This is a genomic window from Nesterenkonia sp. K-15-9-6, assembly GCF_052656005.1.
Genome location: NZ_JBQYEY010000003.1, coordinates 112,550 through 170,220, shown reverse-complemented (window position 1 = coordinate 170,220; position 57,671 = coordinate 112,550). Strand labels below are relative to the sequence as shown.

49 protein-coding genes (2 of these 49 running past the window's edge) are annotated in these 57,671 nt (G+C 70.3%); 13 read left to right on the top strand and 36 right to left on the bottom strand.

Annotated features, from left to right (window positions below):
* The 3 genes from pstA to pstS form a co-directional block, all read right to left on the bottom strand.
* Positions 1-1,044 carry the 5' portion of a phosphate ABC transporter permease PstA gene (gene pstA / locus SD455_RS03105; protein WP_445507214.1) on the bottom strand. Its footprint begins 240 nt before the window's first position, so 1,044 of the gene's 1,284 nt are visible here — the first part of the coding sequence; the start codon lies at positions 1,042-1,044; its stop codon lies off the left edge, out of view.
* Complete coding sequence (gene pstC / locus SD455_RS03100) at positions 1,044-2,042, bottom strand: phosphate ABC transporter permease subunit PstC (RefSeq protein WP_445507213.1); 999 nt, start codon at positions 2,040-2,042, stop codon at positions 1,044-1,046. Before pstC ends, pstA begins: the two co-directional genes overlap by 1 nt.
* Positions 2,043-2,194: 152 nt before the next feature.
* Positions 2,195-3,322 carry a phosphate ABC transporter substrate-binding protein PstS gene (pstS, locus tag SD455_RS03095; RefSeq protein ID WP_445507212.1) on the bottom strand — a complete coding sequence of 376 codons (1,128 nt, stop codon included), beginning with the start codon at positions 3,320-3,322 and terminating at the stop codon, positions 2,195-2,197.
* A gap of 262 nt (positions 3,323-3,584) precedes the next feature.
* On the opposite strand from pstS, the gene SD455_RS03090 reads away from it, so the two are divergent.
* Entirely contained in the window at positions 3,585-4,130 is a 546-nt protein-coding gene (locus SD455_RS03090) for an amino-acid N-acetyltransferase (RefSeq protein WP_445507211.1), read from the top strand.
* A gap of 52 nt (positions 4,131-4,182) precedes the next feature.
* Here SD455_RS03090 and SD455_RS03085 read toward each other — a convergent pair whose 3' ends face one another.
* The 6 genes from SD455_RS03085 to SD455_RS03060 form a co-directional block, all read right to left on the bottom strand.
* A complete protein-coding gene (locus SD455_RS03085; RefSeq protein WP_445507210.1) occupies positions 4,183-5,562 on the bottom strand; it encodes an FUSC family protein in 1,380 nt (459 codons plus the stop codon).
* 63 nt (positions 5,563-5,625) lie between these two features.
* Complete coding sequence (locus tag SD455_RS03080; protein WP_445507246.1) at positions 5,626-6,621, bottom strand: YdcF family protein; 996 nt, start codon at positions 6,619-6,621, stop codon at positions 5,626-5,628.
* A 150-nt stretch (positions 6,622-6,771) separates the two neighbouring features.
* On the bottom strand, positions 6,772-7,932 hold the full coding sequence (locus SD455_RS03075; RefSeq protein WP_445507209.1) for a hypothetical protein: 1,161 nt from the start codon (positions 7,930-7,932) through the stop codon (positions 6,772-6,774).
* Positions 7,933-8,099: 167 nt separating this feature from the next.
* Positions 8,100-8,807, bottom strand: a complete 708-nt coding sequence (locus SD455_RS03070) for a DUF4232 domain-containing protein (RefSeq protein ID WP_139827671.1) — start codon at positions 8,805-8,807, stop codon at positions 8,100-8,102.
* A 92-nt stretch (positions 8,808-8,899) separates the two neighbouring features.
* Positions 8,900-9,361: an arsenate-mycothiol transferase ArsC gene (locus SD455_RS03065; protein ID WP_070162706.1), complete on the bottom strand. Its 462-nt coding sequence runs from the start codon at positions 9,359-9,361 to the stop codon at positions 8,900-8,902.
* Positions 9,358-9,756, bottom strand: a complete 399-nt coding sequence (locus tag SD455_RS03060; protein WP_070162708.1) for an ArsR/SmtB family transcription factor — start codon at positions 9,754-9,756, stop codon at positions 9,358-9,360. The genes SD455_RS03065 and SD455_RS03060 overlap by 4 nt, the downstream gene beginning before the upstream one ends.
* A gap of 223 nt (positions 9,757-9,979) precedes the next feature.
* Between SD455_RS03060 and arsB the strand changes: the two genes are divergently transcribed.
* The 4 genes from arsB (at position 9,980) to SD455_RS03040 (ending at position 13,261) form a co-directional block, all read left to right on the top strand.
* Positions 9,980-11,155 (top strand): ACR3 family arsenite efflux transporter, encoded by a 1,176-nt coding sequence (arsB, locus tag SD455_RS03055; protein ID WP_445507208.1) that lies wholly within the window; start codon positions 9,980-9,982, stop codon positions 11,153-11,155.
* A complete protein-coding gene (locus SD455_RS03050; RefSeq protein WP_445507207.1) occupies positions 11,155-11,571 on the top strand; it encodes an arsenate reductase ArsC in 417 nt (138 codons plus the stop codon). The genes arsB and SD455_RS03050 overlap by 1 nt, the downstream gene beginning before the upstream one ends.
* A 51-nt stretch (positions 11,572-11,622) precedes the next feature.
* A complete protein-coding gene (locus SD455_RS03045; protein ID WP_445507206.1) occupies positions 11,623-12,585 on the top strand; it encodes an A/G-specific adenine glycosylase in 963 nt (320 codons plus the stop codon).
* A 172-nt stretch (positions 12,586-12,757) separates the two neighbouring features.
* Positions 12,758-13,261, top strand: a complete 504-nt coding sequence (locus SD455_RS03040) for an OmpA family protein (protein ID WP_445507205.1) — start codon at positions 12,758-12,760, stop codon at positions 13,259-13,261.
* 62 nt (positions 13,262-13,323) lie between these two features.
* Here SD455_RS03040 and radA read toward each other — a convergent pair whose 3' ends face one another.
* The gene (gene radA / locus SD455_RS03035) at positions 13,324-14,763 is read right to left on the bottom strand and encodes a DNA repair protein RadA (RefSeq protein WP_445507204.1); all 1,440 of its coding nucleotides are present in this window, start codon (positions 14,761-14,763) and stop codon (positions 13,324-13,326) included.
* A gap of 181 nt (positions 14,764-14,944) precedes the next feature.
* Between radA and SD455_RS03030 the strand changes: the two genes are divergently transcribed.
* Genes SD455_RS03030 through SD455_RS03020 form a run of 3 tightly spaced genes read left to right on the top strand, consistent with a single transcriptional unit; the run spans position 14,945 to position 16,215 of the window.
* Entirely contained in the window at positions 14,945-15,307 is a 363-nt protein-coding gene (locus tag SD455_RS03030; RefSeq protein WP_070162718.1) for an ArsR/SmtB family transcription factor, read from the top strand.
* The gene (locus SD455_RS03025) at positions 15,304-15,774 is read left to right on the top strand and encodes an SRPBCC family protein (protein ID WP_070162720.1); all 471 of its coding nucleotides are present in this window, start codon (positions 15,304-15,306) and stop codon (positions 15,772-15,774) included. Before SD455_RS03030 ends, SD455_RS03025 begins: the two co-directional genes overlap by 4 nt.
* A 3-nt stretch (positions 15,775-15,777) precedes the next feature.
* Positions 15,778-16,215: a VOC family protein gene (locus SD455_RS03020; protein ID WP_445507203.1), complete on the top strand. Its 438-nt coding sequence runs from the start codon at positions 15,778-15,780 to the stop codon at positions 16,213-16,215.
* 57 nt (positions 16,216-16,272) lie between these two features.
* Here SD455_RS03020 and SD455_RS03015 read toward each other — a convergent pair whose 3' ends face one another.
* The gene (locus tag SD455_RS03015) at positions 16,273-17,793 is read right to left on the bottom strand and encodes a hypothetical protein (protein WP_445507202.1); all 1,521 of its coding nucleotides are present in this window, start codon (positions 17,791-17,793) and stop codon (positions 16,273-16,275) included.
* 147 nt (positions 17,794-17,940) lie between these two features.
* Between SD455_RS03015 and SD455_RS03010 the strand changes: the two genes are divergently transcribed.
* Both SD455_RS03010 and SD455_RS03005 read left to right on the top strand, forming a co-directional pair.
* On the top strand, positions 17,941-18,864 hold the full coding sequence (locus tag SD455_RS03010) for an alpha/beta hydrolase fold domain-containing protein (RefSeq protein ID WP_445507201.1): 924 nt from the start codon (positions 17,941-17,943) through the stop codon (positions 18,862-18,864).
* A gap of 140 nt (positions 18,865-19,004) precedes the next feature.
* Positions 19,005-19,469, top strand: a complete 465-nt coding sequence (locus SD455_RS03005) for a DUF3817 domain-containing protein (RefSeq protein WP_070162726.1) — start codon at positions 19,005-19,007, stop codon at positions 19,467-19,469.
* Positions 19,470-19,597: 128 nt separating this feature from the next.
* On the opposite strand, the gene SD455_RS03000 is transcribed toward SD455_RS03005, so the two are convergent.
* The 8 genes from SD455_RS03000 to SD455_RS02965 form a co-directional block, all read right to left on the bottom strand.
* Entirely contained in the window at positions 19,598-22,111 is a 2,514-nt protein-coding gene (locus SD455_RS03000) for an ATP-dependent Clp protease ATP-binding subunit (protein ID WP_445507200.1), read from the bottom strand.
* A gap of 197 nt (positions 22,112-22,308) precedes the next feature.
* Positions 22,309-23,454, bottom strand: coding sequence for a Gfo/Idh/MocA family protein (locus tag SD455_RS02995; RefSeq protein ID WP_445507199.1), 1,146 nt, complete (start codon positions 23,452-23,454; stop codon positions 22,309-22,311).
* On the bottom strand, positions 23,451-24,278 hold the full coding sequence (locus SD455_RS02990; RefSeq protein WP_311025462.1) for a ThuA domain-containing protein: 828 nt from the start codon (positions 24,276-24,278) through the stop codon (positions 23,451-23,453). The genes SD455_RS02995 and SD455_RS02990 overlap by 4 nt, the downstream gene beginning before the upstream one ends.
* Positions 24,279-24,335: 57 nt before the next feature.
* Complete coding sequence (locus SD455_RS02985; protein WP_070158893.1) at positions 24,336-25,148, bottom strand: carbohydrate ABC transporter permease; 813 nt, start codon at positions 25,146-25,148, stop codon at positions 24,336-24,338.
* Positions 25,149-25,155: 7 nt separating this feature from the next.
* Positions 25,156-26,136, bottom strand: a complete 981-nt coding sequence (locus tag SD455_RS02980; RefSeq protein ID WP_445507198.1) for a carbohydrate ABC transporter permease — start codon at positions 26,134-26,136, stop codon at positions 25,156-25,158.
* Positions 26,133-27,479 carry a sugar ABC transporter substrate-binding protein gene (locus tag SD455_RS02975; protein ID WP_083277306.1) on the bottom strand — a complete coding sequence of 449 codons (1,347 nt, stop codon included), beginning with the start codon at positions 27,477-27,479 and terminating at the stop codon, positions 26,133-26,135. Before SD455_RS02975 ends, SD455_RS02980 begins: the two co-directional genes overlap by 4 nt.
* Positions 27,480-27,610: 131 nt before the next feature.
* Positions 27,611-28,618 (bottom strand): LacI family DNA-binding transcriptional regulator, encoded by a 1,008-nt coding sequence (locus SD455_RS02970; RefSeq protein ID WP_085437926.1) that lies wholly within the window; start codon positions 28,616-28,618, stop codon positions 27,611-27,613.
* 268 nt (positions 28,619-28,886) lie between these two features.
* On the bottom strand, positions 28,887-30,305 hold the full coding sequence (locus SD455_RS02965; protein WP_445507197.1) for a GntR family transcriptional regulator: 1,419 nt from the start codon (positions 30,303-30,305) through the stop codon (positions 28,887-28,889).
* A 245-nt stretch (positions 30,306-30,550) separates the two neighbouring features.
* Here SD455_RS02965 and SD455_RS02960 point away from each other — a divergent pair, with 245 nt between their 5' ends.
* A complete protein-coding gene (locus tag SD455_RS02960; RefSeq protein WP_445507196.1) occupies positions 30,551-34,159 on the top strand; it encodes a proline dehydrogenase family protein in 3,609 nt (1,202 codons plus the stop codon).
* A 137-nt stretch (positions 34,160-34,296) separates the two neighbouring features.
* Here SD455_RS02960 and SD455_RS02955 read toward each other — a convergent pair whose 3' ends face one another.
* From SD455_RS02955 to ftsH, 14 genes are all read right to left on the bottom strand, one after another.
* Complete coding sequence (locus SD455_RS02955) at positions 34,297-34,599, bottom strand: histone-like nucleoid-structuring protein Lsr2 (protein WP_070158660.1); 303 nt, start codon at positions 34,597-34,599, stop codon at positions 34,297-34,299.
* 350 nt (positions 34,600-34,949) lie between these two features.
* A complete protein-coding gene (locus SD455_RS02950; protein ID WP_070158659.1) occupies positions 34,950-35,174 on the bottom strand; it encodes a hypothetical protein in 225 nt (74 codons plus the stop codon).
* A 62-nt stretch (positions 35,175-35,236) separates the two neighbouring features.
* The gene (gene lysS, locus SD455_RS02945) at positions 35,237-36,814 is read right to left on the bottom strand and encodes a lysine--tRNA ligase (protein WP_070158658.1); all 1,578 of its coding nucleotides are present in this window, start codon (positions 36,812-36,814) and stop codon (positions 35,237-35,239) included.
* 149 nt (positions 36,815-36,963) lie between these two features.
* Positions 36,964-38,949 carry a M13 family metallopeptidase gene (locus SD455_RS02940; RefSeq protein WP_445507195.1) on the bottom strand — a complete coding sequence of 662 codons (1,986 nt, stop codon included), beginning with the start codon at positions 38,947-38,949 and terminating at the stop codon, positions 36,964-36,966.
* 103 nt (positions 38,950-39,052) lie between these two features.
* A complete protein-coding gene (panC, locus tag SD455_RS02935; protein ID WP_445507194.1) occupies positions 39,053-40,000 on the bottom strand; it encodes a pantoate--beta-alanine ligase in 948 nt (315 codons plus the stop codon).
* 233 nt (positions 40,001-40,233) lie between these two features.
* A complete protein-coding gene (locus tag SD455_RS02930) occupies positions 40,234-41,154 on the bottom strand; it encodes a Rossmann-like and DUF2520 domain-containing protein (RefSeq protein ID WP_445507193.1) in 921 nt (306 codons plus the stop codon).
* The gene (locus SD455_RS02925; protein ID WP_445507192.1) at positions 41,138-43,243 is read right to left on the bottom strand and encodes a PH domain-containing protein; all 2,106 of its coding nucleotides are present in this window, start codon (positions 43,241-43,243) and stop codon (positions 41,138-41,140) included. Before SD455_RS02925 ends, SD455_RS02930 begins: the two co-directional genes overlap by 17 nt.
* Before the next feature lie 11 nt (positions 43,244-43,254).
* Positions 43,255-43,764, bottom strand: coding sequence for a PH domain-containing protein (locus SD455_RS02920; protein ID WP_445507191.1), 510 nt, complete (start codon positions 43,762-43,764; stop codon positions 43,255-43,257).
* Complete coding sequence (locus SD455_RS02915) at positions 43,745-44,440, bottom strand: DUF3180 domain-containing protein (RefSeq protein WP_445507190.1); 696 nt, start codon at positions 44,438-44,440, stop codon at positions 43,745-43,747. Before SD455_RS02915 ends, SD455_RS02920 begins: the two co-directional genes overlap by 20 nt.
* Positions 44,437-45,483, bottom strand: a complete 1,047-nt coding sequence (folK, locus tag SD455_RS02910; RefSeq protein ID WP_445507189.1) for a 2-amino-4-hydroxy-6-hydroxymethyldihydropteridine diphosphokinase — start codon at positions 45,481-45,483, stop codon at positions 44,437-44,439. The genes SD455_RS02915 and folK overlap by 4 nt, the downstream gene beginning before the upstream one ends.
* 193 nt (positions 45,484-45,676) lie before the next feature.
* Complete coding sequence (locus SD455_RS02905) at positions 45,677-47,236, bottom strand: CHRD domain-containing protein (RefSeq protein WP_311025477.1); 1,560 nt, start codon at positions 47,234-47,236, stop codon at positions 45,677-45,679.
* Between the two features lie 589 nt (positions 47,237-47,825).
* Complete coding sequence (gene folP, locus SD455_RS02900) at positions 47,826-48,767, bottom strand: dihydropteroate synthase (protein ID WP_445507188.1); 942 nt, start codon at positions 48,765-48,767, stop codon at positions 47,826-47,828.
* Between the two features lie 96 nt (positions 48,768-48,863).
* Positions 48,864-49,478: a GTP cyclohydrolase I FolE gene (folE, locus tag SD455_RS02895; protein WP_070159121.1), complete on the bottom strand. Its 615-nt coding sequence runs from the start codon at positions 49,476-49,478 to the stop codon at positions 48,864-48,866.
* On the bottom strand, positions 49,475-51,499 hold the full coding sequence (ftsH, locus tag SD455_RS02890; RefSeq protein WP_070159122.1) for an ATP-dependent zinc metalloprotease FtsH: 2,025 nt from the start codon (positions 51,497-51,499) through the stop codon (positions 49,475-49,477). Before ftsH ends, folE begins: the two co-directional genes overlap by 4 nt.
* Positions 51,500-51,679: 180 nt before the next feature.
* On the opposite strand from ftsH, the gene SD455_RS02885 reads away from it, so the two are divergent.
* Positions 51,680-53,509: an ATP-binding cassette domain-containing protein gene (locus SD455_RS02885; RefSeq protein WP_445507187.1), complete on the top strand. Its 1,830-nt coding sequence runs from the start codon at positions 51,680-51,682 to the stop codon at positions 53,507-53,509.
* A complete protein-coding gene (locus SD455_RS02880) occupies positions 53,506-55,275 on the top strand; it encodes an ATP-binding cassette domain-containing protein (RefSeq protein ID WP_445507186.1) in 1,770 nt (589 codons plus the stop codon). The genes SD455_RS02885 and SD455_RS02880 overlap by 4 nt, the downstream gene beginning before the upstream one ends.
* A gap of 37 nt (positions 55,276-55,312) precedes the next feature.
* On the opposite strand, the gene SD455_RS02875 is transcribed toward SD455_RS02880, so the two are convergent.
* From SD455_RS02875 to SD455_RS02865, 3 genes are all read right to left on the bottom strand, one after another.
* Positions 55,313-56,335, bottom strand: a complete 1,023-nt coding sequence (locus tag SD455_RS02875; protein ID WP_445507185.1) for an ABC transporter substrate-binding protein — start codon at positions 56,333-56,335, stop codon at positions 55,313-55,315.
* A 71-nt stretch (positions 56,336-56,406) separates the two neighbouring features.
* Positions 56,407-57,219 (bottom strand): ABC transporter ATP-binding protein, encoded by an 813-nt coding sequence (locus tag SD455_RS02870; RefSeq protein ID WP_070158895.1) that lies wholly within the window; start codon positions 57,217-57,219, stop codon positions 56,407-56,409.
* Positions 57,216-57,671 carry the 3' end of a FecCD family ABC transporter permease gene (locus SD455_RS02865; protein WP_445507184.1) on the bottom strand. The gene runs 819 nt beyond the window's last position, so the window shows 456 of its 1,275 coding nt (coding positions 820-1,275); its start codon lies beyond the right edge, outside the window; the stop codon is at positions 57,216-57,218. The genes SD455_RS02870 and SD455_RS02865 overlap by 4 nt, the downstream gene beginning before the upstream one ends.

Below are 57,671 nucleotides of genomic sequence, written 5' to 3'. Positions count from 1 at the left end.
CGGAGCGGTCTCCCCGATCACCCGTGCGATCGCCAAGGTGACGCCCGAGGCGATGCCGGAGATCGCCGTCGGAATCACCACCTTCAGGATGGTGCGCCACTTGCGCACCCCCAGCGCATAGGAGGCCTCCCGCAGCTCGTTGGGCACCACCCGCAGCATCTCCTCCGTGGTGCGGACCACCACCGGGATCATCAGCACCGAGAGCGCGATGGCCGCAGTGATGCCCATGGTGGAGCGGATCCCGCCGAACGCCCCGGTGAGGGTGTTCACGGTGGAGAGGAACCACGCCATGGCGGCGCCGGCGAACAGACCGGCCACGATGGACGGAATGCCCGTCATCACGTCCACGAAGAAGGTGATCGCCCGCGCCAGGGGGCCGCCGCGCGAGTACTCCACCAGGTAGATGGAGGTCAGCAGGCCGATGGGCACCGAGATGACCGTCGCGGCGATGGTGATCAGCAGCGACCCGATGATCGCATGCCGGATCCCGCCCAGCACCGCGGCCCCCTGCTCCTGGGACGCCTGGTCGATGGTGCCGTCGATGCCTCGCATGTCCGAGGCGAAGAAGCCGGGCTCGATCAGCCCGGGAAGCCCCACGGAGACCACCGACCAGATCACCGAGACCAGCGGCAGCAGCGCCGTCAGGAACGCCAGATGCACCAGATTGGTCCAGAGCCCGTCGGTGGCCTTGCGCCTGCCCACCCGAAGACGGGTGACCACATAGCTGACGATCACATGCAGCACCGCGGTGAGCACCAGCCACAGCGGCACCGAGAAGCCCGGCAGGGCGCTCACGGCCGCGGCGACGACGGCGGATCCGGCCAGCACCGCGAGCCAGGTCCAGCGAGGAAGGGTGTTCCGGGTCAGTCGGCTGCGCCGTCCGGCGAGGTCCCCGGCGGACTGTCCCGGCGCGTCATCGGAGCGGGACCCGAGGGTCGGGGCACCCGGCGTCTGCACGGTGGCGGGTGTCGGGGCAGGTGTGGGGGCGGAGGCGTCGTCGTCGCGACGCTCCCTCTGCTGAACGGAGTTCGGGGTGTCGGCCATCAGTTGGCTCCTGAGAATTCCTTGTGGCGGCTGACGATCCACCGGGCGGTCATGTTCACGATCAGGGTGATGACGAACAGCACCAGGCCGATGGCGATCAGCTGAGCCTGCCGCTCGGAGCCCGGAGGGGCCTCCGGGAAGCCCAGGGCGATCTCCGCCGGGATGGTGCTGTTGCCCGCCGAGATCAGCGAGGCCGAGAGCGGTCCCGCCGAGAGCACCAGCGCCACCGCCATCGTCTCTCCCAGCGCCCGTCCGAGCCCCAGCATGACTCCGGAGATGATGCCGGCCCGGGCGAAGGGGAACACCGCCATGCGGATCATCTCCCAGCGGGTCGCTCCCAGCGCGAGCGCGGCCTCCTCATGGAGCTTCGGGGTCTGCACGAAGATCTCCCGGGACACCGAGGTGATGATCGGCAGGACCATCACTCCCAGCACCACTCCGGCGGTGAAGATCGTGCGACCCGTCTGCGAGGGCGCGTCCCCGAACAGCGGGATGAAGCCCAGGTGTTCGTGCAGCCACGTGTAGGCGGGCACCAGCGCCGGCCCGAGAAAGCTCATCCCCCAGGCGCCGTAGACCACCGAAGGGATCGCCGCCAGCAGGTCGATCACGTATCCGATGGACTTGGACAGCCGCGGCGGGGCGAAGTGCGAGATGTACAGAGCGACGCCGACCGCCACCGGGGTGGCCAGCACCAGCGCGATCGCCGAGGCCACCACGGTGCCGATCACCAGCGGATAGGCGTACTCCAGGAACGCCCCGATGATGAGCCCCTCCTCCTCCCGGTAGACCGCGCCGGTGGAGTTGGCGGTGAGGAACAGGGCCACGAAGGCCAGCACCACCAGGATGGCGACGCCCGCCCCCAGCGCCAGGCCGGAGAACACCCGGTCACCGAACACTCCCCCGGAGTCAGAGGTGGTCAGCGAATTATGTCTGTTCTCCCGATCGGGTGCGGCCGCCACGGCCGTCCCGGGGGTGGGTGACTCGTCCGAGCTGGTCACAGGATCTCCCATCAGAGCATCACAGGTGTCAGTGGTGCGCACGCCGCCGGGCGAGCACCGTCGTCGTCGGCTGCACCGCGCAGGTCAACGGACGGACCCCGGAGGAGGGCGCCATGCGGCGCCCGCCACCGGGGTCCCGGATCAGTGGCCGGTCACTCGGCCGCGCTGATCTGGTCGAGGGCCTCGAGCGCCTGGTCGCGCAGCTCATCCGACATCGGGGCGTTGCCCGCGGCCGACTCGGCGGTGGACTGGCCGTCCTCGGAGACCACGTACTCGCCGAACGCCTTCACCAGGTCCACGGTCTCCTGCTCCGGGTACTCGTTGCAGAAGATGTTGTAGGCCACCAGCACGATCGGATACGCGCCGGACTCCTCGGTCTCGCGATCCAGCTCGACAGCCATGTTGTTCGGCGCCTGACCCTCCACCGGGCTGGAGGAGGCGACCGCCTGCGCGGCGGCCTCCGGGGAGTACTCCACATACTCCTCGCCCACCTGGACGGCCACCGAGTCCAGACCGCCGATCTGTGAGGCGTCGGCATAGGTGACGGCGCCGTCGGTGCTGGTGGTCAGGTCCACCACGCCCGACGTCTGCTGAGCGGACTCCGAGGAGACCTCCGCCGGCCAGGCGCCGTCGGCCTCCCATTCCCAGACGTCGGGGGCCGCGGCCTCCAGGTACTCGGTGAAGTTCTCGGTGGTGCCGGAGTCGTCCGCGCGGTGCACCACGGTGATCGGGGTGTCCGGGAGGTCCAGATCCGGGTTGTGCTCGACGATCGCCTCGTCGTCCCAGGAGGTGATGTCCCCGGTGAAGATCCGCGCTAGGGTGTCAGCATCCAGGTTCAGCGTGCCGTCGATGCCCTCGACGTTGTACGCCGCGGCGATCGGCGAGATGTAGGACGGGATGTGGAACGCGCCGTCGGGTCCGCAGACCTCCTGCGACTGCTCCCACTCGCCGTCGTCCATCGCCGCATCGGAGCCTGCGAAGTCATACTCCCCGCCCAGGAAGCCCTCCCGACCGGAGCCGGAGCCCACCGAGGCATAGTTGACCTGCGCCTCAGGGGCCACGGAGGTGAAGCCGTTGGTCCAGGCGGTCATGGCCGCCTCCTGGGCCGAGGAGCCGCCGCCGGAGAGCGTGCCCTGGACCTCCGAGGTCTCCCCGCCGTTCTCGCCGTCTCCGCCGGCGGCGTTCTCGCCACCGGGGTTGTTCGCCTCGCCGCAGGCGACCAGCGCCAGCGACGCCACGGACAGGATGGCCGCCGCGCGACCGTAACGATGAAGCTTCACGTCGTCCTCTCTCAGGTGTTGACTGCCAGGCGGAGCCGATCGGCTCCTGCTCGGTGTCCCCGCGCAGATGCGGGACCGGCATGATGCCAGGGGTGGCATCGTGCCAGGGGCCCGGACACAGTCATGCCGCGGACCGAGAGCCACAGTAGGGACAGCAGGTGACGGAACGGCCGGAACGACGTGACCAGAGCGCGCGCATCCGGTGAACGCTCGGTGAACCACGGCACACGCCCTGGCCCGGGGCCGGTCGTAGACTGGGGCGATGACCTCCACCGCGCCGGCCGGTCCCCAGGGCCCGGCCCACGACACCTTCAGCATCCGGCCCGCCCGCACCCCTGATGTGCAGCGGATCGTGGACCTCTCGCAGCCGCTGGTGGAGCGACGCGTGCTGGTGCCCAAGGAGAAGGTCGCCTACTTCGAGTCCCTGCAGGAGTTCCAGATCGCCGAGTCCGACGCCGGCGAGCTCATCGGCTTCGGCGCCCTCCACGTCATGTGGGAGGACCTCGCGGAGGTTCGCACCCTGGCCACCCACGACTCCTGGCGCGGCCACGGCGTCGGCTCCGCCCTGCTGCGCCGACTGGTGCAGCAGGCCCGCGAGATCGGCGTCAGCCGGGTGTTCTGCCTGACCTTCGAGGTGGAGTTCTTCACCCGGCACGGGTTCACCGTCATGGAGCAGCAGGACGCCGTGCCGCCCGAGGTCTACTCGGAACTGCTGCGCTCCCACGACGAAGGTGTGGCCGAGTTCCTGGACCTGGCGCGGGTGAAGCCCAACACGCTGGGCAACACCCGGATGATCCTGCACCTCTGAACCGACGCCGCCCTGCGCGGGTGGGCAGGTGCGCGGGTGGGCAGGTCTCAGCTCAGCGCGGCGGCTGCGTGCCCTCTCCCGGGGCGTCGGAGCCGTCCGGGGCGGCGCCGTCGTCGTCCTCTTCGAACGGCTCATGCTGCCAAGGGTCCTGGGGCTGCGGCTTGCGTTCCGCCCGCTCCGCGCGGCGTTCGGCCTTCACGATCCGGATCCGCCCGGTGAGCGTATCGCGGCGGCCCAGCGCCGGCAGGTGCTCTTCGGCCTCCTCGTGGGTCAGCCCTGCGGCCTCCATCACGTCCACGATCAGGGTGCGCAGCATCAGCACCACCGACTCCCCCTCCAGGGTGTCGATCTCCAGCCGGGTCGGGTGCAGGCGGGTGGCCACCGCCGCCAACCCGTGCTGGGCCGCCTCCATCCGCTCCGCCGAGGCCGCACCCGGCTCGGACACCGCCCGGGCGAGCATGTGGACGGCGTCGGCGAGCTCGTCCAGCAGCGCGGACAGACTGGTCGTGGCGTCGTCGTTGAGGGAGGCGTTGTCCACCATGGACACCGCCCGCCGGGTGATGACCCGCATGGACCGCACCGCCAGGTCCATCTTCTCGGTCAGCCGCCCCATCCTGCGCACGTAATGCCGGTGGCGCCGATACGCTGGTGAGTAGCGGGTCAGCTCCTGGGCGGAGGACACGGCGGCCTCGGCGTCGTCGATCTGCGACTGGATCCCCCGGCAGCGGATCAGCGCATGCCAGGCCTCCCGCGACTCCGACGTGCGGATGGCCCGGGCGGTCTCCCGCAGCGCCAGCACCAGATCGTCCACCACTCCGCGCAGCTCACGGATCGGCTCGCGCCGCGGGTCCTTCGGCGTCAGCAGGGCGATCAGCATGGCCACCGTGCCGCCTAGGATCGCGTCCGCACTGCGCGAGAACGGACCCAGCAGCCCGCTCTCCGGAGCCGGGATCAGCACCACGAGCAGCGCTTGCAGGCCCATCTGCATGGCCAGCAGCGAGGAGTTGTCCAGCAGCCGGGCCAGCATCACGGAGATGAACAGCACGAACGAGGCCGTCACCAGGCCGGCCCCGAAGATGTGCAGCACCATGTCCCCGATGAAGATGCCCAGCGTGCAGCCGGCGGCGACCTCCACCACCTTGCGCAGCCGGGGCTCCTTGGTGAACCCGAGGGCGATCATGGCCGCGACCGCGGCGAACAGCGGGCCGTCATGGCCCAGCAGCGTCTCCGCCAGCGCGAAGGAGCCGACGCCGGCGATCGTCATCTGCAGGGCCGGGACCACTGAGCGGCCCGCGCGGATCCCGCCGGACCGGGCGCGGGCCACGGCGAAGCGCCGAGCTCTGCCGAGGTGCTGCCGCAGCGACGCGCCCGTCCCCGACCGGCCCGTGCCGGCGGGGTCCTGGGGGTCCGAGGAGTCCGCAGCTGTGCTCACCCTTCGAGTCTATGCTCTCCCGAGCCTGTGATCAGGGGGCATGTGGCCGAGGACATGTGGCGCTCATCCGGCATTGAGGCCCGCGATGAGCACCAGCACGCTGAACGCCAGGAAGGGCAGGAACAGCAGCACGTGCAGGAACATATGACCCTTCATCACCGCGATGAACTCGCGCAGGAACGCGCTGGGCACGTAGTAGCGGGCCGTCTTCGCGCCGGTGACCTCCGCGCGCATGCCCGCCTTCCGAGACAGCAGCGCCGCCCGCAGCACGTGGTAGTTGTTGGTGACCGCCAGCAGCGGACCGGAGCGACCGGCGTCGTCCTGGATCTGCTGGGAGAACCGCAGGTTCTGTGCGGTGTTCACCGCCCGGTTCTCCGGGATCACATCCTCTGCCGCCGCGCCCTGGCCCAGCAGATACTCGGCCATGGCCTCGCCCTCGGGGCGGGACTCGTCCGGCCCCTGCCCGCCGGAGGGGATGAGCAGCGGCTTCTGCTCGGACTGCCGGTAGATCTCCAGGGCACGGTCCAGGCGCGCCTTCAGCAGCGGCGGCACCCCACCGTCGATGAGCCGCGACCCCAGCACCACGACGGCGGCCGGGTGCTCCTGGTGCGTCATCCGCCCGTAGGCCGCCGCGTAGCTCAGGAAGATCACGAAGGCGGCGCCCGCGTAGCCGGTGGCCAGGAACAGCAGGACCGCCAACGTGATCAGGTACGGGTCCCCGGTGACGACGAGGACGACGGCGATCACCGGCAGTGCTGGGATGGCCAGCCCCGCCAGCAGGGAGAGCATGTTCCCCAGCCGGCGGCCCTCACGGCGCAGCATGGTGACCCCGTTGGCGATGAGGAAGCCGCTGAGCACCAGCACGCTGGCCGGCAGCAGCAGCACGATCAGCAGGGTGACGAACCCGAAGCCGGGGACCACCTGGGTGAGGATCTCCACCACGCCCAGCAGGGCGCAGCCGACCGCGGCCACGAGCGCGACACCGTTGCGGAGCATGCGCCGGTCCCTCCGGCGGAAGTGCAGGTACACAGCTCCGAAGAGTACGGCGAGGATCAGCATGAACACGGGGCCAGCCTAGCGGGGCGGGCGGGGGTGGTGAGGCGGGCCGCCGTCGTCGCACCGTCCGTTCTGCACCACAGAATCACGTCTGCACAGCCAGATCTGGCGGGGCAGACGTGATATCGGGGTGCAGAACGCGCCAATCACCGATCACCGGGCGCGAGGCACTCCAGCCTGCAGCAGCTTCCGACGGAGTCGCTCGGGCCGCAGAATGTCCTCCCAGATGATCCGGGCGACGCCGAGGCCCAGCGCCCGGAGGCCGTCCTCACGGTGCTTCTCCGCCTCGAGGGCCTCCACCGGGCTCACCCCACTGAGCTCCTGGGACCTCCGGTACTTGACCATCCCGTCAAACTCGGCGACGACACCCTCCCAGGCGAAGTCCACACGCACACGCCGCCCGTCGGGCAGAACGACCTCACGCTGCAGCTCCGGGGCGTGGAAGCCCAGTTCCCGGATCAGGGCTCGTACCGCGGACTCCCCCGGGGACTCGGCGGCAGGGTCGGCGAACTCCACGGCCCGAGCCCACCGTGCCCGTCGGCGGTGCGTGCGCAGATACGGCTCCCACTCGACGAAGTCGTCCAGCACGAGGGTCCGCTCGGAGGTGATCCGACCCGCCAGCACGGCGTCCAGAATCACCGCCGCCTCAGCCAGCGAGGACTCCGCCACGGTGTCCAGAACAGCGAAGGCAAGCGGTTCGACGTCGGCACTTTCCGGGCCGCCCTGCAGCCACGGATGCACACCCAGTCCCAGGGGCTCGCGCGGCACCGCGTGCTCCCCGCGCCGGACTCTGACCTGCAGATCCTCACGACCGATGCCTTCGGGCAAGGCGGCCCCGAGGCGCCGGAGGGGGATCGGCTGCAGGTCACGGCCACTGAGCGGTCTGCCCCGCGCGCCGGCCAGCTCCTGGTGATCCGCCAGCAGGCGAGCGACGACGGCGGCATCGGCCGTCCCGGTGAGCGGGCCAGCCCGCCTCCGCCCCACGCGTCCACGCCGGGTCTCCCGGACAGTGATCTCTCCCGGAGTGCGCAGCAGAGGGACACCCCAGAGGGCGAGCGCCGAGCCGCGACAGAAGAGTGGCGAGGCTGCCGCCGCCATGGCGCCGAGAGCCATGAGATGTCGGTCCCACGACGGGGCGCTGAGCCAGTGCCCGGGCTCGATGTAGACGCCATGGGCAAGGCGCAGCATCTCGCCACGACGCACCGCCGACGACCATCTGTTGCTCCGATGGGCCCGGTCCTCACGGGGCACATCTGCGACGCAGAGCAGGCGCACAGGATCGCGTGACGCGGACGTGACAGTGTGCGTGAGCATGCCTTCCACTGTGGCCGATTCAGAGAGTCAGTGGGGCCGTGTGGGTGCGCCCTGTGGAGAACGCCGTTCTGCACACCGACATCATGTCTGCACAGCGAGATCTCGTGGGGCAGACGTGATACCGGGGTGCAGAACCGACGGGGCAGAACGGGTCCACCGCGTCGCCCTCACTTCAGCGTGAACCGGTGCGGCTCCGAGGTGATCCCGCCCAGGCTCACCGTCAGCTCGTAGGCCCCGGGCTCGAGCTCCACGGGCTCGGTGCAGCTCGCGGACGAATCCGAACGGGGCCAGCTCAGCTGCGCCCGTTCCTGCTGGCCCGGTTCCATCGTGAGCTCATAGGAGTCCGCCTCGCCGCCGCACTCCGTGGTGGTGAAGACTTCGCGTCCGGCATGGGAGACCGTGAACTCCTGCTCGGCGGTGCCGACGTCGAGGGTGCAGTCCTCGTCCCCGACGTTCTGCACGGTGAGGATCAGCAGCGGCGCCACGGCGGCCGAGTACTCGGCGTCGTCAGTGTCGGCGGTCACCCGAATGTCGCCCGGAGCGCAGTGGCCCTCCGGGACGTCGTCGGTGTCCGGGTCGGACCCTGCGTCTGAGTCCTCCTCCGAGTCCGCATCTGAGTCCTCCTCGGAGGCGGCACCCTCATCAGAGCCCTCGTCCGAGTCCGACTCCGAGCCGGATCCGCCCTCAGTGTCGTCCTCCTGCTGCGCCGTGGGGTCGTGCGGGTCCTCATCCACCAGCAGCGCGAAGATCGCCGAGCCCGCCCACCACAGGCCCACCAGGACCACCAGGAGCAGCGCCCCGACCACGAGCCGGCGTCGCCGATACACCGCGGCGGACTGGCGCCTGGGCATGCGGCGCGGACCTGGGGAAGCCATGCGCACCAGGGTATCTCCGCGTCCTGGACGCATCCCGCCCACGCCACTCGGAGACGGGTGTGATGTTCACCGGCCGCCCCGTCGCGCGGCTGTCAGGCCGTCAGCCGTCCGACGAGCTCCTGCACACGGCGGCGGATGTCGTCGCGGACCAGCTCCATGCGTTCGCGGCCCTCGATGCCGCGCAGGCTGGGCTCGTCGGTCTCCCACCGCTCCACCAGCACGCCGTCGGGCTGCGGCACCTGAGCCTCGGCGCCGAGGACCACCACATGCCCGGCACGGCGCATCATGTCCTCGGTGAGCAGGGTGGGAGTCTCGCCGGTGATGTCCACGCCGAGATCCTGCAGGACCTCGGCCGAGAGGGCGTTGACCGCCGCCCCCGGTGCGGTGCCGGCGGAGGCCACGCTCACCGACGACGGCACCCCGGCCGCTTCCAGCTCGCGGCGCATCAGTCCCGCGGCCATCTGAGACTTGCCGCCGTTCTTCACGCAGACGAACAGCACGCCGTCGGAGGGCCGGTCGGCACGCTGGACGGCGGGATCGGGTGTGATGCTCATGCGGGCTCCAGGGGAGAGTTCGGGTGCGGTGGGACGATCCCATGGCCGACAGCGTGGGCGATGCTCTCCAGCGCCCCGTCGACGACGGCGTAGTAGGACCAGACACCGCGCTTCTCCCGCGTGAGGAGGCCGGCGTCGACCAGGATCTTCAGGTGGTGTGAGACCGTGGGCTGCCCCAGGTCCAGCGGGCCGGTGAGGTCGCAGACGCAGGCTTCTCCGCGGGCGTCGGCGGCGACGAGCGCGAGCAAGGTCAGGCGGTTGGGGTCGGCGAGGGCCTTGAGCCGGGCGGCGAGCTCGACGGCCGCCTCGGCGTCGAGTGCGGGCGTGCCAGGCTGGGGAGTGCAGCAGCTCGAGGTCTCGCCGTCGGCCTGGTCCGACGTGAGGGAGAGAGTCATGGGTCCTCCGACTGGTGAGGGGCCACGGGTGGTCAGTCCGCGACGCCTGGTGACATCGACGCGCAGAGACACCCCCGAGCACCGACATTGACATTCTTCGATGCCCCTGACGATACTCGGACCATCGATGGTTGTCGATGCCGTCGTCTCACCCTCTGCGGCGCCCCTCTACGGAAGCGCCGCAGACCCTGAATCCGTCCTCCACCCAGACCTCAGGAGCACCGTGTCGCAGAGCACCACCTCGGCCACCGCCTCATCAGCCCCGCCGGACGCCTCCGGCGTCGTCGCGAAGCTGTCACTGCTGGACCGATTCCTGCCGGTGTGGATCATCGCCGCCATGGCGGTCGGTCTCGGCCTGGGCGCCGCAGCACCAGGCTTCGGTGAGGCGCTGGAATCGTTCAAGATCGCCGGGGTGTCCCTGCCCATCGCCCTGGGACTGCTGATCATGATGTACCCGGTGCTCGCGAAGGTCCGCTACGACGAGACCGCCACCGTGATCGGCGACCGGAAGCTGATCATCACCTCGCTGCTGATCAACTGGCTGCTCGCTCCGGCGTTCATGTTCGCCCTCGCCTGGCTCTTCCTGCCGGACCTGCCGGAGTACCGGACCGGGCTGATCATCGTGGGGCTGGCCCGCTGCATCGCCATGGTGCTGATCTGGAACGACCTCGCCTGCGGGGACCGTGAGGCCGCCGCCGTGCTGGTCGCCATCAACTCGGTGTTCCAGGTGATCATGTTCGGAGTGCTCGGCTGGTTCTATCTGCAGCTGCTGCCCAGCTGGCTGGGACTGCCCACCACCAGCGCCGAGTTCTCGGTGGTGGCGATCACCGTCTCCGTGCTGGTGTTCCTGGGGATCCCTCTGGTGGCCGGATTCCTGACCCGCACCCTCGGCGAGCGCGCCCGCGGACGCGACTGGTACGAGGAGACGGTCCTGCCGCGCATCGGCCCCTGGGCCCTGTACGGTCTGCTGTTCACCATCGTGGTGCTCTTCGCCCTGCAGGGCGACCAGGTGCTGAGCAGTCCACTGGACGTCGCCCGGATCGCGCTGCCACTGACCATCTACTTCCTGGTGACCTTCGGCGCCTCCATGCTGATCGGCTGGCTTCTGCGCCTGGGCTACGAGCGCTCCACCACGCTGTCCTTCACCGCGGCGGGCAACAACTTCGAGCTGGCCATCGCGGTGTCCATCGCCACCTTCGGCGCCACCAGCGGCCAGGCGCTGGCCGGGATCGTCGGCCCGCTCATCGAGGTGCCCATCCTCGTGGCGCTGGTCTATGTGGCCCTGTGGGCGCGCCGCTGGTTCGCGACGTCGACGCCGGCCGCCGTCGGGGCCTCACCTGAGACGCCGCGCCCCTCCCCTGCTGACACCCCTGCTGAGACTTCTGAGAGGACCCGCTGATGACCCGCGAGAACCACAAGCCCACCGTCCTGTTCGTCTGCGTGCACAACGCCGGCCGCTCCCAGATGGCCGCGGGTTTCCTGCGGGAGATCGCCGGCGACGACGTCGTCGTGCACTCCGGCGGCACCCAGCCGGCCGACCAGGTGAACCCGGTGGCGGTGGCGGCCATGGCCGAGGTCGGCATCGACATCTCCACCCGCGTGCCGGACCAGCTCTCCCCGTACACCGTCCAGGAGTCGGACGTGGTGGTCACCATGGGCTGCGGGGACGACTGCCCGTTCTACCCGGGCAAGCGCTACGAGGACTGGCAGCTGGACGACCCGGCCGGCCAGGGCATCGAGGCCGTGCGGCTGATCCGCGATGACATCCGGGCCCGTGTGGAGGAGCTGGTGGACTCGCTGCGCACCCCGGCCTGAGGCCGCGTCGCCCCGCGTCGCCCCACGTCGATCGTCCGTAGAATCGCAGGGATGACTGAGACCACTCTGCCTGATGATGCGGCCCTCGCCGAGGCCCCGATCCCGCCGGCGCCGGAGGACGTGCACACCCGGGTGATCGACTGGTTCGCCGAGGCCGCCCGGGACCTGCCGTGGCGCCGCCCGGAGTGCACCCCGTGGGGTGTGCTGGTCAGCGAGATCATGCTGCAGCAGACCCCCGTGGTCCGGGTGCTGCCACGCTGGGAGGAATGGCTGCACCGCTGGCCCACGCCCGCCGCCTGCGCGGCCGCGCCGAGCGCCGAGATCCTCACGGTCTGGGACCGGCTGGGGTATCCCCGGCGGGCGCTGCGCCTGCAGGCCGCGGCGGAGGCGATCGTGGACCGGCACGGCGGCGAGGTCCCGGCGAACCCGGAGGCGCTGCGCGCCCTGCCGGGGATCGGCGAGTACACGGCCGCCGCGGTGTCCTGCTTCGCCTTCGGGATCCCGGAAGTCGTGGTGGACACCAACATCCGTCGGGCGCATGCCCGCATCTTCACCGGCGTCGCCCTGCCCGGACAGACCTACACGGCTGCCCAGCGGCGGCTCGCCCGTGACCTGATGCCGGACACCGATGACGACGGCGGGCGCCGCGCCTGCGCCTGGAACGCCGCCACCATGGAACTGGGGGCACTGATCTGCACCGCCCGTTCCCCGCAGTGCGCGATCTGCCCGGTGGCCGACCTGTGCGCGTGGCGGACGGCTGGTTCCCCGCCGCCGACCGAGGAGCAGAAGACCCGCGGCCAAGCCTGGGCGGGCACAGACCGGCAGGTGCGCGGGGCGATCATGGCGGTGCTGCGCCGCGGTGAGCCGGTGCAGGCTGAAACCCTGTTGGCCGGACTGCCGCTTCCGGAGGCCGAGGACGACCAGCGCCGCCGCTGCCTGGACTCGCTGGTGCGGGACGGCCTGGCGGAGCGGCGCGGCGACATCGTGGCGCTGCCGGGAGTGCTGGGCGGCTGAGTGTCGCCGCGGCGCCGCCGGCTGCAGGACCTCCAGCCTGCCCGGCCGCTCCGGCCTCCGTTGTGACCCTCCGGCGTGCCGGGTAGGCTGGCCGTTCAGCTCGTCGAGGGAGGGGCGAGCCGTGGCGCCTTCGGCTCCGCGCATCGCACTCGACCTGAGGATGGGGACCTGAATGAGGCACGACCGTTGCTGGCAACGTCGAGGAACGGTGGCCGGATTCGGGATCGCCACCGTCCTTGCCCTCAGTGGCTGTGGCATCTTCGCTCCGGAGGACACGGTCGACGAACAGGACTTCGAGGATTCCGTCAGCGCGGCGGAAGACGGTTCGATCGTCCTCGAGTCGGACATCCTCTTCAGCGCCAACAGCTGGGAGCTGCCGCGGGGTGCTGACGTGCTGATCGCGGAGCTGGCGGAGGCAGTCCCGGACGACGCCGAGGTCCACATCATCGGCCACACGGATTCCCGGCCGATTGGCCAGAGCGATGAAGACCTCACCAATGAGGAGCTCTCCGAGAGGCGCGCGCAGTCGGTGGCCGACGCCCTGAGTGCGGAACGTGATGATCTCGTGCTGACGATCGAGGGACGGGCCGACACGGATCCGGCGGTGGAAGAGGACCCCACCGAACCGAGCACGTACGCCGAGAATCGTCGCGTGGAGATCCAGTTCGCGGACTGATCCGTGTCGGCTGTCGGGCATGACTCGCGGCGGCCCGACTCTCGCACTGCGCGCCGCCGGGCTCAGTTCTGCGCGGCTCCCGCGCGCGACGACGCCTGTGCTGCGCCGCCGTCGAACAGCAGCGCCATCGCCTCCGGCAGGGAGCCGATCTCCTTCACCGTCATGCCGGCGGGGATGTCGCTCTGCTCCGCCCCGCGGGGCACGATCGCGTGGGTGAATCCCAGCCGCTGGGCCTCCTGAAGGCGTCGCTGCAGTCCGGGGACCTGCCGCACCTCCCCGGCCAGTCCGACCTCCCCGAACGCGAGGAACCGGTTGGGCAGCGGCTTCTCCAAGGCGGCGGAAGCCACGGCGAGCGCGATCGACAGGTCAGCGGCGGGCTCGGTGATCTTCACCCCGCCGACGGTGGCCACATAGGTCTCCGACTTGAACAGGGTGGCCAGCCGGGCACGGCGCTGCAGCACCGCCAGCAGCATGGACACCCGCGGAGAGTCCAGTCCGGAGACGGCGCGTCGCGGCTGCGAAGCGGGGGACTCGGCCACCAGCGCCTGCACTTCGGCGGTCAGCGGGCGCCGACCCTCCAGGGTGATGGTGATGCAGGTGCCCGGGACGCGCTCTGTCATGGCAGAGACGAACAGACCGGACGGGTCGGCCAAGGAGGTCAGCCCGCCCTCGTTCAGATCGAAGCAGCCGACGTCGTCGGTCGGGCCGTAGCGGTTCTTCACCGCACGCAGCAGACGCAGCCGGGAGTGCCGGTCCCCCTCGAACTGGCAGACCACGTCCACCAGGTGCTCGAGCATGCGGGGCCCGGCGATGTTGCCGTCCTTGGTCACGTGGCCCACCAGGATGGTGGTCATGTTGCGGCGCTTGGCCGCCTCGATCATCGAGGCGGTGACCTCGCGGATCTGAGTGACCCCGCCGGCCGCACCCTCCACCTCCGCCGAGGACAGGGTCTGCACCGAGTCCATGATGGTCAGCTGCGGGGAGCTCTGGTCGATCTGCCCCAGCGCCTGCCCCAGGTCCGACTCCGCAGCCAGATACAGCCCTTCAGCCATGGCGTCGATGCGTTCGGCCCGCTTCTTCACCTGCGCGGCGGACTCCTCGCCGGTCAGGTACAGCACCGGCTGGTCCGGGTGGGCCTGCGCGACGGCGGAGGCCACCTGCAGCAGCAGGGTCGACTTCCCGACGCCGGGCTCCCCGGCCATCAGGATCACCGCCCCGGGCACCAAACCGCCGCCGAGCACCCGGTCCAGCTCCCCGATGCCGGTGGCGCGGAACTCAGCTACCGACGCGTCGACGTCGCCGATGGCCTGAGCGGGGGCGGCCAGGTTGGAGGCGGCGGTGGTCCGCGCGGTGACCTGCTCCTTCTCCTCCACCGTGCCCCAGGACTGGCACTCCGGGCAGCGGCCGACCCATTTGACGGTCTGCCAGCCGCACTCGGAGCACTCGAAGGTCGAGGCGTTCTTCGCCTTGGACTTGCTGCGCGTGGAGGTGCGGGTGGCCATGGGGACCACGGTATCGCGACCAGGTGACACGTTCTGAGCGGGTCAGTACGAGGTCAACAGCCAAGGTCCCTGGTGCGGCCGGTTCAGAGGGGGCCCGTAGGCAACCTGGCCCGCAGCCTCTTGACATTCCGACAGAGCAACCTTTTCAATGTAGTTGTCTCTTAATTAAGGGAAGGGCAAAATGGCCTCCTCCGATCCTCTGAGTCTCGTATTCGCTGCGCTCGCAGACCCGACCCGACGCGCGATCCTTGCACGGCTGACACAGGGGCCGGCAACGGTCGGCGAAGTGGCCGAACCGTTCGCCATCAGCGCTCCTGCGATCTCCCAGCACCTGAAGGTGCTGGAGCGCGCAGGGCTCGTCACCCGCACCACGCACGCTCAATGGCGAACCCTCACGATGCAGACCCAGCCGCTCGACGCAGCATCGGCCTGGGTGGAGGAGCACCGTCGCGAGTGGAGTCTGCGCCTCGACCACCTCGACGCACATCTGAAGACCATGGCGACCCGACCGACGTCCGACGACAGGAAGGAAGCACAGTCATGACCACGACGGACACCGCGGCAGGAGAGATCCCTCAGTTCTCCATCATCCGCACCTTCGACGCCCCGCAGGAACTCGTCTGGCGTGCGTGGACCGAGGAGGCTGAACTCGCAGGCTGGCTGCACCCCTTCGGGGTGACCACCGAGAGCGTGTCGTTCGACGTCCGAGTGGGCGGGCGGTACCGGTACACGATGATCAACGAGGAGACCGGCCAGCGTTTTCCGACGGGAGGTGAGTATCTCGAGGTGAAGCCGATGCACCGACTCGTCTTCACCTGGGGCGACCCTGATGCTCCTGCCGACGCAGCGCCGGTCATCACGCTCACGCTGATCCCACACGGCGAGCACACCGAGCTGGTCTTTCACCTGCGCGGGTACGACGGCCAGCCCGGCGACGGCTTCGTCTACGACGGTTGGGACGAGGCACTGACCAACATCGGCCGCCACCTGCTCAGGGAGAGGCTGGGCTGAATCATGTCGATCACCATGGACAACATCGGCATCGTCGTCGAGGACCTGGATCCGGTGATCGCGTTCTTCGGTGACCTCGGTCTGGAGCTGGAGGGCCGCGCGATGGTCGAGGGTGAATGGGCTGGGCGCTGCACGGGTCTCGGCGATCAGCGTGTGGAGGTCGCCATGATGCGAACCCCCGATGGACATGGCCGCTTGGAGCTCTCTCGATTCCTCGTCCCGGATATCGCCCAGGATCATCGAGACGCTCCTGTCAATGCACTGGGCTACCTCCGCGTCATGTTCGACGTCGAGGACCTGGACGAGACACTCGCTCGTGTCGAGAGGCATGGCACGCAGCTTGTCAGCACCCAGATCGTCCAGTACGAAGACGCCTACAGGCTCTGCTACATCCGCGGGCCTGAGGGCATCCTCGTCGGACTCGCGCAGAGCCTCAGCTGAGTCGTGCGCGACCACGGCGCAGCATCGGCAGCTCGCGACGACCGGCCGCGGGCACCCTCAGCGGCATGGGCGGTTGAGGTGCGCCCCGTAGGCAGGGTCGGTGCGCATCTGCTCCAGCAGGCGCGCGAGCTCACGGATGTCCTGCCGACGTCGTCCGAGGTCATGCTGGCGCGCCCAGACGTACAGTCCCATGCCGAGCGCTCCCAGCACAGCGCCGGTGATCAGCAGCCAGGGCCCGTCCGAGGTGAGGGACACCAGCAGCGTCACGACGGCGGCGAGTCCGGCGGACGCCGCCGTCGTCTTGGCCAGCCGACGCGGATTCCGCCGCCACGCGTCCTCGACGCTCGGCGGCAGCACCGCGCTGTCCTGGACCACACGGACGGGGTCCTGGTCGGGGTCATACGGTTCGTGCCCCTGGCTGACGCCTTCGATCGTCGGCGCGTGCCGAGCCGGAGCCCCCACGGCGCGCTGCCACCAGTTCGTATAGAGCACCGCCGCGGCGTGACCGGCCGGAGAGCCCGGCGCGAGCTGCCGACGCGCAGCAGCGCGGCGCCGCCGGAGGTGGAGGTCATGTGCCGCGCTGTGGAGGAGGATCAGCAGCACGGCCACCGGGCCGAGCACGATGAACAGGACCGCGAAGACGGTGAACAGCCGCTCCGCGGCTCCCTCCTCGGGGGTGACCAGCAGGCCGACGAATCCGACGACGGCCGCTGCGGCGGCGAGTGTCCCGAGAACACCGGTGAGACGCCGTATCGTCCTCATCCCGGCGGCAGTGACCTCGACGTCGAGATCGACGTGATCCATGGTGATCCGGGGATCCGGAACCAGGTCCGACGGGTGCCGGACCGCCGGGGACTGGACAGCCGGGGACTGGGCCGCCGCGTCAGAGGGCTGCGGACTGTGCCGATGCTGCAGCGCCTGCCGGGCCGCAGGGCTGAGGAACTGCTCCACGGGCCCCGCATGGGCGTCCCAGCCGGGTTCGAGCCTTCCGCCGTCGTGTCCCTGCTGCCGCAGGACGGCGACGTGGCGCAGCATCTCCGCGCGCCGCCACTCGTCGTCCCAACGGCTTCGCGGATCGGCCCAGGGCCCCTCGGATCCCCGCGCACTCAACGGCAACGACTGCAGGAGATGCTCGTAGGCGGTCAGCGCAGCCCGATCCATGCCGTCACCCCGACGCCCCACCAGGAGGATCGGCACCTGGGGGCCGGGATCCGTCGCCAAGACGTGAGTGACGGCGGCATACCGTGACGCGCCCGCCCGCGCCCCCGCCTCGATCCGCAGGGGACGCACGGCGCCGAACGGATGCTCCTGACGGCCGACGCGGATCATGCCCTGCGAGAAGTCGACCGCGACGGTGGGGCCCGACCACCCCAGGATCAGACGGAGCACCCCGTACACCGCGCCCCACATGAGGACTCCGCCGATGCTCCCGGGCAGCCGCTCGAAGCCCTGGACCGCCAGGACGATGGTCACCGTCACTCCGCACACGAAACCCGCCGTCCGCGGCACCCAGCGCCGCGCGCGAGGGCTTCGCTGCAGCAGCACCTCCCCGGACCCGGGGCTCGGCGAGTAGGTCATGGCATGAGACCTTACCGAGTCTCTGGGGTGGGCGAGCAGGGGCGCCCCGGAGGCGACCCTCCCGGCGTCGGCGCTCTCGTCCGGGATGCGCAGCTAGGCTCAGACACCACACCCCCTCCGTGAAGCCTCACCGCCTGGAGCACGCTGATGTCCGAGCCGCCCACCGACACTCCCCCACGCCTCAGCCTCGCCGCCCGCCTCATGCCCGCAGCCATGCGACTCCGGCGGGCCAACCGTCACTACCGCACCCGCGAGCTTGTGCTCCGGCACCTGGAGGAGCTGACCGTGCGGCCGCGTCCCGCCGGCCCTCCGCGCAGGATCCGCGGCGACGTCGTCGTCACCGGCGCCTGGGAGCGCGGCTGGCGGATCCACACCATCGCACCGCAGGGTGAGCCCCGCGGGACCGTGCTGTACCTGCACGGCGGCGGCTGGGTGCACGAGGCCGCGCCGACGCACTGGCGGTGGGTCCAGCGCCTGGCCGCGGAGGCGCAGGTGCGGGTGGTCATGCCCGCCTACCCGCTGGTCCAGGAGGGCGGCACGGCGGCCACGGTGGTGCCGCGCGTGGCGGACCTCGCGGCAGAGCTCTCCGCCGACTCCGGTGAGCCCGTCATCCTGATGGGCGACTCCGCAGGCGGCTCCATCGCCCTGTCCGCCGCCCTGATGCTGGCGCAGCAGGAGCGGCCGGCGTCGCTGACCGCGCTGATCTCCCCGGCCCTGGACCTGCGGTTCAGCAACCCGGAGATCGACGCCCGCCAACCTGAGGACCCGTGGCTGGTCAAGAAGGGCCAGCTCGAACTCTCGGAGCGGTGGATCGGCGAGCACGGGGAGGACCCCCTCCTCAATCCGTTCCTCGGTGACCTCACAGGCATCGGTCCGCTGCTGGTCTTCAGCGGCACCCGAGACATCCTCAACCCCGACACCCGCTTGTTCATGCAACGCGCCACAGACGACGGCGCCGACGTCGAGTACCACGAGGAGCCCGGCCACCTGCACGTCTACCCCCTGCTGCCGACCCCGGAGGGGAGGCGGGCACGGCGCAGGATGGTCGACGCCGTCCGGGACGCGATCTGAGTCAGCAGCTGCCGGCCCGCCCCGACACTCTGAGCGCCGCTCCCAGCCGGACCCCGTACCATACGGTCGGGCGATCGCGGCCCGGCACCGGGGCCGCCGTCGTCGTCATGACCCGTTCAGCCCAGACCCTCAGGAGAGGCGTGTTCCGCTCCCCCAAGATCTTCTTCCGCGTCCTGGCGATCGCCGAGGCGATCTCCTGGACCCTGCTCATCGGCGGCATGATCCTGCGCGCCACCCATGGCCTCGACGTCGCCGTGACCATCGGCGGCGGCATCCACGGCTTCGTGTTCCTCGCCTATGCCGCCACCGCGGTGATCGTGGCGAAGAACCAGCGCTGGAGCGCCGGCCCGGCCGCCACCGCCATCATCAGCGCGATCATCCCCTACGCCACCGTCCCGGTGGACATCTGGCTCAAGCGCAGCGGCCGACTGGACGGACCGTGGCGCCTCCACGCCGGCGAGGACCCGCGCGACCACAGCTGGCATGACCGGCTGCTGCGGGTGCTGCTGAACCGGCCGGCGCTGGTCGGCGGAGCGCTGGCGGTCGGCGTCGTCGTCGTGTTCGTCGGACTGCTGGTGGCAGGGCCGCCCGTACCGAAGGGCTGACGCCCGGCCGCGAGCGGCCCGCTCACAGCTGAGGTCTGCACCGTCCACGCACGACAGCGGGGGCCGAGTTCCTGGGATGGAACTCGGCCCCCGCTGTCGTTCAGCGCAACGAGATCAGACCTGCCAGGTCAGCTCTCGATCGCGGCGGGTTCCTCGGTGCCTTCGATCTGCGGCGCCGGGGTCGTCCAGTCGAAGGTGAGCTCGCGGTCGTCGCCCTCACCCTTGAGCCCGATGGTGATCTCCGCGCCGTGCGGGATCTCGCCGTAGAGGATCTGCTCGGAGAGCTGGTCCTCGATCATGGACTGGATGGTCCGGCGCAGCGGGCGGGCACCCATGGACGGGTCGTAGCCCTTCTCCGCGAGGAACTCGCGGGCCGGCTGGGAGACCTCGAGGGTCATGGCCTGCTCCGCCAGGCGCTCCCGCAGACGGTCCACGAACAGGTCCACGATGCGCACGATCTCGGACTGCTCCAGCTGCGGGAACACGATGGTGTCGTCCACGCGGTTGAGGAACTCCGGGCGGAAGTGCTGACGCAGCTCCTCGTTGACCTTGCCCTTCATCCGCTCATAGTTCGTGGCGGTGTCCGTCGAGGACTGGAACCCGGTCATCACACCCTTGGAGATGTCCTTGGTCCCCAGGTTGGTGGTCATGATGATGACCGTGTTCTTGAAGTCCACCATGCGGCCCTGCGAGTCGGTCAAGCGACCGTCCTCCAGGATCTGCAGCAGCGAGTTGAACAGGTCCGCGTGAGCCTTCTCCACCTCGTCGAACAGCACCACGGAGAACGGACGACGCCGGACCTTCTCGGTCAGCTGGCCGCCCTCCTCGTAGCCCACATAGCCGGGAGGGGCACCGAAGAGCCGGGAGACCGTGTGCTTCTCCGAGAACTCCGACATGTCCAGAGTGATGAGCGCGTCCTCGTCGCCGAAGAGGAACTCGGCCAGCGTCTTGGCCAGCTCCGTCTTGCCGACGCCGGTGGGGCCGGCGAAGATGAACGAGCCGGACGGCCGGTTCGGGTCCTTCAGCCCGGCGCGGGTGCGGCGGATCGCCCGGGACAGCGACCTGACGGCCTCGTCCTGACCGATGACCCGCTTGTGGAGCTCCTCCTCCATCCGCTTGAGGCGGTCGGACTCCTGCTCGGTGAGCTTGAACACCGGGATGCCGGTGGAGAAGGCCAGGACCTCGGCGATCAGATCGGCGTCGACCTCGGCGATCTCATCCATGGAACCGGACTTCCAGGCGTCCTCCTTCTGCTGGCGCTCGTCGACGAGCTTCTGCTCCTTGTCACGCAGCGCAGCGGCGCCCTCGAAGTCCTGGGCGTCGATGGCGGCTTCCTTCTCCCGCCGGACGTCCTCGATCTTCGCGTCGTACTCCTTCAGCTCCGGCGGCGCGGTCATCTTCTGGATGCGCAGCCGGGCGCCGGCCTCGTCGATCAGGTCGATCGCCTTGTCCGGGAGGAAGCGGTCGTTGATGTACCGGTGGCCCAGGGACGCGGCGGCCTCCAGGGCCTCCTCGGTGATGGACACCTTGTGGTGGGCCTCGTAGCGGTCGCGCAGCCCGCGCAGGATCTGCACGGTGACCTCCACCGAGGGCTCCTCCACCTGGATGGGCTGGAAGCGGCGCTCCAGGGCGGCGTCCTTCTCGATGTGCTTGCGGTACTCGTCCAGCGTGGTGGCACCGATGGTCTGAAGCTCACCACGGGCCAGCATCGGCTTGAGGATGTTGGCGGCATCGATGGCGCCCTCGGCGGCTCCGGCCCCGACGAGGGTGTGGATCTCGTCGATGAACAGGATGATGTCGCCGCGGGTGCGGATCTCCTTGAGGACCTTCTTCAGGCGCTCCTCGAAGTCACCGCGGTACCGGGAGCCGGCCACCAGCGAGCCGAGGTCCAGCGTGTAGAGCTGCTTGTCACGCAGGATCTCCGGGACGTCGTTGTTCACGATCGCCTGGGCGAGACCCTCGACGACGGCGGTCTTGCCGACGCCGGGCTCACCGATGAGGACCGGGTTGTTCTTGGTGCGACGGGAGAGCACCTGCATCACGCGCTGCCGCTCGTAGTCACGGCCGACCACCGGGTCCAGGGCGGCCTCCCGCGCGGCGGCGGTGAGATTGCGGCCGAACTGGTCCAGCACCACGGAGCCGGAGGGCTGCCCTTCGGTGGCCCCCTGCCCGACGCCGGCGCCGGCCTTCTCCTGGCCGCCGCCCTGGTAGCCGGACAGCAGCTGGATGACCTGCTGGCGCACCTTATTCAGGTCGGCGTTGAGCTCCACGAGCACCTGGGCGGCGACGCCCTCGCCCTCGCGGATCAGGCCGAGCAGGATGTGCTCGGTGCCGATGTAGTTGTGGCCCAGCTGCAGGGCTTCGCGCAGCGAGAGCTCCAGGACCTTCTTGGCGCGCGGAGTGAAGGGGATGTGGCCGCTGGGCGCGTTCTGCCCGGGGCCGATCTTCTCCTGGACCTTCTCGCGGACCCCGCCCAGCGAGATGTCCAGAGACTCCAGGGCCTTGGCGGCGACGCCCTCACCCTCGTGGATGAGTCCGAGCAGGATGTGCTCGGTGCCGATGTAGTTGTGGTTGAGCATGCGGGCCTCTTCTTGGGCCAGCACAACCACTCGCCGTGCGCGGTCTGTGAATCTCTCGAACATGGCCAATGACACTCCTCGCGTTGATGCTCACTCTCGATGCTACGGGGGTGTGACCGCTTTGGGGCGCCTGTTCGCCACCGGGGAAAGTTCGGTCCGGGTCGGGCCCTTCCCGCGCGGATCGTCTCTCTGTGAGAGATCGTCCCTAAATCAGGGGACGATCTCTCACAGAGAGACGATCCCTGCACCGATCCGCCGCCTCACACCCTCGCCGGCGGTGTCAGCGCCGCGCGCACCGAGGGCCAGGCGGCCAGTCGTGCCCGGACATCGCCACGGGACTCGATGGCGAGCGCCTGCCGCCAGGCGTTGTCGAGCACCTCGTCGACCCGCACGCGCCCGCCGCGGGAGGCCGATTCGACGGCGGCCTCCACCATCGCCAGGCTCATGATGTTCTGGTGGACCTCGCCCATCGGCGCTGTGCCGCCCGGGCCGGCCTCCAGGGCGTCCAGGAACTCCACCAGCGCCCCGGCGATGCCCTCCCCCGGCGCGACGGCGCCATCGTCGGCGTCGGCGTCGGCGTCACCGAACCTGCCGCTGACTGCCTCCGGCGCGCGATCTGGGGCGTCCGCCACCGGCGCCTCCTCGCCGTCCCAGACGGCCGTGCCGTGTTCGGCCGAGAGCCGCCACGACCCGTTCCAGGAGGTCTCCTGCCCCGGGCTGCACCAGCTGCCGGTGTAGACGAACCGGGAGCCGCCCTCCATCTCGAAGATCGCGCTGGCCGCGGCGTCGCCGTCGTACCAGGACCACGGCGGGTTGAACTCCTCGCAGTACACGGACACCGGTTCGGCGTCGAGCAGGAACCGGGCGGCGTCGAAGGGGTGGATGGCCATGTCCACAAGCAGCGGGTGGACCATCCGCTCCCGGAAGCCCCCGAAGCGGGGAGCTTTGAAGAACTCGGTCACCAACGCGCCCGGCGCGCCCAGGCCGCGCGCCTGCGCACGGAGGGTGAACAGCTGCTGGTTGTACCGGCGCGACTGGCTCACCATGAACAGCTGTCCGGTGACCTCCGAGGCGGCGGCCAGGGACAGGGCGCGGGGCAGCGTGTCGGCCACGGGCTTCTCCCCCAGCACCGGCAGCCCGGCCGTCAGCGCCGCCGTGGTGACCGGGTGGTGGGCGCGCGGGATCGTCACGTTCACCACCGCCTGGGCGCCGGTCCGCTCGGCGAGCGCGACGGCGTCGGCCCCCACGGGCACGTCCGGACGGCCCGCCTCGGCCAGGGCGGCGCGGGCGGCCTCCATGTCGAGGTCCACGACGCCGGCGAGCTCGGCCCGAGGCTCGTCCAGGATGGTCTGCAGCCAGGCCCGGCCCATTCCGCCGGCGCCGACGAGGATCAGCGGGGTGCTCATGCGCGCACCTCCTCAGCATCAGAGTCCATCGGACCCGCGTAGCCGTGCCCCGTGTAGAAGTCCTCGGTCTCATAACGCAGCAGAGTCGGGGTGGTCCGCTCCGGCCGGTGGGTGACCGCCCACTGCACGGCGTTGGAGATCACCCGGCGCACGCCCTCATGGAAGTACGTGGGAAAGTCCTGGTCGCCCGGCCGGAAGTAGAAGATCCTCCCGTAGCCGCGGCGGTAGGTCATCCCGGAGCGGAACACCTCCCCGCCGGAGAACGTGGAGAGGAAGATCAGCTCGTCGGGGGCAGGAACGTCGAAGTGCTCCCCGTACATCTCGTCCTCGTCGATGATCATCGGATGCGGGATGCCCTGGGCGATCGGGTGGGTGGGGTCCACCGTCCAGATCAGCTCCCGGTCATGCTCGGTGCGCCAGCGCAGCGTGCAGGTGGTGCCCATGAGCTTCATGAAGATCTTCGACCAGTGCCCGGAGTGCAGCACGATCAGCCCCATGCCGTCCAGCACGTGCCGGTGGACGCGCTCGACGACGTCGTCGGCCACCTCTCCGTGGGCGGCGTGACCCCACCAGATCAGCACGTCGGTGGCGGCGAGAGCCTCCTCGGTGAGGCCGTGCTCGGGGTCGTCGAGCGTGACCGTGCGGACCTCGGCGGTGTCACCGAGGTTGTGGCGGACGCCGTCGGCGATCGCCCCGTGCATCCCGTCCGGGTAGCGCGCGGCGACCTCGGGTTCGACCTGTTCGTGGCGGTTCTCGCCCCAGACGGTCACCCGGATCGGACGGGCGAAGGCCAGAGAGGGGGCGGGCTGGTCAGCAGATGTCATCGGTCCATCCTTGTCGATTGTCAGGGTCAGGTACGGCAGGTCGGGTGGCGGCGACGCTCATTTGACGGCTCCACCAGTGGCCCCGGCGGCGACGTACTTCTGCGCCACAGCCAGCAGCACCACTGCCGGCAACGACGCGAGCACCGCCGTCGCCATCACGGAGCTCCAGTCGTTCACATAGGCGCCCAGGTAGTTGTAGATGCCCAGCGTGACGGGGCGGACCTCCTCCGTGGTGGTGAGGGTGAGGGCGAAGAGAAAGTCACCCCAGGTGAACAGGAAGGTGAACAGCCCCGCGGTGATGATGGCGTTGCGGCTCACCGGAACCACCACGGACAGGAACGCGCGCACCGGTCCGGCGCCGTCCACGTGGGCAGCCTCCACCAACGCCGGCGGGAGTGAGCCCATCAGGGCACGGCAGATGAGGATCGCGAACGGGATCCCTGCCGTGGAGTCGGCCAGGATGAGTCCCGGGATCGAATTCAGCAGGCCGATCTCCGCGTACACGTTGTACAGGGCGTTGGCGATCACGATGCCGGGGATCATCTGGCTGATCAGCACGCCGAAGAGCAGGTAGTCCGCCCAGCGGATGCGGAACTGGACCAGAGCGTACGCCGCCGGGACTGCGACCGCCAGGGACAGCGCCACGCTGCCGACGGCGACCATCAGACTGGTCACCAGGTTTCCGCCCTGCTCCTCCAACGCGGTCCGGTAGCCGGCGAGGTCCGGGTTCAGCGGCAGCCAGGCGGTGTCCACCGTGGCTCCGCCGGGCTGGAGCGAGGCGTTGACCATCCAGTAGATCGGGAACAGCAGGACGGCGATGATCACCAGTCCCAGGGCAGTGTTGAGCTTGGGGTGTCGGACCGTGTTCATGGGCACCTCACTCGTCGACGGGACGCCGGTTCAGGCGCAGATAGACGGCCGCGAACAGCAGGGAGATCAGGATCAGGATGTTGCTGACCGCCGCGCCCTGGCCGAAGTCGAACGTGGCGAAGGACAGCTGATAGGCCTGGGTTGCCAGCGTCTGCGTGGCGTTGGCCGGACCACCTTCGGTGAGCCCCAGGATGATGTCCAGGACCTTCAGCGTGTAGACCACGCCGAGCACCAGCACCACGGAGACCACGGGCCGCAGCATCGGCCACGTGATGTGCCGGAACGCCTGCCAGCGGCTGGTGCCGTCGATGGATCCCGCCTCGTAGAGCTCCTGCGGGATGGTCTGCAGACCGCCGTGCAGGATCACGGCGTTGAACGGGATGCCGATCCAGATGTTCACCATGATCACGGTGAACAGGGCCAGGCCGGTGGAGGACAGCCAGGGGATCCCGGACTCCACCAGCCCGGACCCGATGAGCACCCGGTTCAACGCACCGGCGTCGGTGTCGAGCAGCCATTTCCACACCGCGCTGGCCACGATGAGGGGGATCAGCCAGGGCAGCAGAATCAGGGAGCGCAGCGCCCCGGAGAGCGGGAACCGCCGACGGAAGAACAGTGCAAGCCCGAGGCCGCACAGGAACTGGCCCAGGATCGAGCCGACCGTGAAGATCACGGTGTTGGCCGCCGCGGTCCGGTACAGCGGGCTGGTCAGGACCTCGGTGTAGTTGGACCATCCGGCCCAGGGCGCCTCCCCGGTGAAGAAGGTGGTGATCGTGTAGTGCTGGAACCCCATGATGACGTTCTGGACCACCGGGTAGCCGAAGAACAGGAGCATGTAGAGCACGGCCGGACCGATGAACAGGGCCGTCACCAGCCGGTGGCGCCACGCACTGGCCCGGGCAGAGACCCTCGGCGCGGCATGGCCTTCCCCGCGCTGACCGGGTGCGGTAGGTGCCGTCGTCGCCTCGTGGACACTGGTGATGCTCATACGTACTCCTCCGCTCGGTGAAGTGCCTCGGCGGGGGTGGCCTGCCCGGAGACCGCCAGCTGCACGGCGGTGTAGAGCGCCGAGGCCGTGGTGGGCCAGTCCTCGCCCAGCTGGGCCGTGCGCGCCCGGGCGTCCGGAATGAGGTCGGTGAACGTGTCCATCTCCGGGCGCCGCCGGAGGAACTCTGCGGTCAGCCCCGGCCGGCCGGGGACGGTGAACCGCTGCTCGGCCATGGACAGCACGCTGGAGTCGGAGAGGAACTCGGTGAGCACCGCCGCGGCCAGCTCCTCCTTGTCACGATCGCCGGTGGCGGGGACCGTCCAAGCCTCACCCCCCAGCGGGGCGACGGAGCGCTGGGCCGAGTCCCGCACCGGAAGCTCGACGATCTCGTAGTCCAGGTCCTCGAGGCCGGAGAGCTCCGGGAGCTGCCACGGCCCGTTGATCATCATCGCCGCGCGCCCGGCCACGAACTGATCCTTCACATCAGCCTGACCCCAGTTCAGCACCGACGACGACGCCGAACCCTCCTGGACGAGGTCGGACAGCAGACCGAGGGCCTCCGCCGCCTCCGGGGTGCCGATATGCCGCTCGTCCCCGCCGTTGGACCAGAAGAACGGCAGGAACTGCCAGGTGCCCTCGTAGGTGGCATTGCCGCAGAAGGCGATCCCATAGCGGGTCCCCTGGGTCAGGTCGGTCGCACAGCGGCGCAGCTCCTCCCAGGTGCGCGGATAGTCGAGCCCGGCATCCTCGAACATGGCAGTGCGGCAGAACAGGGCGATCGTGTTGACCGTCGGCACCACACCGTAGACCTGCCCGTCATAAGTGCCGGCGTCCAGCACGCCGTCGTGGTATCCCGCGGTGGGGATTCCGAGCTCGTCGAAGGAGCGCAGCGCCGTGGTGGCGGCGATCTGCTGCAGGTCCGGGTTGTCCAGCATGAGGATGTCCGGCAACGTGCCCGAGGATCCTTGCTGCAGCACGCGCTGAATGAGGGACTGGCCGGAGACCGCCACACGCTGGAGCTTCACCCCGACCGTGTCCGCGGCCTGCTGGAGCGCCTCGCCGATGATCCCGTAGTCCGGATCATTGGAGTACGAGTCCATCACCCGCAGGGTATCCGCCGGGGTGCGCCCGGTGTCTCCGCAGGAGCTCAGCAGCGCCGCGGCCGGAGCGAAGATCCCGGCGGAGAGCAGGCTGCGCCGGGTGAGTCCCGACGACGCCGGGCGGGACGGCGTCAGGCCGGGTGACCGAAGCCCGAGCGCCTTCAGGCCGGCGCGCGGGCCACCGTCATGGCGGCTGGACCCGGCGCGGCCCTGCTGGGCGTGGTGGTGTGTTCGTCTGCTCATCGCGCATCACCTATCGATACGTATCGACAGTGAGTGCAGAACTGCTGGGTGCAGAACCATGGACTCTCCTTCAGATCACGGAACTCTGGACTGTCGGGGGCCTGCACTGCAGCACAGACCCCCTAACTGGGTCAGGCCCTCCCGGTGGATGCCCTGCGGACCAGCGTGGCGGTCACGATGTCGACGCCCTCCTGGGCCGGACGGCCTGCATCGATCAGCGCGAACAGCCGTTCGGCCACCATCCGGGACACGTCTCGGGGCTGGGTGGAGACTGCGGTCAGCGGAACCACCTGCTCCTCGGCCTCTGCCTCGGTGCACAGAGCGACGACGTCGGCGTCCCTCCCGGGGACCAGTCCGCGCAGGGCGAGCGCGCGCATCCCGCCGGAGAGACCGGCCGTCATGATGATCCCCGTCCGGCCACCGTCGGGATGCAGACCCGCGTCGAGGACCGCGGCGAAGCCGTCGGCCGCCGGCGCCAGGTGCCAGTCGACAGGAAGCCTATGGGCCTCCGCCGCCCCCGTGACCCCTCGTGCGAAGCGACCGATGTAGTTGTAGTCCCGGTCGACCGAGTCGGCTCCCCAACCCAGGACGCTGAGGCGAGTGTTCCCCAGATCGGCGAGCTCCTCGACGAGGAGCCTCCCGGCGGCCTCGAAGTCGAAGTCCACGCAGGCCAGGCCGGTGGTGTCCTCCGGCACTCCGATGAAGATCACCGGGAAGTCGAGGGTGCGAGCCAGATCGGCACGCTGGTCCTGCGCAGTGACCTGCATGACCACCGCAGCATCGCATTGGCGCCCTCCGGTGATCCGACGCAGGCCTTCGATCCCCTCCTCCGCCGTGACGAGCAGCACGTCATAGTCGTGGACCCGGGCGGCCAGGACGAACTCTTCGACGAAGGCCATCAGCTGACCGGCGTCGTAGGCCGAGGCGAACGGCATGACGATCGCGATGGTGTTCGTCCGGCTGCCCGCCAGAGCGCGGGCTCCGGCGTGCGGCTGATAGTTCAGCGCCGCCATCGCCTCCTCCACACGCCGCAGCGTCTCAGCAGAGATGGACCGCTTCCCGGACATCACATAGGAGACCGTGCTCTGCGAGACGCCGGCCAGCCGTGCGACATCCTTGCTGGTCGGACCACGACCCACAGAACCACCTCCTTCTGCCGAGATTCTCCCGTCACGAGAAGTCGATGCGTATCGACTCTTGGGATACAGCCGTGACTCTAGTCACATCGAGGGCAGAGATGCAACCCCCGCCCTCGAGACTCCCTTGCCCCTTCGGCCGCCCTCCACGGTCCGTCCCCGAGTTGTTCGTCCCCGTGCTGTTCGTCCGTCCAGCCGCTATCAGTCGGGGAAAGACGAAGGGGAGGGGGACAGACCGGCACGGCCGACCTCATCCCCACCCGCGCCACCCCTACGCCCGGCTCAGTCGCGCCCACAGGTCCGCGTCGAAGGCCTCGGGAGCCAGTGCCGACATGTGGCGCACCGCGTTGTCCAGCTTCGCCCGCCAGGTGCGCACCGCCTCCTCCGCGCGGCCGGCGATCAGCTCCGCCATCAGTCGGCGATCATCGTGGACGATCCTCTCCACCGCCGGCGTGTAGTCCAGCTGCAGCACGGAGATGAACATCCGCACCCGCAGGGTCAGCGCATGGAAGCTGCGGGCGGACTGATCCAGCCCCGCCGCATCGGCCAGCTCCTGCTGGAACTGCAGGTCAGCCTGGTCGACGTCGGCGCCGCCTCCCTCCCTGGCCGCGGCCTCCACCGCCCCCAGCGCCAGGCGCGCCGGCAGCAGCCGATGCCGCGGCTGCTCCGCACAGCCGCGCAGCAGCACCATCCCCACGTGGAGTCGGGCCGCATAGAGGTCGATGACGTCGGCACCCGTCACCTGCGGCACGCTGAACCCACCGGCGCCCGGAGCCAGCAGGCCGTCGTCCGCCAGCCGCCGCATCGCCGTGCGCACGGTGCCGGCCCCCAGCCCCAGCCGAGAGGCCAGCGGCGCAGCACTCAGCCGGTCCCCCGGACGGTACCCGGCATTCATGATCTCCTTGCGCAGCGCGATCGCGATCTGCTCGGTCACCGAAAGCTGCGCATGCGGCAGCCACCGACTCGCCCGCCCCGGGGCCGGATACTCGGGCACTGCCAACGATTCTGAGTCAGAAAACTGACGAGTTTCCACCGGCTCGCCCCGCCGCCAGTCCACCCCATGCAGCCCGCGCCCCGCCCGGGCGGCCAGCTGCTGCAGCAGATCCCCCGGCACGGCGTCGTCCACCGGCAGGCAACGGTCCAGCAGCCCCGCCACTGACCCCGCGAACTCCTCCCAGCCGGTGGCTCCTGGCCGCCACACCACCCGCAGCCCCCGGGCCGACTCTCCGCTGGCCGGCACAGCCTCCCCCTGCTCCGGCCAGCCACGGGCGCCCGAGACCTCCAGAGCCGCCATCACCGCGGCGGCGCGTCGGCCGAACGCGGTCGGCCGCGGCGACACCGTGCGCTCCTCGGCCGGCGCAACCTCCCGGAACTCCACCAGAATCTCCGGGAAGCTCACCCGGACGCGCCCCAGCCGCAACGCACGCCCCGACATCTCAACCGCCCGGATCGTCTCGATCGCCTCATCCTCGCCGCCACGCTCGCCACCGCGCCGTCCGGCGTGTTCCCCCGCGCGACGGATCCGTCGGAAGGCCCGGGAGACCACCGACTGGCTCAACCCCGTCAGCTCGGCCACCCGTCGGGTGGAGAACTCGGCGGTGCTGACCCTCGGACCCGCCGTCGCGAGCACGCTGGCCACGATCTCATCGGCGGTCTCCTGGATGCGGGGCCGCCCCCGGGACGCAGTCATGACCCTATTCTGACTCATCTTCGCCACCGTGGGGTCGATCACCCTTCCCCCGTCCGAATGCCACAGCGCACACTGGCAGAAAGCATCGACGCGCACCCGCCGGAAGGCCCGCGCCTCGGCCGCACGCCCGTCCGGTCACCCCGAGCGGGCACGTCCCGGCCCGCGGGCCGCCCACGGACCACCGCTGCTCCTCCCGGCACCGGTGCCGCCCCCGCACAGCTCACCCCAGACCCCAGCGAGGCATCATGACGGCAGATCTCCAGCACACCCCCGCCCCGTCCGCCGACGGATTCGAGCCCCTCCCCGAGGCCCAGGCCGAGCTGACGGCCCTGGCCGACGCCGCCGTCGGGAAGGTCACCCAGTGGCTCGAGGCCACTCAGCGCGCCGGGACGAAGCCCCACGCCTCCGCCGAGCGGCTCTCCGCCGTGCTCTCCCACCCGCACGGGCTCGACTTCACGGTCGGATTCGTGGACCGCGTGATCCGCACCGAGGACACCAAGGCCGCCGCCCAGGCGCTGTCCGAGCTGGGCGGCATCGCCCCGGACACCCTCAACGCTCTGGACCGGGCCCAGATCACCGCCGGCTCTGCGCTGGGCCGGATGCTGCCGAACGTCGTCGTCCCCGCCGCCCGGGCCCGCATGCGCTCCATGGTGGGCCACATGGTGGTGGACGCCCGGGACAAGCAGTTCGGCAAGGCCGTGCACACCCTCACCAAGGACGGCCACCGGCTCAACATCAACCTCCTGGGCGAGGCCGTGCTCGGCGAGGCCGAGGCGGACAAGCACCTGGAGGACACGTTGCGGCTGCTGCGCCGCGACGACGTCGACTACGTCTCCATCAAGGTCTCCTCCATCGCCTCCCAGCTGTCCATGTGGGGCTTCGAGGAGACGGTGGACTACGTGGTCGAGCGCCTGGTGCCGATGTACCAGGAGGCCGCCAAGGCACCGGCCGGCACCAAGTTCATCAACCTGGACATGGAGGAGTACCGCGATCTGCACCTGACCATCGCGGTGTTCAAACGCCTGCTGTCCCTGCCGGAGGTCACGGACCTCGAGGCTGGCATCGTGCTGCAGGCCTACCTGCCTGACGCCCTGGCCGCCATGCAGGACCTCGCCGGCTTCGCCGCCCAGCGGGTCGCCGACGGCGGCGCCGGGATCAAGGTGCGTCTGGTCAAGGGCGCCAACCTGGCCCTGGAGACGGTCCACGCGGAGATCGCCGGCTGGCCCCGCGTGGTCTGCGAGTCCAAAGAGGCCTCCGACGCCAACTACAAGCTCGTGCTGCACTGGCTGCTCACCCAGGAGAACATGGCGGGCGTGCGCCTGGGCGTGGCCGGGCACAACCTGTTCGACATCGCGTTCGCCCACCTGCTCGGCGTGCAGCGCGGCGTCAGCGACCGGCTCGAGTTCGAGATGCTGCAGGGCATGGCCACCGAACAGGCCGAGGCCGTCAGCTCCGACGTCGGCCAGCTGCTGCTCTACGTGCCGGCGGTGCGCCCCGCCGAGTTCGACGTGGCGATCTCCTATCTGGTGCGCCGGCTGGAGGAGAACGCCTCCAGCGAGAACTTCATGTCCGGGATCTTCGACCTGCAGCCCGGCAGCCACGTCTTCCGCCGGGAGGAGGACCGCTTCCGCGCCTCGGTGGACACTCTGGCGGAGATCCTGCGCAGCCACGGCCATCTGCCGCCGTCGCCGCAGCACACCCAGGACCGCCGTGAGGAGGGGCACAGTCTGGCCGAAGCCGCCCTGGCCTCCCCGGACTACGCCACCGGCGTCCCGGACTTCGTCAACGAGCCGGACACCGACCCCTCCCTTCCGGCCAACCAGGAATGGGCGCGTGAGGCGCTGGAGCGCGCCGCTGAGCCCGGCTGGCTGGAGGCCCAGCCCGTGCCGGAGCAGATCAGCATCGACGACGTCGACGCGCTGACCTCCGGCGCCCGGGCCGCCGCCGTCGAGTGGGCCGCCCGCCCGGCGGCCGAGCGCGCCGCCGTCCTGTACCGCACCGCCGACATCCTCGCGGCCAGGCGGGGTCACCTGGTCTCCATCGCCGCCGCCGAGGTCGGCAAGTCGGTGGCCCAGTCCGACCCCGAGGTCTCGGAGGCCATCGACTTCGCCCGCTACTACGCCCACCGGGCCCTGGAGCTGGAACAGGTGGAGCATGCCGAGTTCACCCCGGACCGGCTGGTGCTGGTGACCCCTCCGTGGAACTTTCCCCTGGCGATCCCCGCCGGCTCCACCTTCGCCGCGCTGGCCGCCGGCGCTGCGGTGATCCACAAGCCCTCGAAGCCCACCCCGCACTGCTCGATGGCGATCTTGGAGGCCCTCTGGGAGGCCGGTGTGCCGCGCGAGGTGCTCCACGGCGTCTACCCGGATGAGCGGGAGGCCGGCCAGAAGCTGGTCAGCCACCCGGACGTGGACCGGGTGATCCTCACCGGTGCCTCCGAGACGGCCGCCATGTTCCGCTCGTGGAAGCCTGACCTGCAGATCAATGCCGAGACCTCCGGGAAGAACGCCCTGGTGATCACCCCGTCCGCGGACCGCGACCTCGCTGTCCAGGACCTGGTGAACTCCGCGTTCGGCCACGCCGGGCAGAAGTGCTCGGCCGCCTCCCTGGGCATCCTGGTGGGCAGCGTGTACGGCTCCGAGCGGTTCCGCCGCCAGCTGGTGGACGCCGCCTCCTCGATGGTGGTGGACTGGCCCACCAACCTCTCCGCCACGGTGGGTCCGCTGACCGAGCTTCCCAGCGAGAAGCTCCACCGGGCGCTGACCACCCTGGAGGAGGGTGAGCGCTGGCTGCTGGAGCCGAAGCAGCTCGACGAGACCGGCAAGCTGTGGTCCCCGGGCATCAAGGAGGGCGTGAAGCCGGGCTCCTTCTTCCACAGGACCGAGGTCTTCGGCCCGGTGCTGGGCCTGATGCGGGCCAAGGATCTGGATGAGGCCATCGAGCTGCAGAACGCCGTGGACTTCGGGCTGACCGGCGGAATCCACTCTCTGGAGCCGCGGGAGGTCCGCACCTGGCTGGAGCGGGTGGAGGCCGGCAACGCCTACGTCAACCGCGGCATCACCGGCGCGATCGTGCAGCGCCAGTCCTTCGGCGGCTGGAAGCAGTCCTCGGTGGGTCTGGGCTCCAAGGCCGGCGGCCCCAACTACGTCATGCTGTTCGGCCGGTGGGCCGACGCCGCGTCCACCCCCACAGCGGGCGCCGCCGTCGAGACCCCGCGGGCCGTCAACGGTGCGGCGGCCGCCGTGCTGGGCGCCGTGGAGGACAAGGGACTGCTCGACGACGCCGACCTGGCCTGGCTGCGCACCGCGATCGACGACGACGCCGTCTGGTGGGATCGCGAGTTCGGTGTGGGCGTCGACAGGACCGGCCTGCAGGCCGAAGCCAACGTGTTCCGCTACCTTCCGGAGGCCGTGCTGCTGCGGGTGGGCGACGACGCCGAGGCTCGTGAGGCGGCGCGTACCCTGGCCGCCGCCGCGGCCGCCGGCTCAGACGTCTCCGTGTCCTACGACCCGAAGGTCGACAAGGCGGTGAAGAAGACCGTGAAGTCCCTCGCCGACGAGCTCGGGCTCGCGCTGCACAAGGAGACCGTGGACGCCTTCACCTCCGCACTGGCGGACGGATCCCATGACACCGGCGTCGGCGTGCGGGTGCGCGTGCTCGGGGCCCTCCAGGACTCCGTGCGACAGGCCCTGGCTCCGCGGCCGGAGGTGGCGCTGCTGGACGACGCCGTCACCGCCTCCGGGCGGGTGGAGCTGCGCCACTGGGTCAAGGAGCAGGCGGTCTCCATGACCCTGCACCGCTTCGGCAACCCCAGCCCGGCCTTCCATGAGCTGGCCGACGAGCTGAAGGGCTGAGGCCGGGCACCGCGCGGAAGCGCCGGTGGTCTCACGGTCACACCCTCGCACGACGACGGCGGCCCGCCCCCGCCCGGGATCACCGGGCTGGGAGGCGGGCCGCCGTCGTGCTGTGCGCTGGGGAACGGGGCGTCGGCTCAGCGCTTCTTCGCGTTGCGATAGGCCTCGACGATGTCGCGGTGCAGTCGCCCGCGGCTGGAGACCTGGTAGCCGTTCTTGATCGCCCATTCACGGATCTTGCGCGCCTCGTTCTGCGGCGACGGCGGGGCGATCGCCCGTCCCTTGCGGATGTACTTCTTCAGCAGCTCACGCAGTTCCTTGGCATGCTCTTCGCTCAAGTCGATCTCGTAGAAGCGAGAATCGAGACCGAATGTCACAGTCTCTTTCGCCTCGCTGCCATCAAGGTCATCGACCAGGACGACTTCAACTTTCTGGGCCATAAGCACCTCACTGCTCAACATAGGGTCGAACACGAGATCTCACGAAGAGTCCTCACTGATCGACCGGCGGGTTTCTCGGCGATTTCCTGGATTCACACCCCGACCAGAGTGGGCGAAGTGCGTCGATCTCAGAGACACCTCGAAGGACGAGAAGCACTGACCTCTGAATCTCGCGCCAGATGGACACCGTTGTCAGTTCCAGTCTTTCAACAAAAGACAATTATCGTCAACTGACGATCATTCAGGTAATTCCCAGGAAAGTGGTCAAAAGAATGCATCGTCTGGTCAGCGCTGCCGGCATGACAGGATCCGGCCGCCCACCGGGCCGCCGGATCCTGTCCAGAAGGGCCTCAGGCGCGCGAGGCGTCCGCAGAACCCGGAGACGGCGCCGACGGCGCCTGAGCCGCGTCAGGGCGGGGATCAGGCCGCTCCGCGGCGAGCTCCCGGCGCACCTCGGCCTCCATGGCGCGCTCCTTCCGGTCGGCTCGGAAGATCGCACGAATGGCCAGCCAGAAGACCAGGCCGACACCTACCGAAGGCGCCAGCACCTGGAAATAGGTCCAGAAAGTCTCCATGTCATTCCCTGCCTGTCATCAGGTTCACGCGTCGGATGTGACGAAACACGTCGCCAGAGGATTCATCGCTGGGCGGTCGCGGGCTCGGCCGTCGGCTTCTCCACGGTGTTCTCAGCACCGGCGTCGGCCGCCTCGGGCTTCAGCAACGGGAACAGGATCGTCTCGCGGATCCCCGCACCGGTGAACAGCATCACCAGGCGGTCGATGCCCAGACCGATGCCGCCCATGGGCGGTGCGCCGTACTCCAGCGCGCGCAGGAAGTCCTCGTCGAACTGCATGGCTTCGTCGTCCCCGCCGGCGGCCTTGCGGGACTGCTCCACCAGACGCTCCCGCTGGACGACCGGGTCGATCAGCTCGGAGAAGGCCGTGCCGCGCTCCATGCCGCCGATGATCAGGTCCCAGGCCTCGATGACGCCAGGCTTCTCGCGGTGCTCCCGAGCCAGCGGCTGGGCGGCCGGCGGATAGTCGCAGACGAACGTCGGCTGGATCAGCGTCGGCTCGACGATCTCGCCGAACAGCTCGATCACCAGCTTCTGAGCATCCCATGCCGGATTCGCCGCCACCTCGTGGCGGTCCGCAATCGCCCGCAGTGTCTCCACATCGGTCTCCGGGGTGACCTCCTGGCCGACAGCCTCCGACAGGCCCGGGTACACGCTGATCCACGCCCATTCGCCGTCGAGGTCCACCACGCCGTGCTCGGTCTCGATCTGCCGGCCCGCACCGACGGCGTCGGCGGCGTTGAGGATCATCTCCTTCATCCGGTCGGCCATGATGTACATGTCCGCCCAGGCCTCATAGGACTCCAGGGTCGTGAACTCGGGAGAGTGCGTGGAGTCCACGCCCTCGTTGCGGAAGACCCGGCCGATCTCGAAGATCCGGTCGATCCCGCCCACCACCGCACGCTTCAGGTACAGCTCGGTGGCGATGCGAAGCGTCATGTCCTGGTCGAAGGCGTTCAGGTGCGTCTCGAACGGCCGGGCCTGGGCGCCGCCGTGGATCAGGTTCAGCATCGGAGTCTCGACCTCGACGTAGCCGCGCCCGTGGAGGGTGTCACGGATGGAGCGCGTGATCGCGGCACGCCGGTAGACCATCTCGCGGGCCTCATCACGGACGATCAGGTCCGCATAGCGCTGCCGCACCCGCGTCTCCTCGTTGAGCTCCGCGTGCAGCACCGGCAGCGGACGGATCGCCTTGGACGCGACCTCGAAGGAGCTGGCCATCACGGACAGCTCACCGCGCCGGGAGGCGATGACCTCACCGGTCACCCGCACGTGGTCGCCCAGGTCCACCAGGGACTTCCACTGCGCCAGGGCCTCCTCGCCAACCTCGGCCAGGGAGAGCATCGCCTGCAGCCGGGCGCCATGGCCGTCCGGCCCGCCCTCCTGCAGGGTGGCGAAGCACAGCTTGCCGGTGTTGCGGATGAACATGACCCGGCCGGTGACCGAGACGGTCTCCCCGGTGGAGGCGCCAGGCTCCAGGTCCGGGAAGCGCTCACGCACCTCGGCCAGGGAGGAGGTGCGTTCCACCGTCACTGGGTAGGGCTGGACGCCCTCGGCGAGCAGCCGGGCACGCTTGTCCATGCGCACGGCGCGCTGGTCGTTGGTGTCGAGGTCACGGGCGGCGGGATTCTGAGCACTCACGGTGCCCCATTCTACGCGCCGCCGCACCGGCCCATCACCACAGCCCGTGACACCAGAGCGCCCCCGAGCTCGGCCGACGGCGACGCCGCGGAGGCCGCCGTCGACCGGTGGAGCACAGGGCCGCCGTCGTCGGCCTGCCGGTGTTCACCTCACCAGATGGTCACGCGCTGCTCGGGCGCCAGGTACATGCCGTCGCCCTCGGCGGTGCCGAAGGCCTCGTGGAAGGCGTCCAGGTTCTTCACCACCTGGTTGGCCCGGATCTCCGCCGGGGAGTGCGGGTCGATGCTGATCAGCGTGATGGCCCGCTCGCGACGCACGATCTGCCGCCAGGCCTGGGCCCAGGCGAAGAAGTACCGCTGGTCGCCGGAGAGGCCCTCGACGACGTCGTCCGCCTCCGTGAGGCCCTGTTGGTCCAGCCAGATCCGGTATGCCTGGTGGGCGATCCCCAGGCCGCCGAGGTCCCCGATGTTCTCCCCCAGGGTGAGCTCCCCGTTGACATGGTGCTCCGGCGCCACCGACGGCGCCAGGGCGGAGTACTGCTCCACCAGCGCGGACGTACGCTCCTCGAAGGCGGTCCGGTCGGCGTCGGACCACCAGTTGGTCAGCGAACCGTCGGCACCATAGCGGGAGCCCTGGTCGTCGAAGCCGTGACCGATCTCATGCCCGATGACCGCACCGATCGCCCCGAAGTTGGTGGCCATGTCCCGTTCGGCGGAGAAGAACGGGGGCTGCAGGATGGCCGCCGGGAAGCAGATCACGTTCTCCAGCGGGTGGTAGTAGGCGTTGACCGTCTGCGGGGTCATGTGCCACTTCTCAGGGTCCGGGCCCTCGTCGATCTCCTTCACGTCCCGGTTCCACTCGGCGACGGCGGCGCTGATCACGTTGCCGACGGCGTCGCCGCGGTCCACCGCGACGTCGCCGTAGTCGATCCAGCGCGCGGGGTACCCGACCATCGGCCGGAACGCCTCGAGCTTCTCCAGGGCCTTGGCCCGGGTCTCCTCCCCCATCCATTCCAGGGTGGAGATGGAGCGACGGTAGGCCTCGACCAGCGCGTCGATGAGCTCGTCCATCCTGGCCTTGGCCTGCGGCGGGTAGTGGCGCTGCACGTAGATCCGGGCCACGTCCTCCCCCAGGCAGGAGTTGGTCAGCGCGACCCCGCGCTTCCACCGCTCCTTGAGCTCCTGGGCGCCGCCGAGCACCTGGGAGTAGAAGGAGAAGTGCTCCTGGACGAGCGCACTGTGCAGCAGCGGGGCGGCCCAGCGCAGCAGCTGGGCGCGCAGCCAGTGCTTCCAGTGCTCGAGCGGCTGTTCGGTGAGCGCAGTCTGCATGGCGGGCAGCACGTCCGGCTGGGCCAGGACGATCTCCGCCGACTGGGAGTCGGTGAGCCGCCAGCCGGCCAGCGCCTCGGTGATCAGCGGCATCTCGGCGATGACCTGTTCGCGGGTGCGCAGGTTGTAGCGCTTCTGCGCGTCACGGGTGGCCACCCGGTCCCAGTGGTGGGAGGCGATCACGGTCTCCAGGGCGACGACGTCGGCGGCGGCCTGCTCGGCGTCGGCCACTCCGCCCAGCGCCAGGAAGCGGCTGAGGTGCTCGCGGTAGGAGGACAGCGTGTCGGCGAGCTGCTCTTCGCGGTAGTAGGACTCATCGGGCAGCCCGAGCCCGTCCTGGATGATGTGCCACAGGACCCGCTCGGGGTCACCGGCGTCGCGGCTGGCCCCGGCGGCGAGCAGCCCGTCCACGCCGTACCGCTGCCAGGAGGCGGACAGGCGGAGCAGCTCGGCAGGAGAGGAGACGGCGTCGAGGGCGTCGAGCATGGGCTGGATGGGGGCGAGCTTCAGCTTCTCGGCGCGCTCGGCGTCCATGAAGGCGGCGTAGAAGTCACCGATGCGGGCGGCGACGGCGTCGTCCCCCAGGTCCGTGGAGCCGGCGGCGGCGTCTTCGAGGATGGCGCGCACGTCAGCCTCGGACTTGTCGCGCAGCTCGATGAAGGAGCCGTAGGCGTCGAGGTCCGCGGGGATCTCGGCGGTCTTGAGCCATTCGCCGTTGACGTGGCGCTGCAGGTCGTCCTGGGGGCGGGTGGCCGGGTCCAGGTAGGGGAAGGTCGGGGTCGCCGTGGTGGTGGGGGTGTCGGTCACGTCTGCCGGCTCCTTCGTCTCGGGTGGGGTCGGATCGGAGGCGATCCGGAGATCCGTGGGATCTTTTCTTGAAGCAACTGTTTCACATGTCGTGCGGCCTGTGTCACATCTCCCTGTTCGCGGGGCGCAGAATCGTGGGGCGCAGCATCATGTTGTCGATGAGCCGCACGGGACCGACCCGGGCGGCGACCAGCGCGAGGGCCTCCCGCTCCAGGACTCCGTCGGCGGGCAGCGCGGCGGGACGCAGGGTCTGGGGGTCCGCCACCACCAGGTAGTCCAGCTCCACCCCCTCGGCGGCACGCAGCGCCGAGACGACGCCGTCGACGTCGAGCCTCTGGCCCGCCTCAGCACGCCGAGCCAGCGTGGACAGCGCCTCCACCAGCCGCAGGGCATGCTGACGCTCCTGCGCACTGAGGCGCTGGTTGCGGCTGGACAGCGCCAGGCCGTCGGCGTCGCGGACGATCGGCAGCGACCGGATGGTGACCTCAAGGTCCAGGTCGGCGACCATGCGGCGGATGATCGCCAGCTGCTCGGCGTCCTTCTCCCCGAACCAGGACTCGAAGCGCGCTCCGACGTCGGCCGTGACCGGCGGAGACATGATGCTGAACAGCTTGGCGACCACGGTGACCACCCCGTCGAAGTGCCCCGGACGAGAGCCCCCTTCCCACCGGCGGCCGAGCTCCCCCGCGCTGACCCGCACCAAGGGTCCGTCCGGGTAGCCCGGGTACATCTCCTCCACCTCCGGGGCGAAGACCAGGTCCACGCCGTGGGCGGTGAGGAGCTCGACGTCGGAGTCGAGGCTGCGCGGATAGTGACGGAAGTCCTCGGGATCGTCGAACTGCAGCGGGTTCACGAAGATCGAGGCCACCACGATGTCCGCCTCGGCGCGGGCGGCATCGGCGAGCGCGGCGTGCCCGGAGTGCAGAGCTCCCATGGTGGGCACCAGACTCACCGTGGGGCGGGCGACGCCGGCGGCGCGCCGGGCGCTGAGCAGCTCGGCCAGGGCGGCGCGGTAGGCGGAGACGGTGGTGAGGACCTGCGGTGCTGTCACCGGTCCATCGTAGTCCGGCCGCGACGAGTGCCCGCAGACGTCTCGGGACTGTGTGACGGTGATCGAGGCGTCAGTTCCCCGTGCATCTCCGCCTCCTGACGCGCGTCACCCGGGGGATGATGCGCGGGGAAGTGACTCCTCGATGTGTGGGGCGGGCGGCGACGCGGTGGGGCGGGCGCCGACGCGGTAGGGCTGGCGCCGGCGCGGTGCGGCGGGTGACCGCCCGCCGCTGCTCAGTCGGTGAGCACGTCGAGGATCGCGGCCGCCTGGGTGGAGCTGATGAGCCCGCGGTCCAGGGCCCGCTGCGCGGTGGCCCGGGCCATCTGCACATAGGCGGTGCGGATGTCGGCCGACAGCTCGGACTCACTGAGCAGCTGGACGTGCCGCGCCACGGTGCCCACGTCGCCGCGCGCGATGGGGCCGGTCAGCGCGCCCTCCCCGGAGGCGAGCGCATTGTCCAGGCTCGCCTGCATCAGGGGGCCGAGCACGCGGTCCGGGGCCTCCACCCCGATGCCGCGCAGCATCTCGGACGCCTGCCCGGTGATGGTGTTCAGGTGGTTCGAAGCATGGGCGAGGGCCGCGTGATAGATGCCTCGGTCGGACTCGGAGACGGTGACGGGCTCTCCGCCCATCTCCACCACCAGGGCCTGGGCGATGGGCAGCACGGGCGCCGGGGCCGTCACTGCGAACGCGCAGGCGTTGAGCCGCTGCAGGTCCATGGTGAGCCCTGTGAAGGTCATCGCCGGGTGGACGGCCAGGGTGATCGCGCCGGCCTGCTGAGCCGGGGCGAGCACATCGGTGCCATAGCGACCCGAGGTGTGGATGACCAGCTGGCCGGCCTGGAAATATCCGGCCTCGGCGGCGCCGGAGACGACGTCGGCGAGCGCGTCGTCCGGCACGGCCAGCAGCACCAGCTCGGAGCGGCGCAGGATCTCCGGGATCTCCAGGATCGGGACCCCGTCCAGCAGAGACTCCGCACGGCTGCGGGAGGCCTCCGAGACGGCGTGCACCCCCACCACCTGGTGGCCCGCGCCGCGCAGCGCGGCACCCAGCACCGCCCCCACCTTACCCGCCGAGATGATTCCGACGCCGAGACGGCCGTCCCGCTGCGAGGGCTCCTTCTCGCTCGGATACGGATCAGCGACGACGTTCATCGGGCTCCTCGTCGGGACGGGGCTCGGGGTATGGGCGCGGATGCGGCGGCTGACCGGGCTGCGGCCCGGGCGGCGGTGCAGCAGGCGGGGCGGCAGGCGGGGCGGGGCTGCGCGGAGGCTCGCCCGGCTGACCCGGCTGCTGCGGCTGCTGCGGCTGGTACGGCTGGTACGGCTGCTGCGGCTGGTACGGCTGCTGCGGCTGGTGAGCACCGGGCTGCCACGGGCCAGGGTTCCCCGGGGCGGGGGTCCTCGGAGGCTGCGCGGACGGCCCGGGAGGCTGCGGCGGCAGCGCGGAGTATGACTGGCCTGAGTACGGCTGACCTGGGTGCTGCTGTCCTGAGTACGGCGGGCCAGCGACGGGACCCTCGGGCTCCGAGGCGGCGGCCACAGAGCCGTCCGCGGACTGGGAGCGGGTCTGGCTGACCATACGCTCGAACTCGTGGAGCTCTTCGGGGAGCATCCACTGGTTCCGGTCGCTCATGCGTCGGGCGACGGCGGCTCGACGCGCCTCGTTCTCGAACAGCCAGTGGGCGGCGTCGAGGTCCTGATTGGCCAGCTGCACCTGGAACGGGCCAGCCGGCGTGTGCAGATGGACGTCCGCCAGGCGCTTGGCTCGCTGCCACGGCCCCTGCAGCAGGGCCAGCGACTGGATCCGCTCATGCGAGATCAGGGTGAGCCGGCGGGACAGGCGCCCGTCACGGAACATCACCGCCGCAGGCGTGGTGCAGAACCCTCGCCGACGCCGCACGAACGGGTCGAAGATCCGTGCGCGCCGCGGCACCTCGGTGAAGCCTCCTGCCGTGCCGGAGCCGGTGAGGCCCTCACTGACCAGCTGCTCCGGATACGGCACCTGCAGATCGGGGAACATCTCCGCGGTGACCGCCATGACGTCTTCGCGGCGTCCCACCGGCAGCAGCACCGAACGGTTCTCTCCTGATCCGTAGCCGGCGACGACCACGAGCACCCGGAACCAGCCGCAGGACCGCCACAGCAGCGGCTGGTGGATCTGCAGCGCCTGCACCCGTCCCGGCGGGACGGTCTGGGTGGTGGTCTCCAGCAGGCCGTAGCGCATCCGCAGCCCGGCACCGGTCATGGTGGCGGTGAACCGGAATCCGCCGCTGAACTGCTGGTAGTAGACCGCCACCACGGCAATCCCCACCGGGATGAGGCCGGGAAGGACCGCCACACCGACGGTGCCGATCACGGCCCCCGCCTGCCCCAAGGGGTCCTCAACGCCCATCGAGAGGGACACGATGCCGCCGACCACCGCGGCGATGAGACCCGCCCCGGCGATGATCAGCAGGAACACCGTCCCCCAGCCCATGAGGACCGAGCCGATCAGGCGCCCGGTGGGCACCCGGGTGATCTCCCGGTCGGGCACGTCCTGGAACAGCGGCGCCGGCTCGGCAGGCGGCATGACCTGCCCCGGAGGGAGAGACGCCGACGGGCCCTGAGGAGGCCGGTCACCGGGGGGACCTGGCGGCACGGCTCCGAACCCGTCAGTCTGAGCGGCGCCCGGGGAGGCCGCCGCCTCGGCCTGCTGGCGGCGCCACTGGGCACGCCCGGAGGCACGGTCCATGATGTCGGCCCGCAGCTGCTCGGCCTGGCCCTTCTTCAGGAAGGCCAGCGTCGCGGCGGTGCCGTCTCCTTCAGCCACCTCGAACTTCAGCTCCGCCAGACCGGTGATCCGGGCCAGCAGCGGCTGGCGCAGGTCCACGGCCTGCACCCGGTCGATGCGGGCCTGCCGGTGCTGACGCACGAAGATGCCGGACTTCACCATCACGTGCTCGTCGGTGATCTTGTATCGGGTGAACCACCACGAGAGCAGAAACCCTCCGAAGACCACCAGCACCAGCAGGATGAGCCCTCCGCCGCCGGCCAGGAACGCCACCGGGTTGCGGTCCACCTGGTCCCACAGCTCGCCGGAGCGCCACAGGTTCCACAGATCCGCCCAGATCTCCCAGTTGTAGCCGAAGACGATGCCGGGCACGGCGATCACCGTCAGCCAGCCGCGCACGAAGGGACTCAGCGGGTGGACCTTCGTCCAGGTCTCGTCGAACCACTTCTCGTCAGGCTGGGCCTCTGTCATCTCTCGCCCCCTCACAGGCCGGCCAGGCGGGCCTGGCCGCGGGCCGGCAGCTCTTCGCGCAGCCGGGCCCCCTCGTCCCGGTGGGCTCCGGGGATGACGGCGTCGGTCCCGGCGGAGGCGGTCTTCAGCTGTACGGTGCACACGTGGAAGTGGCGCATCAGCGGCCCGGCCTCGATGTCCACATACTGCAGGCGGCCGTACGGGACGGCCACCACCTTCTGGAACAGCAGACCGCGGCGGATGAGCAGGTCATCGGCGCGCTCGTGGTACCCGATGGCGCGGATGCGGCGCGGGATGAGGATCAGATCGGCGGCTGCCCAGAGGACCGCACCGATGACGACCACCAGCACCAGCCACTGGGGCAGGCTGATCACGTCTGCCAGGTCGAGCACGACAGGCACGGCGATGATCAGCAGCGTCACCGCCCATCCGATCACCGCGGAGATCATGCGCACCGTGATGTACCGCTCGTCGACCCGGGTCCAGGTCACTCCCGCCGGGTCAATGGGTTCCGCCGGCATGTCCCTCCTCAGTTCGTGCGTGGGCGCGGCGCGGGCCGCGCAGCGCGTGTCCATAGGTCGATCCGACGTCAGGAGCGGCTTCGCGTGCCGCCCCTCCTGCGGTCCCAGGCTCCTGGCCGAAGTCGCGCCGGGGCCGGCGCGCGGGCCGCCCGCCGTCGTCGCCGCGGTCCGGCGGAATGCGGCAGAGCTGCTCCACCACAAAACCGATGATCACCCACGCCAGGCCGCCGATGATCATCAGCAGCGCCGCGTGGGCGTTCGGCGCGGCGAGCCCCGCGGTGGGGCCCAGGTCGATCAGCACACCGGCGTGCCAGCCGGCGATCACTGCGCCCGCATAGCCGCAGGCCTGCGCGGCGACCACCACGCGGGCGGCCTCCAGCGGGTGCAGACGTCGCCCGCGCCGCGGTCCCCGTCTCCCGGAGCGCCGGTCCGCGTCCTGTCGCTCACCGTCGCGTCGCGCCTGGTCAGCGTCCTTCTCCAGGCCGCGCTGGTCCCACCACACCACCATACCCAGGCCCAGGACCACCAGCCCGATGCCGCCCAGGGTGATCAGCGAGACCGGGGCCAGCACGGGGGAACCGAAGCCCCGGGTGACCATGAGCACGGTGGCCACGAGCCCGACCAGCGCCGAGGCGGCGGTGATGATCATCAGCCACATGGGCTGCAGCGTGGTCATGAGGTGACCTCCGGGCGCACACCGTCGACGTCGGCGGCCTCGGCGGCGAGCTGCCGCACCGGGACGCCGTCGAGCAGCGCGATGGGGTCCATCCAGGACCACGGCAGCAGCACGAAGGCCCGTTCGGCGGCCCGCGGATGGGGCACGGTCAGCCGGGGTGAGTCCACATGCGCCCCGGCGTAGGTGATGATGTCGACATCGAGGGTGCGCGGGCCCCAGCGGACCTCGCGGGTGCGGTGGTGCTCCGCCTCGATCCGCTGGGCGACGTCGAGCAGGGCGTGGGGCGACAGGGAGGTCTCCACCTCGACCACCTGGTTGAGGAAGTCGGGCTGCCCGACGGGCCCGCCCACTGGGGCGGTGAGCGCGCGAGGAGAGGTGTTCAGGACGTCCACCTGATCGGACCCGTCCAGGGCGGCGACGGCGTCGTCGAGGATCTGCGCCGAGTCGCCCAGGTTGGAGCCCAGCGCGAGCACGGCGCGCACCGGGAAGCTCGCGGGCAGGTCCGGGTCGCGGAGGGCAGACCCACGACCCACGCCATGGGACCCGGCGCCGCGCCGCGCCGAGGGAGAGGCGTGCTGGTCGCCGGCTTCGGCCGCGTCGGCCTGGTCGGCGAGGGAGACGGTGTCATAGCCGCCGACGGCCGCGGTGCGGGTGAGGATCCGTCCACCCTGCAGCTCAGCACGGGTCCGGTGGACCGTGACCGCGACGTCGGCGAAGCTCTGCTCCAGAGGCGCCTCCGGCTTGTGGACGGTGATGCTCGCCGCCTCGATGCGATGATCGGCGGAGAGGACGTCGGCAGCGATCTTCTGGGCCAGCGCCTCGATGAGGTCATAGGGTTCCCCGGTGATGGCCGCTTCGATGCGCTCCGCGATGTCCACGTAGGAGACCGTGTCCTGCAGGGCGTCCGAACGGCCGGCCGCCCTCAGGTCCACCGCGAGCTCGGCGTCCACGCGGAAGGGCTGGCCCTGCCGCCTCTCGAACTCGAAGACCCCGTGATGGCCGACGGCGGTGACGCCGGTCAGGCGGATCATGTCGCTGCGCATGCCTCTACCTTCTCCCATTCCGGGCCGATCCTGAACCCGCGCCGCATCATCGACCCCGACGAGCATAGGACTGGCGCCGACGAGCACAGAACCGACGAGGACAGAACAAGGGGGTGGAACTCCGGGATTCCCCCGGGGTTCCACCCCCTGTGCACTGGTCAGGTCACGTCACCGGACCTGAGGGCTCAGTGAGTCAGCCGCACTGCGAGACGTTGCCGCTGAGCTCACCGCCGGCAGAACCTGTGGTGGTGATGGTGACGGTTGCGTCACCGGCCTGCAGCGCGGCGACCTGCTCGTCGGTCAGTTCGAAGCTGCCGCCGGCTGCGCCGCTGGTGCCGCCGGTGGCCGTCAGCTCGAGGTCGCTGCCGCCGGTGTGCAGGGTCACGCCGGTGACGTCCGAGGTGGTGCCGGCGTAGAGGCAGTTGACCGTCAGCGAATTGCCGGTCAGGGTGCCGTCGCACTGGCCCAGCCCGGAGGACTCGGTGCCGCCCAGCAGCACGGTGTACTCGGTGGTGACGGAGGCATCGCCGTCGGTGTCGCCGGAGTCGCCTCCGCCGCCCAGCAGGCCGCCGAGGCCGCCGCTGCCGAGGAGACCGTCGTCGCCGCCGAGGAGACCGTCGAGCAGGCCGTCCAGACCGAGTCCGCCCAGCAGGCCTTCCACGCCGCCCTCGTCGAGCAGGCCCTCGAGCTCCAGCAGGCCGTCCAGTCCGTCCTGGCTCAGCAGGTCCTCCAGTCCGCCGTCACCGACGAGGCCGTCAAGACCGCCCTCATCCAGGACTCCGTCCAGACCACCCTCGTCGAGCAGGCCCTCGAGCTCCAGCAGGCCGTCCAGCTCACCGGCGTCGAGGAGACCGCCGAGGCCGCTCTCGTCCAGGAGCCCGTCCAGCTCCAGGATGCTCTCCAGGTCACCGGCGTCGAGGAGCTCGCCGAGGTCGCCCTCCCCGAGGAGGTCACCCAGGGCGTCGTCGCCGACGACGTCGGAGAGCGACTGCAGGGTGTTGATGTTCTCGGTGATCTGCAGCAGCTCCAGGGTCCCGGTGGGGTTCCCGCTAGTCACATCGTCCAGCGCGGTCTCCCACAGGAGCCGCCAGGTGTCGAAGTGGTCCCCGGCGAACCCGACGTACTCCTCCAGGTTGAGCAGCGTCTCCGGAGTGACCCGGTCCAGGATGGCGGAGGCGTCAGTGGTCTCCCACAGGTAGTCCGAGGTCAGCATCTCCGGGGTGGGCAGTCCCGGGATGATCAGGTCCGACAGGTCCGCCAGCTCGTCCGCCGAGGGCACGTCCAACGCAGTCAGATCATTGCTGTCCAGCGGGATGCCGATGCCGCCGCAAGAGGTCAGCAGCGTGACGTAGTCGGTGTTGTGGCCCTTGACGTGCGAGGGGTTGAAGACGGGAATCCAGCCCAGGGGCCCGCCGTAGATGTCGATGATCGGCATCTCGGAGTTCCCGATGGCGCCGCTCGCTAGCGAGAGGACCAGGTTCTCGTAGGCGGGATCGGTGTGGTACTCGTTCACGTGGGCGAAGCTTCCGAGCAGCGGAATGCCGTCCTCGTTGGCCCACATGTGCTCCAGGAAGAACTCGCAGGCGTCACCGCCCTCGTGCCCATCGTGTCCATCGTGCCCGTCATGGTCATTGGCGGCGTGTCCGGCGGCCGCCGTGGCGATGCCGCCGCCGATGACGAGCGCGGAGGTGGCCGCCGTCGTCGCTGCGGTCTTCAGCCATCTCCGGCTGACGTCCGCGAACCTGCTAGTCATTGTGATGCCCTTTCTTTCGCATTCCGAAGGGCTCATCAAGCAGTCTTGACATGCCATCAATGCCATACAGGTGCTGGAATCAAGCCCCCCGGGGAGGATTCCCCTCCGAAGGTGACACTATGCAACCATCGTCAGGTCAGTCAAGAGGCTTGGAGATGCCGATGCAGTCTGCACCACGCCCGTTCACGACAGCCATCCGGGCCAGGCAAGCCCTGAAGCGCTTGAGCATCACCGCCTCGGGTATCACCAGAAACCCCCTCCGTGACCGAAGGTGACGAACCCCGACTCCCCAGTAACCACAGGGGTCGACGCCCTGTCGAGACGGCATCTCACCGCAACCCCCGGCGCCTCACCCGGAATCGATGGACTGAAACGCGACAGCTGCCACGCCGCCATGACATCTGAGGCGACTGCGGGAAGACGCAGACCCTCTCGGCGCTCAGATGCCCGAATCGACGGGGTGGCCCACGTCGCTATTTTTATGAAAAGAGTGCTTCATAATGAGGTTCATGGCGCCAAGGAAAACATCGGAGGCCGACGAACACCCGTGGAGACCGGAGGGCCGCCGTCGCCGGCCTCCGGACGGCGCTCAGGCCCGCCGCAGGGCGCCGACCGCCTTCATCGCGTCTACCGTCGGCTCGACGTCGTGGACACGCACGGCCCAGACGCCGGCCTGGGCCGCCAGGGCGTTCAGGGCCAGCGTGGCGGCGTCCCGCCCCTGAGCCTCGCGCGGGGCGCCGGAGCGGGCCAGCAGTTCGCCCAGGAAGCCCTTCCGGGAGACGCCCAGCAGAACCGGATGCCCCAGGGCCACGATGCGGTCCAGGTGGCGCAGCAGCTCCCAGCTCTGGGCGGCGGTCTTCGCGAAGCCGATGCCCGGATCCAGAATGATCCTCTCCGCCGGGACCCCGGCGTCGAGGTAGCGGTCGCGGATCTGCTGCAGCTCGGCGACCACCTCGGCGACCACGTCGTCGTACTGCGCGCGGGACTGCATGGTCTGCGCATCGCCCCGGTTGTGCGTGATGATGACCCGCACGCCGCCGTCGGCGACGACCTGCGGCATCTCCGCGGCGGTCACCATCCCCGAGACGTCGTTGATGATCAGGTGCTCCGGCCCGGGGGCCGCCGCGATCGCCGCCGCAGCGGTGGAGGGGTGGCGGGTGTCCACCGAGACCACCGCGCCACCGGTGAACAGCGCCTCCAGCACCGGGAGGATGCGGCGCTGCTCCTCCTCCGGCTCCACGGGGTCGGCGCCGGGTCGGGTGGACTCTCCGCCGACGTCGACGATGTCCGCGCCCGCGTAGTGCTGGGAGAGCCCGGCATGGACGGCGGACTCGTGGTCGACCACTGTGTCCGCCGGGGCCACGAACCGGCCGCCGTCGGAGAACGAGTCCGAGGTGACGTTCAGGATGCCCATCACCAGCGTCCTGTCGGTGGGCAGGTCGGCCACCGTCTTCTTCGCCGCCGCGCGGCGGACCACGCTCACGGGTCCGGTGTTCGGGCCTGTGCCCGGGGCTGCGCCCATGGTGTCCATCAGGGTCCTCCTTGGGGTGGTGTGCCGCCGGGCCGCCCTGGTCAGGGCTCGCCGTCCGCGTCCGCACCCCATCGTCGGGGGCGGCGCGGGCGATGCTCAGCGGTGCAGGATGAGGCTCATGGCCTCCGATCGGGTCGCGGCGTCACGGAGCTGTCCGCGCACCGCTGAGGTGATGGTCTTCGCGCCGGGCTTCGAGACCCCGCGCATGGACATGCACAGGTGCTCGCATTCGACGACGACGATCGCACCCAGCGGCTCCAGGTGCGCCATGAGCGCCTCGACCACCTCCGTGGTGAGGTTCTCCTGCACCTGGGGGCGCTTGGCGAAGATGTCCACCAGGCGCGCCAGCTTGCTCAGCCCGGTGACTTTTCCGTCGGCCGACGGGATGTAGCCGATGTGCGCGTGGCCGAAGAACGGCACCAGGTGGTGCTCGCACATGGAGTAGAACGGGATGTCGCGGACGAGGACGAGCTCCTCATGGCCGATGTCGAAGGTGGTGGCCAGCAGCTCGGCAGGGTCCTCATGCAGGCCCCGGAAGGCCTCCTGATAGGCCCGCGCCACCCTCCCCGGGGTGTCCTTCAGGCCGTCCCGCTCCGGATCCTCGCCGACGGCGACCAGGATCTCCCGCACGGCGGCCTCGATGCGCGGCAGGTCCACCGGAGCGTCCTGCGGCAGCTCGGGGCTGCCAGGGGTGGTGATCGTGCTGCTCATCGGACGTCCTCCCCGGCCTCAGAGGTCTCGTCGGCCGTCTCGCGAGCCGTCTCACCGGCGGCCTCGCCGGGCTCGGTGCCGATGAACTCCCCGTCAGCAGGATCGGGCGAGTCCGCGACGGTCTCGGAGGTGATGATGATGGGCCGTTCCGGGGAGGACTCCCAGACCTGCCGATGCGGTCGCTTCTTCACGTCATGGAAGATCGCCGCGACCTCGTGGGCATTGAGGGTCTCGACGCGGAGCAGCTCCTCGGCCAGTCGGTCCAGCACGTGCCGGTTCTCCGTGAGCGCCCAGTAGGCCTCGTCGTGCGCCTCCTCGATGATGGCGCGGACCTCGGCGTCGACGATCGCCGCCAGCTCCTCGGAGTACTCCTTGCCGGTGGCCATCTCCCGGCCCAGGAACGGACTGGTGTCCCCGGACCCGAGCTTCACGGACCCCACCCTGGCGCTCATGCCGTAGTCGGTGACCATCTTCCGTGCCGTGTCGGTGGCCTTCTGGATGTCGTTGGCCGCCCCCGTGGAGGGGTCGTGGAACACGATCTCCTCGGCGACCCTCCCACCCATGGCATAGGAGATCTGGTCCAGCAGCTCGTTGCGGGTGGTGGAGTACTTGTCATCCTCCGGGACCACCATGGTGTAGCCCAGGGCGCGGCCGCGCGGCAGGATGGTGATCTTGGTGACCGGGGCCGAGTAGTTCAGGGCGGCGGCGACCAGGGCGTGGCCGCCCTCGTGGTAGGCGGTGACCCGGCGCTCGTGGTCCTTCATCAGCCGGGTGCGCTTCTGCGGGCCGGCCATCACGCGGTCGATGGCCTCGTCCACGGCGCGGTCGTCGATGAGGTCGGCGTTGGACCGGGCGGTCAGCAGGGCCGCCTCGTTGAGCACGTTCGCGAGATCCGCACCCGTGTACCCCGGGGTCTTGCGAGCGATGGACTCCAGGTCCAGGTCCTCCACCATGGGCTTGCCCTTGGCGTGGACCTCGAGGATGGACCGGCGACCGGCGAAGTCGGGGGCCTCCACGGGGATCTGCCGGTCGAAGCGCCCCGGGCGCAGCAGGGCGGGGTCCAGGACGTCCGGACGGTTGGTGGCGGCGATGACGATGATGTTCGCATTCGCCTCGAAGCCGTCCATCTCCACCAGCAGCTGGTTCAGGGTCTGCTCGCGCTCGTCATTGCCGCCGCCCACGCCGGCGCCGCGCTGGCGGCCGACGGCGTCGATCTCATCCACGAAGATGATCGCCGGAGAGTTCTCCTTGGCCTGCTTGAACAGGTCCCGCACCCGGGAGGCGCCGACGCCGACGAACATCTCCACGAAGTCGGAGCCGGAGATCGAGTAGAAGGCGCCGCCGGCCTCACCGGCCACGGCTTTGGCCAGCAGCGTCTTGCCGGTGCCGGGCGGACCGTAGAGCAGAACGCCCTTGGGAATCTTCGCGCCCAGGCGCTGGAACTTCTCCGGCTCGGAGAGGAACTCCTTGATCTCGTGGAGCTCCTCCACAGCTTCCTCAGCTCCGGCGACGTCGCGGAAGGTCACCTGCGGCATGTCCTTGTCGAACATCTTGGCCTTGGACTTGCCGAACTGCATGACCCGCGAGTTGCCGCCGGACATGCGGGTGATCAACCAGATGAACAGCAGGGCGATCAGCAGGAAGGGGATCATGAAGCTCAGCAGCGAAAGCAGCCAGTTCGACTGCTCCGGCTCGTCCGTGTAGCCCTCCAGGTCCGCCTCGGCGATCGCATCGACGACGGTCTCAGCCCGCGCCTGCGAGAAGTGGAAGTGGACGACGTCGCCGAGCTCCTCCCCGTCCTGCTCATAGGGCTCGGTCAGATGCAGGTCCACGCGATGGTCGCCGTCGTCGATCCTGGCCTCCGAGACCTGGCCGTCGGCGATGAGCTCCATGCCCACATTGGTGTCCACGCGGGCGCCGGTCTGGCCCGAGGAGAACAGCATGGGCACCACGATGAGCAGCGCCGCCACCGCCAGGAGGATCCAGAACAGCGGACCGGTGAAGATCTTCTTCAAGTTCATGCAGCTCCGTCAGACACAAGGGGGTACACCTAGCGCACCAGGGTACTGCCAGTGCCTGACAACGGCACCTGGGACGTCGTCACGTTCGCGACAGGTGGAATGAGGCTCCCGACGTCGACCTTTTGTTGCACATGGTTCGCATTAGACTCAACAGGACGTCCCCACCCCGAGGTGAGCCCCATGATGATCGTCCCCGAACTGGTCCAGCTGACACGAGAGCACCCCCGCCGGTTCCGCCGGCTCACCGGTGCACTGGTGGGCGTCTCGCTGACCCACCTCCTCCAGGCGCTGGCCGTGGCCGGCACCCTGGCTGCCGTCGTCGATCAGCGACCAGGGGCCGGGGCCGCCTGCCTGGGCGTGCTGGCCGCGGCCGCGGCCGGCAGGCTCCTGCTGCGCCAGCACCAGCAGCACCTGGCCTCCGCGCTGGGCACCGCGGTGCGCCAGCAGATGCGGGCGCGGGTGCTGCGCCGGATACTCGTGCCCGAACGGCTGCATGATGTGCGCGGCCGTGCCGGCTCGGCACGGCTGACCGTGGTGGACGCCGTGGACGGCGTGGACGCCTATCTCACCCGCTACCTTCCCCATGTGGCGCAGGTGGCGCTGCTGTGCCCGCTGTTGGTGCTGGCCATGGCGGTGCTCTCCCCCGCTGTCGCCGTCGTGCTGGGGGCGTTCGTGGCGGCCGCCGTCGTGGCGCCCCGGGCCTTCAACCGGTGGATGGCACGCCGGTCACAGGAGCGCTGGGAGTCCTACGACGACCTCAGCGCCGACATCCAGGAGGCGCTGCAGGGCATGCGCACCCTGCAGCTGCTCGGCGCCGTGCCGGGTCGCCGCCGGGTGCTGCGGGCCCGCTCCGCGCGGCTGCATCGGGAGACGGTGCGCACCATGCGAGCCTCCCTGTGGGAGACCGGGATCCTGGACCTGATGATCCAGGCCGGCACGGCGACGGCGGCCGCCCTGGCGATCCTCACCGCCGCGGGCGCCGAGCCGCAGGGGCTGCTGGCGACTCCCCTGGGCGCCGTCGCCGAGGACCCGTTCCGGACCTTCGCGATGCTGATGCTGGCCTCGGAGACGTTCCGCCCCATCCGCGACGTGTCCCAGCAGTGGCACGCCGGGTTCCTGGGGTTCTCCGCGGTGGGCGCCTTGGGCGAACACGGTGCCTTCGACTCCTCGGGAGACGAAGACGGTGAGGCGATGCGGACCGATGCCCCGGCAGCAGACCCGTCCGCTGCGCACTCGGCGCCACGTCGACCGGCACCGGCACCGGCACCGGCACCGGCACCGGGGGCACTGCACCTGAAGGACGTCCACCATCAGTACCCGCAGACGGTGGCGCCGGTGCTGCAGGGGGTCGACATCGCCGTCGAGCCGGGGCGGATCACGGTGCTCTCCGGGACCTCGGGAGCCGGCAAGTCCACCGTCTTCGACATCATCCTGGGGCTGCTGACGCCCACGGCCGGGACGGTGACGCTGGCCGGGCGCCGTCCGCTGCCGGAGGAGATCGCGGTGGTCTCCCAGTCGCCGTCGCTGTTCTCGGGCACGCTGCGGGAGAATCTGCGCCTGGCGGCGCCCGGGGACAGCGACAGGGACGAGCAGACGCTCCTGGACGCCTGCGACGACGCCGGACTCGCCGAGCTGCTCGGCTCGCTGCCCGAGGGCCTGGACACCCCGATCGCGGAGGGCGGGGCTTCCCTGTCCCGAGGGCAGGCTCAGCGGGTGGCCATCGCCCGGGCCTACCTCGCCGACCGGCCGGTGATCCTGATGGATGAGCCGACCAGTGCACTCGACGAGGACACCGCGGGGACCGTGCTGGCCCGCCTGCGGGCACGCGCTGCGGGGCGGATCGTGCTGATCATCAGCCACCGCGAGGACGTCATGCGGGCGGCTGATGATCACTGGGGCCTGGAGAACGGGCGAGTGCACCCCGGCGGGGCCGCGGCCCCGCCCGTCGTCGCGGCTGCCCGCGCGGCCGTCGCCGGTCCAGCCACGGCCCCACAGGAGGAGGACGCATGAGCGCCACCGCCGACGCCGCACGGACACACGAGGACCACACCCCCGGGGACCACGCCGGAGAGCCCGGCGCCCCTGTCAGACCCCTGCTGGTGCTGCTGCGCCTGCTGCGGCCGATGGTCCTGCCGATGCTGTGGACCGGCCTGGTCTCCTGGGCGGGCTGGCTGGCGCTCATGGCGATCACCGTGATGGGGGCCTGGGGTGTGGGGCATGCCGTGGTGCTCGGGGAACTGCCGCCGTCGGGGTTCTGGTGGGGACTGGGCGCGGCGGTGGTGGTCCGAGTGCTGCTGACCTGGCACGAGATGGATGTGTCCCATGCCCTGGCCTACCGGGTCCTGGACCTGCTGCGGATGCACCTGTTCGACTCCTATGCCGCCCGTGTGGTGGAGGGCCGACAGGCCCATTCCGGGGACGCCGCCTCCACGGCGCTGACCGACCTGGAGAAGCTGGAGTTCTTCTACGCCCACACCATCGCCCAGATGGCCTCGGCCGTGCTGACCTTCGGGGCAGGTGCTGCGGCGCTGTGGCTGCTGGACGCCGCCATGGGCGCGGCGTTGCTGGCGCTCGGGGCGGTGCTGATGGCCAGCAGCCTGTTCCTGCGACGCCGTATGACCCGGGCTGGCCAGGCGCAGCAGGAGGAGACGAATCGACTCTCGCGGTTCCTCACCGATGTCCTCGGCAACGCCCGGGACGTGCTGAGCTTCTCGCTGGCCGGGAGGATCGTCGAGGAGTCCGCGCGACGCACCGCACGGATCAGCCGCCAGGAGCGCCGCGCGGCGCTGCTGGAGAGCCTCGCCTCCGGCGTCCGGGACCTGCTCACGGTCACCGCGCTGCTGCTGGTGCTCCTGCTGGGGCTGCGCCGCGCGGCCGTGCCGGAGTCAGCGGTCGCCCCGGAGATGGTGGCCGCGGCGGTCACCCTGGCGATGATGAGCCTGGCCCCGCTGATCGGTGCCGCCGACACGCTGGGCAAGCTGCATCCGCTGCAGGCCTCCGCCGCGCGGGTGGCCGCGCAGCTCGACGACGCCGGGCCGGCTGGTCCCGACACGACCGCCTCCAGCACGACGCCGCGGGGGCACGACCACGACGACGCCGCACTGCATACCCCTGGTCCCACCCTCGCTGCTCCGGCCCCCTGGGGCGTGCGGGTCAGCGGGCTGAGACACCGCCACCCCGGCCGTGGGGAGCTGCGCTACCCCGAGATCACCGTCCGACCCGGTGAGCATGTGGCCATCACCGGGCCCTCCGGCGTCGGGAAGACCACGCTGATCAATCTGGTGGCGGGGCTGTGGCGCCCCAGTGCAGGCGAGGCGGTGCTGTTCGGCGCCGACGACCCCGAGTCGGGCCGGAGCCCTGAGAAGATTCCCGAGGAGGAGCTCCGCGCACGGGTGGCGGTGGTGGACCAGGAGTCGAGGCTCTTCCGCGGCACCGTGGCGCAGAACCTGCGTCTGGGGGCGCCGGAGGGGGCACTGACGAAAGCCGACCTCCACCACGCCTTGGCCGCCGTCGAAGCCGATGAGTGGATCAGCCTGGACGATGAGCTCGGCGAGACCGGACTGCGACTCTCCGGCGGCCAGCGCGCCAGGCTCTGCCTGGCCCGCGCCCTGGCCCGGCGCCCCGCGCTGCTCATCCTCGACGAGGTCACCGCCAGCCTCGATGCCGAGTCGGAGGCCGACATCACCGCCCTGATCCGCTCCCTGGACTGCACCGTGCTGACGGTCTCGCATCGAGCCAGCACGGTGGCGAGCTCGGATCGGATCATCGCTTTGTGAGCGCCGTCGATCGGGGACCCGGCACGCCCCGGCGCACTCAGCCCCCGTACAGCCCCTCGGCCACCCGCTCGACGGCGTCGATGTTCTGCAGCGAGCCGGGGAACAGGTGGTGGTTCGGCACCGGGATCAGCCGATCCTCCTGGACCGCCTGGACCTCCGGGTGGTTCTGCGCGAAATACTCCCGGGTGGCCTCTTCATGTGCCGCGTCCTCCACGCCGAAGGTGATCGCCTCCGGGTCCCGGGAAGCCAGCTCCTCCGCGCTGATCTGGGCGAAGACGAAGGAGTCGAACTGGTCCTCATCTGGGGAGAAGACGTTCTCCCCGCTGGCCTGGGCGATGATGTCGTACTCCACACCGCCGCCCACCACGGAGAGCGTGTCTCCTTCGACGTAGACCTGCGCCACGGTCAGCGGCTCGGCGCCCTCACTCAGCTCGGCGGCGTCCTCCAGGCGCTCCCGGCCGTCCTCGATGAGTTCCTCCGCAGCCTCCTCGGCGGCGAAGATCTCTCCCAGGTTCTCGATGTCGGTGAACAGGTCCTCCACTGTGCCCTCCGAGCGGCGCTCGAAGCAGCCGCCGGTGGCGATGTAGGACGCCGCCCCGGCCTCGTCGAGCTGCTCGATGCTGGCGAAGCCCTGATCCGCACTGAACTCATAGCTGGTGGGGGCGTAGACGAAGTCCGGCTCCACCTGCAGCAGCACCTCCCGCGACGGCGGCAGGTCATCGCTGAGCTCCTCCGCCGCCCCCAGCTGCGCGCTGACGTCCTCGGGCAGCTCCGAGGAGGAGGTCTGCGCCACACCGACCACCTGGTCCCCCAGCCCCAGCCGCACCAGCAGCTCCGTCTGCGCCGGACTCATCCCGACCGCCCGCTGCGGCGCGGCCTCGAACTCCAGCTCCTGCCCGCAGTTCTCCAGGGCGACGTCGACGGCGGCCGTGCCTCCGTCGTCAGCGCCGGCGGCATCGTCGGAGGCGTCCTGCACCCCGGTCCCGCAGGCGGTCAGCAGCAGGCTCGCGCCCGCGATCGCGGCGAGGCTGAGGCGCCGGGGGCGGGCGGTCGTCGTCATCTGCATGGATGTCCTTTCGATCAGGGGTGGTCGGGCCGTGCTGCGAGGTCGCATCACGGCCGTGTCAGGGCTCAGGCCTCGAGGCGCTCGAAGGCCAGGCGCGTCTGTTCCCGGCCGGGGAGGCGCATGGTGGTGGCGTGCACCCCGAAGGCGGTGCGCACCTGCGCCGCGGTCAGCACCTGCTCCACCGGCCCGTGATCCACCAGCCGTCCGGAGGAGAGCACGGCGGCGTGGTCGCAGTAGGCCAGTGCCAGGTTGAGGTCATGCACGGCGACGATCGCCGTCCGTCCCAGCTCCCGGACGATGTGCAGCAGCTCCATCTGGAAGGCGATGTCGAGGTGATTGGTGGGTTCGTCCAGCAGCAGCGTTCCGGCTCCCTGGGCAAGCGCCCGGGCCAGCAGCACCCGCTGCTTCTCCCCGCCGGAGAGCTCCGCGAAGCCGCGGTCCGCCAGGTGCCCCGCGCGGGCGGTCTCCAGGCTGCGCACGACGACGTCCAGGTCGGCATCGGTGTCCGGGCTGAAGCCGGAATGGTGCACGGAGCGCGCCATCAGGACGATGTCCAGCACGGACTGGCCCATCCCGGCGCTGTCCACCACGGTCTGGGCCTCCTGCGCCATGACGGCGACCCGCCGGGCCACCTGCCGCCGCGGCAGCTGCCACAGGTCCTCGCCGTCGAGGCTCACGGCGCCGGCGTCGGGGCGGATGAGCCGGTAGGCGGTCTTCAGCAGGGTGGACTTCCCCGAGCCGTTGGGGCCCACCAGGGCGGTGACCTGGCCCGCCGGCGCGGTGAAGCCGACGTCGTCGACCAGCCTGCGACCGGCGCGCTCCACGGTGACGCCGTCGAAGCGGAGCCCCTCCCCCGGACCATGCTGCCGGGGGTTCACGCGTCCACCACCTGACGGCGGCGCAGCAGGCCGGCCAGACCCCCACGAGTGCGGCCGGGGCGCAGCAGCCACAGGAAGAACGGGGCCCCGACGGCGGCGGTGAAGATCCCGATGGGCACCTCCGTGGGCGCGGCGGCGGTGCGGGCCGCCAGATCCGCGGCCGCCAGGAACAGAGCGCCTCCGAGGACCGCGACCGGCAGCATCAACCGGTGGTCCGAGCCCACCAGCAGCCGGGCGGTGTGCGGGATGATCAGCCCGACGAAGCCGATGCCGCCGCAGACCGCCACCACCGAGGCGGTGAGCAGGGCGGCCAACGCCAGGGAACCGAGTCGCAGGGCATGGACGTTGACGCCCAGAGCTGTGGCGGTCTCATCCCCGGCCATCAGCGCGTTCAGACCCCGGGCGTTGAGCGCGGCGAAGACCAGCACTCCCACCAGCACGATCGTCGGCAG

Coding starts and splice junctions, on each gene's coding strand:
- SD455_RS02930 (WP_445507193.1), bottom strand. CDS start 41,154: ATGAACGTCGTCGCTGATCCGTATCCGAGCGAGAAGGAGCCCTCGCAG.
- SD455_RS02985 (WP_070158893.1), bottom strand. CDS start 25,148: ATGAACACGGTCCGACACCCCAAGCTCAACACTGCCCTGGGACTGGTG.
- SD455_RS03025 (WP_070162720.1), top strand. CDS start 15,304: ATGACCACGACGGACACCGCGGCAGGAGAGATCCCTCAGTTCTCCATC.
- SD455_RS02965 (WP_445507197.1), bottom strand. CDS start 30,305: ATGACTGCGTCCCGGGGGCGGCCCCGCATCCAGGAGACCGCCGATGAG.
- SD455_RS02905 (WP_311025477.1), bottom strand. CDS start 47,236: ATGACTAGCAGGTTCGCGGACGTCAGCCGGAGATGGCTGAAGACCGCA.
- SD455_RS02875 (WP_445507185.1), bottom strand. CDS start 56,335: ATGACGACGACCGCCCGCCCCCGGCGCCTCAGCCTCGCCGCGATCGCG.
- ftsH (WP_070159122.1), bottom strand. CDS start 51,499: ATGAACTTGAAGAAGATCTTCACCGGTCCGCTGTTCTGGATCCTCCTG.
- SD455_RS02980 (WP_445507198.1), bottom strand. CDS start 26,136: ATGAGCATCACCAGTGTCCACGAGGCGACGACGGCACCTACCGCACCC.
- SD455_RS02920 (WP_445507191.1), bottom strand. CDS start 43,764: ATGCCGGCGGAACCCATTGACCCGGCGGGAGTGACCTGGACCCGGGTC.
- SD455_RS02960 (WP_445507196.1), top strand. CDS start 30,551: ATGACGGCAGATCTCCAGCACACCCCCGCCCCGTCCGCCGACGGATTC.
- SD455_RS03075 (WP_445507209.1), bottom strand. CDS start 7,932: ATGCTCACGCACACTGTCACGTCCGCGTCACGCGATCCTGTGCGCCTG.
- folK (WP_445507189.1), bottom strand. CDS start 45,483: ATGCGCAGCGACATGATCCGCCTGACCGGCGTCACCGCCGTCGGCCAT.
- radA (WP_445507204.1), bottom strand. CDS start 14,763: ATGGCCACCCGCACCTCCACGCGCAGCAAGTCCAAGGCGAAGAACGCC.
- SD455_RS03045 (WP_445507206.1), top strand. CDS start 11,623: ATGACTGAGACCACTCTGCCTGATGATGCGGCCCTCGCCGAGGCCCCG.
- SD455_RS02955 (WP_070158660.1), bottom strand. CDS start 34,599: ATGGCCCAGAAAGTTGAAGTCGTCCTGGTCGATGACCTTGATGGCAGC.
- SD455_RS03060 (WP_070162708.1), bottom strand. CDS start 9,756: ATGACTCTCTCCCTCACGTCGGACCAGGCCGACGGCGAGACCTCGAGC.
- folP (WP_445507188.1), bottom strand. CDS start 48,767: ATGGACACCATGGGCGCAGCCCCGGGCACAGGCCCGAACACCGGACCC.
- SD455_RS02915 (WP_445507190.1), bottom strand. CDS start 44,440: ATGACCACGCTGCAGCCCATGTGGCTGATGATCATCACCGCCGCCTCG.
- SD455_RS03050 (WP_445507207.1), top strand. CDS start 11,155: ATGACCCGCGAGAACCACAAGCCCACCGTCCTGTTCGTCTGCGTGCAC.
- SD455_RS03040 (WP_445507205.1), top strand. CDS start 12,758: ATGAGGCACGACCGTTGCTGGCAACGTCGAGGAACGGTGGCCGGATTC.
- SD455_RS03020 (WP_445507203.1), top strand. CDS start 15,778: ATGTCGATCACCATGGACAACATCGGCATCGTCGTCGAGGACCTGGAT.
- SD455_RS02950 (WP_070158659.1), bottom strand. CDS start 35,174: ATGGAGACTTTCTGGACCTATTTCCAGGTGCTGGCGCCTTCGGTAGGT.
- SD455_RS02975 (WP_083277306.1), bottom strand. CDS start 27,479: ATGAGCAGACGAACACACCACCACGCCCAGCAGGGCCGCGCCGGGTCC.
- SD455_RS03010 (WP_445507201.1), top strand. CDS start 17,941: ATGTCCGAGCCGCCCACCGACACTCCCCCACGCCTCAGCCTCGCCGCC.
- SD455_RS03065 (WP_070162706.1), bottom strand. CDS start 9,361: ATGAGCATCACACCCGATCCCGCCGTCCAGCGTGCCGACCGGCCCTCC.
- SD455_RS03000 (WP_445507200.1), bottom strand. CDS start 22,111: ATGTTCGAGAGATTCACAGACCGCGCACGGCGAGTGGTTGTGCTGGCC.
- SD455_RS02925 (WP_445507192.1), bottom strand. CDS start 43,243: ATGACAGAGGCCCAGCCTGACGAGAAGTGGTTCGACGAGACCTGGACG.
- SD455_RS03070 (WP_139827671.1), bottom strand. CDS start 8,807: ATGGCTTCCCCAGGTCCGCGCCGCATGCCCAGGCGCCAGTCCGCCGCG.
- SD455_RS03080 (WP_445507246.1), bottom strand. CDS start 6,621: ATGCTGATCCTCGCCGTACTCTTCGGAGCTGTGTACCTGCACTTCCGC.
- SD455_RS03015 (WP_445507202.1), bottom strand. CDS start 17,793: ATGACCTACTCGCCGAGCCCCGGGTCCGGGGAGGTGCTGCTGCAGCGA.
- SD455_RS02880 (WP_445507186.1), top strand. CDS start 53,506: ATGAGCGCCACCGCCGACGCCGCACGGACACACGAGGACCACACCCCC.
- SD455_RS02885 (WP_445507187.1), top strand. CDS start 51,680: ATGATGATCGTCCCCGAACTGGTCCAGCTGACACGAGAGCACCCCCGC.
- folE (WP_070159121.1), bottom strand. CDS start 49,478: ATGAGCAGCACGATCACCACCCCTGGCAGCCCCGAGCTGCCGCAGGAC.
- SD455_RS02995 (WP_445507199.1), bottom strand. CDS start 23,454: ATGAGCACCCCGCTGATCCTCGTCGGCGCCGGCGGAATGGGCCGGGCC.
- SD455_RS03090 (WP_445507211.1), top strand. CDS start 3,585: ATGACCTCCACCGCGCCGGCCGGTCCCCAGGGCCCGGCCCACGACACC.
- SD455_RS02990 (WP_311025462.1), bottom strand. CDS start 24,278: ATGACATCTGCTGACCAGCCCGCCCCCTCTCTGGCCTTCGCCCGTCCG.
- SD455_RS03030 (WP_070162718.1), top strand. CDS start 14,945: ATGGCCTCCTCCGATCCTCTGAGTCTCGTATTCGCTGCGCTCGCAGAC.